This window comes from Sphingomonas sp. SL1004 (assembly GCF_057815015.1).
In genome coordinates, this window is sequence record NZ_JBYMUX010000001.1 from 2,020,491 (window position 1) to 2,078,161 (window position 57,671).

Consider the following 57,671-nt stretch of genomic DNA (forward strand, 5'->3'; position numbering starts at 1 on the left):
AGGACTTTGAAGTCGAGGCTGCAGTTGCAACCGGACTGTTACCGGAAGACTCTCGTATTGTCCGGCTAGCTCAAGCTATTGAACAAGGCATTATGAAAGCGTTTGATCACGTTAGCAGCATTAGCATCGAGATGTGCCGTAAGCTCGTTGAGTTGGGCGTATCACAAAGCCGGGTTCATGAAATACGCAACTGGGCGAACCTAGCAGAGATTCAACCCCAGCCTGATGGTACGTCATCGTTTCGTCAAACTTGGGGAATTAATACGCCGCATGTTGCTTTATATTCTGGCAATATTGCCAATAAACAAGGAATAGAGATTGTGGTAGCTGCAGCAAAGAGACTTGCGCACCGTGACGATCTTACGTTTGTGATATGCGGTGATGGCCCTAATAAACCTGTCTTAGAGCAGGAGGCAGCGGGAGCGCCTAATATTGTCATTGCGAACCTACAGCCTAAAGAACAATTATCCGATCTTTTAGCACTCGCTACGATTCACTTGCTCCCGCAGAAAGGCGATGCAGCCGATTTAGTTCTCCCTTCAAAGCTAACAAATATCCTGGCATCTGGGCGTCCTGTAATTGCAACAGCCGCGATCGATACCGGCCTTGCCCGTGAAGTCGAAGGGTGCGGGTTGGTGACCCCTCCTGAGGATGAAGCAGCGTTCGCCGATGCGATAGTGCAGCTAATCGACTGCGAGCCTCTAAGGCAGCGCCTTGGCAACGCCGCAAGAGCTCGCGCCGAATATGCTTGGGACAAAGATCACATCGTCGCTGGGTTCGCCAATGACCTTGCAACTGCCGTCAATTTTCGTCGTACTCATGTAAAGGAAGCTGTACGATGACTAAACGCATCGTGATTACTGGTGGCTCGGGGTTTATCGGTACTAACCTCGTACAGGCAGCCTTAGACCGGGGTGACGCTGTCCTAAACTTGGACATAGTGGAGCCGGGAGAGGCCAATCACGCCGCATGTTGGCAACGTGCGAACCTTCTTGATGCCGCTGGCATTAAAGAGGCAATAGGGAAGTTCCAGCCCGATGTAGTCTATAACCTTGCGGCTGTAGCAGATATTTCGTTATCCGCAGAGGCTATGCTACCTAACACGGAAGGTCTGCGTAACGTCGTTGCCGCTGTACGCAGTTGCGCCCCCTCCCCTTTGTTAATTCATGCATCTACTCAGCTAGTCGTTGGCCCTGAATACTCGCCAGCGCATTCTCGGGACTATCACCCCTACACAGCGTATGGACAAAGCAAGGCCGATTCTGAGGAGATTCTGTGGCAGGAAGCCAGTGAGCTCCGCTGGACTATCGTTCGCCCTGCAACGGTCTGGGGTCCATGGCACGCAACTTTTCACAAATCTATCTGGCGCTATCTTAATCGCCGCTGGTACATGCTTCCAACCGGTATAGACCCAATCAGAGCGTACGGCTTTGTCGGAAGCGTGGTTGCGCAGTTACTGGCCGTTCCCGATGCCGATTCCGCCGACACCAATCACAAAGTCTTTTATCTCGGGGATGCACCGGCGCGCTCGTCCGGATGGCTCGATGGCTTCAGTCGTGCACTGACCGGCAAACCGACTCGACGCGTGCCCGGTAGTGCCTTGCGGTTACTGGCTGGGGTTGGCGAAGTCGTCAAACGGATAGGCGGTCCTGCGCCAATTGATCGTGGCCGCCTTTACCGCATGATCACGGACTATCCTGTTCCAATGGATGAGACGTTTCGTGTATTGGGGCGCGGTACACTGACGCCGGAGCAGGGTATTGTTGCAACTGTGGCATGGTTGCGGGAGCACCATGCGGAAGAATATCGCCGATGACTGGTCCGCAAATCGTAATGGTTGGCAGCTTCCCCCCCCCTGTCGGTGGGGCAGCTCTCGTCAACCAAATGGTGTTTGATGCGCTCAAATCGCGTGGTGTCAAGGCTACCGCGCTCGATATCTCTGGACCTACACTCGCACATAGCCGAAGTCTAGGATATCACGCACAACGTGCGCGTGCTAACTGGCGCGCTGGTAGGGCTGCCTATAAGCTGGCAGCACCGGAACATGTGCTTTACGTCGTGCCCGACGCTGGAGCGGGGGCGTGGTATACGGCGGGGATCGTAAGCGCAGCGGCCAACAAATTCGGAAGAATTATCGTCCATCATCACTCATGCCGCTACATTGAAGACTATAGCCGTCCGATGGCACTTCTCACAGATACTACGCGTAGCAAGGCGGTACATGTGTTTCTAACCGATGGCATGGCGGATAGCTTTGCACGCCGGTATGGAGCTGTTGATCGGCTTGTTGCGACTAACGCGCGTTTTGTAGCTGAAGAGGCCAACGCACCGGTTAGCGTTCAGGGCACTGAGACGCTACGGTTAGGGCATCTGAGCAATCTTTGCGCTGATAAAGGCTTCTTCATCGTTGCCGATACTTTTGACGCCATGCGTTCTAGTGGACAGGACGCCACTCTTCTTCTTGCCGGCCCCGCACTCGATAATGATGTTGTTACGCGAATTAACGAGTTACGCACCCGACATGGCGAACGGGTGACACACGTCGGGAAGGTTTCCGGTGTTGCCAAGCGCGATATTTATCGAGCAATCGACCTGTTCTTGTTTCCCACGCAGTTTCGGCAGGAAGCGGCACCCTTAGTAATCTACGAAGCGTTGGCAGCAGGTGTGCCTGTTCTTACTACCGATCGTGGTGTTATTCGGGAGATCGTGACAGGCATACGCGGCGGAGTTTGTCCACGCGATGGTAATTTCGTTGAATTCGCGCAAAAGTGGATCATCGAGGAAGCTAGAACGCCGGTAGACCGTCAGCATCGCTCTACGATGATCCAGCAGGAAATTCAGCAGGACTGTGCGTACTCAATTCAGCAATATAATGGCCTGCTGGGCCTGATGACCTCTCCGCCGGAGCACGCGTAATGACCTCCGCCCACTGCACTATTGCGATCATCGTTGCCACGCGCGGGCGTGCGCAAGAAGTCCGGATCCTTCTTGAAAAGCTCGCGCACGGTTCGCGTAAACCTGATCGGATTGTAATCGTAGGCAGTTCGCCGGATGACTGGGGCGGGACTGTTACCTTGCCCTTAGAGCCGGAGACGATCGTAGCCCCCGAACCAGGGCTTCCCCGTCAGCGAAACGCCGGTGTACACCACATCTTGAGCGGCGCGTCAGAACTCCCTGACGTTATTGCGTTTTTTGATGACGATTTTCGGCCTGATGCTCACTGGCTGGAGGAGGCAGCGGCCGTATTTGCTGCGCAGTCCAACGTGGCAGGGCTAACCGGCGTGGTATTACGTGACGGTGCTCGCAGTGCGGCGATCAGCGAGGATGAGGCGGTAAACGTGATCGCCGGATGGGTGCGACCGGTGAGCGGCTCTACCGCACGCGTTCCAAGGTTATATGGGTGTAACATGGCCGTGCGCACGAGTGTATTTGCCCGTGCACATTTCGACGAACGGTTACCGCTCTACGGTTGGCTAGAAGATCTCGACTTTTCAGGACAAGTTGCAAAGCCAAGTTCGGGACAGCTGGTTACCGCACAAGGCTGTGCAGGCGTGCATTTGGGATCAAAGGGCGCTCGCGTTAGCGGTCGCCGTTACGGATACTCTCAAATCATCAATCCTCTATATCTGGCTGGTAAAGGCACCTGCCCAAAAGGACTTGCAGCGGTACTAGTAGCGCGCGCTCTTGTGTCGAATAGTCTTCGATCGGTAAAGGGTCATCCCTTATTCGATTATCGTGGTCGACTAGCGGGTAACGTTCGAGCCATAATCGAGCTCATCAGTGGTCGCGCCAAACCGGAACGGATTGTTGATCTTTAGCAACAGGTCGAGTGTCGGATGCCGGCCTTTTAGCCAAGTTTCTTTCCGTCGGTAGGTCCTTTAGGGGGGCCATCAGATTTGATATATAAGGCACCAGCCTCTTCCCACAAATGCGTACGTCCCAGGATGATATGGCTTCCGTCCCATTTGCCATCACCAAGTGTCGCGACATGGGCATCAGGTTGGGGCTCACGACCATGGTACACATACAGCCGGGCAACCTGGAATGATGTTGACGCTTGTGCGTCCGCGCCCTGTATCAAGAACTGCCACCCTTCCGGCTTGATCGATGCCGGCAAGGTGAAAGGTAGCCTCACGCGCCGCCAATCGGCCGGCAGATTATAGCGCAACTGGCGCGCGGTCGCCCCTGTCGAGGGGTTGAAGATGCGTACCGTGATCGCTTTGCCCGCACTGCCCGCGCCACGACGCAGATCCAACGTAATCCAGCTCATACGCTGCGCCACTGCGCCGTGTAGTTGGCCATATACGCCCGATTGTGGCCTCCCGCCGACGTCGACCGCACGCAAATGTCCATTGTGATCAGCAACGGGCCGCAACACTACGTCTTTTCCCGTCGCCGTAAAGGACTCCGGCCGGTCCGCTACCGCAAGTGCTACAAAGGAGGTATCATCGCCGCCCGCTCCAAAAAGCATGGTCTCCTCCGCGAGACCCTCGGTTGCTCCAGGATCCCATTGGGGACCGATCAACGCATTGGACACGCCCAATGAGAACGGCGAGCTGCCCAGTACGCTACCGGCGTTGTCCAATCGGACTGTCCAGTTGAGATTAGCATAATCTCCCGGGCGCGAGCCCATGAACTCACATAACCAACTATGCAGACCCCCGTCATGGCGGTTGTTCAAGTAAGACAGGTTCCGCACCTCGGCGATCCAACTGCGCATAAACGGCGAGCTGGTAACAGCGGTAGCTGCCACGCGATTGTTCTCGATCGTTACACCTGCCAAAAAGGCCCCGTTGCTACCACCCGCGTCAAACCGTTCCGAGTGCGCACGCGTTTGCCGGTTAGTGCCAGGCCCCTCGCGCGCTATCAAAACACGAACGTCCAGTGGCGCCATATTCTCGTTACCGAATTTGTTACCGGATATGATGGTGCCCCACCCCGCGTTCGTGTCGAAACGGCCAACGCGTGTTGCGGGAACCAACCATATCGCCGCATCTAGCGGGGTATCCGTGTCCCACCGTAGAAAGTCATTGCGCGCGATATGAACGCTTCCGCTGGGATCGGGTCCCAGCTTCACATGGTAGCGATTACGAAGAAAGGCGTTGCTTTCGATGACCGAGCCATCGGCGTACCCCCCCCACGCGATACCAATCGCTCGACTCTTTGGCGCAGCCATGAACGTGCAATTGCGAACTTCCAGATACGGTTGGTCGACTGCATTATTACCAATGGCGCATTCAGAATAATTATCGAACACACACCGTTCGAAAACGAACCGACCATTAACGTTCGTTCCGGTAAAACGATGTTGGAACGTACCCTTACCGCCGACAAAGGTAATACCAAATACGTAGAGCCAGTTAAGGCGCTCGCTTGTTTCAAAAAGATATTGCCCGTCAGGGATACGGATCACTACCGATCCTGGGATGGCACAGATCGACATAGCGGGAAATGGCGATGTATTTCCGGCAAGTTCCAGGTCGCCAGCATCGTACACGCCTGCCGGGATAAAAAGACCGTCTTGAGGGTGCCCCCAATAGCTTTCTCCGATTCCGGCAACATAGCGACCCGATCGGTTTACAGCGCGCACGGCGTTGGCCAGTCCAGCTTGATCAGCTGCGCCAGAACGACCGTTACCAACAGCACCGAACCGCGCAACGGACTCTAGCGCTATAGTCTTATCACTTGAAACTGGAGGACGAGCCTGTTTGACAGCCTGCGCCCACAAGGGACCAGACGCTATCCCACCAACTGCAGCCGCCAAGATAGTGCGGCGTGGTAGCGCGGCGTCCTGGGCAATATCCTCGGGACGGTCAGCTGGCATGGTAAGGCTGCGGCTCGTGATCGACGGCATCGAGAACTGATGCTGCCGGCCTTTCAGGCTGCCAACGTCTATTAAGTATCCAACATACGATCGCGATATAGAAAAAGGACCTGAAGTTCCCGCGGGTGTCATAGGCGAACTGAAGGTAGCTACCCAACATAACCAAGGCATTCAGGCCAAGCGACACAAGGCCCGGCCGACGCACAACCAATAGAGCAGACTGGTAACCCGCGAAAAGCAACACACCAAAATAGATTGCCGCGTACGCCGGTCCAAAGGACAGTACTTCGCTCACCGCCGGGTTTGGCACGAAGTAGCTCAGCCGGATTGCGTACAGTTCACGAACCGTGTCATACCCGTCAATGAAACTAAAAAGTGGTGATAGAGAAAGTCGCTTGTATATAGGATCAAACCGAAAGTTGTGCGAGAAGTACTCGGATGTCGTAAATACGCCCTCATAAATATTGCTGAGCGCATCGAACCCGGCAACTTGATAATACCTTCCAATATTCGAAAAGTAATCAGGCAGCGAGGAAAAGCCATGATTATTGGATCCCCTTCCCCACAGGACCGACAACGTTGTCAGAAAACCGAGAGCGCCAAGGACCACCGTTGCCCACCGCGTTCGCGGAAACATGGCCGCAATCAGTGCCGCTAGAATAAGATAAGCAGACGCTGACCGCGAATGGGCTGCGAGGAAGAATACAAACGCCCATATCGTAACTGGCAACAAGATGATGCCTAGTCGAGCGCGTCCAGAGCATAGGGTAAACGCAGTTGCAGCAGCAGCAACGATCCCCAACGGGCCAACTAACGTAAACGCCAATCTCGTAAAGGCATTGTTGATAAGTAAGGCCTGCATCGGGTCCGTCATGGTTAGGTAGACACTGTTACTCCAAACTACGGACCAGTTCAGCGATACGAGTACGACACCCCAACAGGCATATAGTAAGATGATAAGGGCAAAAAACACCGTCTCATTTACATTGATGTTTTGAACGGCTGCGCTGATCGATACCTGCGCCTTAGGCACTACCAAACAAAGCGAAAATAACATGATTGCTTGAAGGGCAAACATCTGTGGAAAAAAATGAATGTATGCGTAGGTCGAGAAAACGTGAAGAAAACTATAAAACAGAATTCCGTACGCATGTAACGCGAGCATGATCTGCCCTGTGAACAGATAAATCATTGTACCGTGCGGAAATGGCAGGAAACCACTCCGACGTATTGCCCAGACAATCGCGACGATTTCTAGCGGCCATAATATGACCATTAGCAGTATCCAGGTCACGAACGTCCCTCAGATACCGCTTGAGTTTGCAGAATTTTAACGCCGCTGACCCACGGCTGCGTCCCCTGGTTTGCAGACGCGTTAATATCCGTGGCCGCTTGAATAGCTATCCATTGACCTGAACATCCATCCGGCACAGTAATATTTGCGTTGACAGTTGTAGGCCGATCAGACGAGATAGGAAAGCGTATTGCGGCGATCGGTGCATCTGTTCCATTGCATACTAACGTTATGCTCGATCGATCCGAGGAATCGACATTTCCAACAGTGAACTGCAAAGTATGCCTTCCTGCGGGGAGTAAGAGCAACTGTCGCGCTACTACGCCCGATCTGCCTGTCTCGATACTGAGCGATAGAGCGTTACGGAAAGACGCTCGCTGCAAAACGGTAGGATCAACCAAATCTTTTACACCCGCCAGTCCGGGTTCATCGACGATCGACCAATCAAATGGCGCAATCCGATCCTCACGGGCAAAGTCGCCGTTTCGGACAGCCCCTGTCATGGCAATCAAAGGCGTTCCCGTGGCACGTGCATAAAATTGCGCACCTTCGGCCAACTTTCCACGTGCGACTAATCCGGCAACGGTCCTGTTCAGAAAGTCCCGCTCGAGGGAGTCGTTAATGTTCAGCCGGGCAGCGGTAACCAATGGTATGAGAGTCGATGGCCAAGGGTTTGTAGTCAGCAAACCGTACAGAAAACGCATACGCCATGGTGGACGTTTCGCGATAATCTGCGCTAGCGGGCCGGCAACATCGGAAGCGCTCGATGCAGCAACCAGAGTCGGCATTAGAAGCTGGTCGGCCACATCATCCGTACGCAACGCAGTATCATAATGATGGAGCGCCCTGACGATGTTACTGTCGGCGACAGCAACCTCAATCTGAGCGACCTGCGTCGGAATATCCCGTCGCGACAGCGACTCAGCATAATTGAGTAGTCGGCGGCCACGTTTCTCATTTCCTTCTAGACCGGCGGTTAAGCCGGCAACGCGCGCCGCAACGACATTGATTGGCTCACGCAACAATGCCCTGGTCGCTATGTTACGCGTGGCATGGATGGCTTGCGATCCAGTTTCACTTACGAGGCGCGCTTCCGCAAGACGCGACGCAGCGCCAGCCGCAAATGGCCACATACGAAGTGCGACTTCCGGGTTGCTTCGGCCCGAAACCTGGGCTGATGTCGCCGCGAGCGTAACTATCAAGGCTACCGCCCCGCTAGCGAGCACCATCGGAACACGCAAAGTACCGAAACCCGTTCGAGCCTGGCGCGTACGATCAGGCACGCTTACCGGATGCTTGGTCGCCATAGCCATAGCTGGTGGCTCCATAATTATAGCCATATCCGTAATGCGCACGCTTCGCGTCGAACTTCGTCAACACAACGCCTAGCAGGACTGCATTTGCGGCGCGCAGACGACCAATAGCGACCCGAGCCATGCTCTTCTTGGTACCGTGGGACTCGATAACGAACACGGTCGCTTCGATCTGACTCGCGATCAGAGGCGCGTCGGCAAGCCCCATGATCGGCGGTGCATCGAGCACGACATGGTCGAACTGCTTCGAAAGTTCGGCGATAAGCCTCGGGAAGCGCTCCCCAGACAAAAGTTCCGGCGAACTGGGCGGCGTCGGCCCTGCGGTCATGACGAACAGCCCGTCATGATCGCTGCGGTACGTCAATGCATCCGCATCAGAAACGCCACCTGACAGGTAATTACTCACGCCCTGATCGTTCGCAATTCCCAGCTCGTTATGCACCGACGGGGAGCGCATATCACAATCGATCAGAATCGTACGACGACCCTGCCGTGCGAGGGATCGCGCCAGTGCGTAACTGGTTGTCGATTTGCCTTCGCCAGCGCGCGTGCTCGTAACCGCAAATACCTTTGGTACGCCGTGGTCAGTCGCGAACCCAAGCGTCGTTCTAAGAGAAATGTACGCCTCGCTGAGATCTGATTTCTGATCAGCAAGGGCGATAACCGGCGCTTGATTGGTAACGGGTATGGTGCCCAGAAGCGGTGTCGCGAGTATCTCCTCGACCTCTGACGGATCGCCGATTGCCTCATCCACCTGCTCCATGGCGAACGCCAGGCCTAGGCCTACCGCAGTTCCTGCAATTAGCGCGACAATTAGGTTCAGTAGCAAACGAGGGCTGGAAGGCTTCTCAGCAACTTCTGCAGGATCCACTACCGAAATGTTATTGACGCCAACGCCGCCAGCAACGCCAATTTCCTTATACCGCTGCAACAAAGCATCGTAGAGTTGGCGATTTGTATCTGCATCTCTCTGATAGATATTATACTGGATACTACGGCGACGAGTGTCGAGAACGCCGGTTTTCAATGCGTTCACTTGAGTACGCAGATCCCGCTCTCGCTTCACGCTAGCATCATAATTTTCTTGAAGCGTTTCGCGACCACGCCCCTCTTCGGTAGCGATTGCACGATCGAGTTGTCTCAACTGGCTCTGCTGCGCCGCAGCTGGAGGATAGTCAGCCTTAAACTGGGTCATCAGACGAGCATATTCTGCTGCGACTTCCGCACGGCGCTCCCGCAACCGCGGCAGTGCGCTACTTACAGCATTTTGTGAGTCATTTACCGCGCCTAATCGGCTTTCCGCCTGCACACGATCGGCCGTTGCCCGCGCCAACTCACGATTTATGGTCGCCAGATCGTCCGCAGCTAGAGAGCGCTCACCCGATAAACCGTTGTCGCCCTGTGCAGGGGTCGACGCGGGGAGGTTTACGATACCCTGCTGCGCTGCATAGGTGACCAACTGCCGTTCAGATTGATCAATGCGCGCGCGCAATTGTGCCAGCCGCTGTTCCAAAAACCGACGCGCATACGCTGTCGTTTCAAACCGGCGCGCCAACGTGGTTGATACAAATTGCGCTGTCCACGCATCGACGACCTTCTTCGAGAATACCGCGTCTGGACTCGTGAAACTAATTAGTACCAAGCGTGACAGTCGCTCGGGTGAAACTGCGAAGTGATCAAGGAGGATTTTGCTAGCTGCCGCGATCCGGGCAGCACGAGTTCGGTTACCCCCGACTGGACGGCCGTTCGCAAATAAGGTGTCGTCCTCGCCGCCAAACATCGTGAAGAATTTTGCGTCGTCCTGTAGACGCAGTGCCTCAACCACGGCGCTAGCCTGTGCTTTTGTCCGCAGGAGGCCATACTGGGTCTCATAAAACTCTTGGTCGATTGAGCTAGCTTGCTCGTCCGCCTGTGCGCCTTGAACCTGCGTAAAATTACGCGTTTCGCGTTGAATCTCAAGCGTTGCGTAAGACGTAAATTTGGGAGTCATGAGCAACGTAACAATAAGACCAGCCAGCAACCCAGCGGCAATTGCGCCTATAATATACCACTTCCGTCGCCGGGCGATGGAGAGGTACCGCGATATAATGGGCATCGCGCCACCAGCATTACTGGCAGTAAGGTCGGTCAAGGCTGATCCTGAATTCCGGACGGTTGCTGGCTGACGTGCCGATAAAGCCTGCGCGTTGGCCGGCGTTGAATTGAAAGTGTTCATATCCGCTTCCGTCCCGCTATTGCAGGATTGCAAGGAGAGGGGCCGCCAATAGAGGCGATACCGACACAACGTCGCGGAATATGCGTCGAGCCCCGGACTCTCCTACCATCACAACGTCATTGGCATATATTTCCGGATCAGCGTACATTCCTTGGCGGATTGCTCGCAAATCATAGAGCGCGGCCATGTCCCGATTGTTGACCCGCCGCAAGACTACAACATAGTTTTCCTTAGCGAATTCCGTCGTTCCCTCAGCTCGAGCGATCGCTCGAATAAGCGTCATCCGTCCAGTCACAGAATAAAGCCCTGGCGTACGGACAGCGCCTTCTACGGTTACAACCTGACTGACGGTTTCGGTGAGGTTTACCGTTACTTGCGGATTACGGACGTAAAGCTGGCCAAGCCGTTGAGCGATCTCGGCTCCCAAGACAGTGGGTGTCTTACCAGAAGCTGCCACTGATCCAACGAGGGGCATCGCGATATTACCGCTCGCGTCGACCTGTACGCTACGGCTCAATTCAGGAACGCCATAAACATCGACCGACAAGCGATCCAGCGGGCCGATAACGTAAGCCCGTGGCTGCGAGATCAAGTCCACCGTTGCCGGAGGCGGGAGTTCGGTCTGGTCAGGGACGATCGTCAAGCCTGGACGTCCAACGAGCGCTGGCCCGTCTGCACAGGCCGATAACGACAGCACCGCCGCCATCACGCCTAATAACCGCTCGTTTTTCATACGTTCGAAACAAAGCCTTTTTCTCGGTCGCCGCAACGCAGCGAACGACACGCTTCCTTAGTGAGCCCGACACCGTAAGGCAACGCCGCAGCTCCGCGACGCGTCGCGCGTTGGCTCGATCTACGTCAGTTAAGCGACGTTCTGTCCTTTTTGCCTTCGATAGGCGATGCCAGCCAAACCATCGCGAGCGCAAATACCATACCCATTCCCGGCGTTCGTAGCGGATAGTCGGTCAGACTCGCCGCAAACGCCAACATTACGATTGCAGCGCCAACTTTGGTGGTGATGGTGGACCGGTGCCGCCACCCCGCACTAACAACGTCACGCATTCGGTACATTACAAAGCCAAGAAGCGTAATCAGTACGAGCAAAGCTGGTAAACCACCTGTCATGAGGAGCTCGAGAAAGTCATTGTGCGCGCGGTTAAAGAATGTCGGCTTCAGCGCCCAGAAAGGTTCATACAATCTAAACATAGGATCAAATGTACCAAACCCGGTACCAAATGGTAAAAAGTCCCTGGTGATTGACCATACTATTGGCAGAAACCGTATCCGAAGATCAGCTTCGGCTTGATCGAGCTGTCCAATACGGGTGATTGACAGTGCGCGACCAAAGAAAATCGCGCTTGCCGTTACTAGAATCACGATCGCAATTATAGCCGAGACTAATAACCTTCTACGCCGTATCACTCGGCGCCTATCAACATGCTTAGCCGTTTTGGCTACTGGAGAAAGAATCGAACTGATGTTCCAGGGCGCTATTACCAACGTCGCAAATACTGCGACGAGCGCCAGAACAAGCCCTGACCGCGATCCGCTTGCGAGTATGACTGGCAGTATCAGCAAGGCGCACGCGCCTGCCAGCCAGCCGCGCAATCGGGGATCGGCGAAAGTTTTGCTCGGCAAGGCGGTCCAAGCACGCAGCAACGGAAAGGCCATCGCCAAGAAAACGGCTTGATGATTGCGGTTTGCGAACAACCCTACGGGCAGGTCGCGGTTTGTGTACCGATAGAGGTAAAGCGGACTCGATGCCGAGCCAGCCATTTGCCCTATCCCGAGTAGCGCACTCGCGATCATCGCAACCAGCAATACGGGTATCAGTCGAGTTCGTTGCCTCGGTTCTATTCCTGCAGCGCCAACCAGAACGGCTAGCGGGATCAGCAGCGCAAGGAGTGCGTTGAATGTCATGTCGGGCGACACACTGATGGGCCGCCAAGGCTGAGGCATCCCTAAGGCCAACGCCGCCTCTGTGAAACGTGCGTGACCGGGCAGTATGGTCCAGATTGAAGGCGGCAATGGGATTAACTGGATCGCGATCACGGCGCCGAAGGCACCAAGAAGCGCCATAGGCCACCCGAGCCCTTGCCAATACCGAGCGCGCGGAAGCGCCAGGACGACAGTTATATACAGTACCGCTAGGGGTCGAACGATCAACATGGTTGCATTATCTGGCTTTGATGACCCACCAAATACCGCGCAGCTCAGTACGAAAGCAGCGAGTAGCATCAGCTGCCACTCACCTCGCATGGACCGAATAAAAACGTTCATTACCTGAGCCTAAAATTTCGTCGTGACACGCTGTGGCGAGTGATACGGCATCGCGCAACATCGTCTAGCGCCTTACCGATTATTCCAGCGTGACGTTCCGCGGTAGGGCAACGCCGACAACGCACCCGCTAATTATCGAGAAGGCAGGCCGAGCATATCCGGTATGACGTCGCCCAAGCCGGCGGTTTGAGCCAATGGGGTCCCATGCCAAACCGCGCGAGGCACTCGCGATACGATACATATCGCGCAAAATGCGTTAAGAGCGTACGGCATGTACAGGTTTGGTGGTAAAGTTATGCGGTTCGTAGGACACCGCCAGAGACGCAGATTGGCGGTAGTGCCCGCATAGCCGATAAGGAGCGCAAAGCGTTGACAGCCGCGCGAGATTAATCCTTTCGCGCGGCGTAAATCTTATGGCGGTGCGCGATTGAAAGTTGGAGGTTAGATTGCAGACAATTATCACTCATGGCCGCGAAGGCCGTCGTCCGGACCTCAAGGGTGTATGACAAACGTGCTACTTGAAACATCACTAGCAATCGCCCTGCTCCTCGGCCAGTCGTCGTCACCCGATGTTATTATTACCCCAAGTACGCTTACTGAACAACGCGCAAACATTGCCTTGGGAAGTGCTGACGACGGCAGGGAACTTGCTCGCCGGTTCATCTGCACTAACGAACAACGTTACAGGCGCCTGCTTGAGCGAGAGACAAAATTCTCACAGTTAAAAGCCCGTTTCGCGCGTAATTTTGGGCATGAATGGCGTGACAACGGCTATAGTGATACCTTGATCGATCGTTCTAACGATCTGGGTCGACGTGATGATTGTAAATTACGCGATAGTTTCGAAGCAGCTTTAAGCGATTATGACAACGGACTTCTTGCTGCAGAGACGCAATTACGTGATACACAGCTAGACCCATATACTAATTAGTTTTCTATATTAGAATCATCGTACGCCTCCGGTAGCGACCGCCTTGCCGGTCAGGCGAAGGACAGGTCTTAAGCGCGCTCTTAAGAGTATGCTTGGGAGTAGGTGTTGTGGGTCAAATCACGGTTTTTGGCGGGCCTGAACGCCGTCGCCGGTGGAGCGATGAGGAACGTGTGCAAATCCTGGCGGAGGCCTTTGCACCGGGCGCGCTTGTTGCTCAGGTCGCTCGGCGGCACGATGTTTCGACGGGGTTGATCTATACCTGGCGCCGCAAGCTTCGCCGACGGTCAGATGCGCCGACTGCGGTCGCCGGCTTTGCCGAAGCGGTGGTCGTTGATGATTGCCCCGTCGAATTACCGACCGTGCCGCCGACCATCGTCGTTGATCTGGCGCGGGGCGGACGCGTGAGCGTCTTTGCATCAGCGTCGCCCGATCAGGTGGCCGCGGTGCTCAAGTCCGTGATCCGATGATACATGTTCCGAACGGCGCGAAAGTCTGACTGGCACTGGGCCACACGGACATGCGGCGTGGCATGCGTTCGCTCGCGTTGCAGGCTCAACAAGCGCTGAACAAAGACGTCCATGCCGGCGACCTGTACGTGTTCCGCGGGAAGAGCGGGTCGCTGTGCAAAATCCTGTGGCATGACGGGCTGGGCATGTCGCTGTACGCCAAGCGGCTGGAGCGCGGCCGCTTCGTTTGGCCGGCTGCAAAGGACGGCACGGTCGCGATCTCGGGCTCGGCGATGGCATGCCTGCTCGAAGGTATCGACTGGCGCAACTCGCAGGAAACGTGGCGTCCGACCCGGGTTGGGTAACAACTTCCAGAGGCAGCCAGGATGAGAAAAGCGGCTGAAATCCGCCAAAACCGTAGGTTCATCAAGGGCGTTCTGGTATAATCGAGCATGCTTTCGAGCCATGCCTCCGACGAGCTTTTGCAGCTTCGCACCGAACTGGCGGTCGCTCGTGATCTTGCGACAAAGGCTCAGGCCGACGCACTCAATGCCGAAGCCGAAGCAGCGCGCGTCAGAGCGATCAACGCCGATCTGCTAGCCCGCAATGCTCATCTCGAGTTGATGAACGAGAAGATGCGCCGCGACAAATACGGCGCCAGCTCGGAGCGCAGCCGTCGGCTGATCGACCAGCTGGAACTGACGTTCGAGGAGCTCGAGGCGGACGCTGCCGAAGCCGAGAGCCTCGGCGCAAAAGCTGCCGGCAAAGCGACGACGGTGACCGCGTTCACCCGCGTCCGGTCCACCCGCCGCGACTTCGATCCAGGCTTACCGCGCGAACAGATCGTCATCCCGGCGCCCGAGCTGTGCCCCTGCTGCGGGTCGGCCGACCTCAGCCATCTTCCGGCCGATATTACCGAGACACTCGAAAAGGTGCCCGCCCGCCACAAGGTGATTCAGACCGTGCGGGAAAAGGTCTCTTGTCGTCGGTGCGAGAAGATCAGCCAGCCACCGGCGCCGTTCCACGTCACCCCGAGGGGTATGTTCGGGCCGCACTTTCTAGCCAGTTTGGTCTTTCAAAAATACGGTCTGCACCAGCCGCTCAACAGTCAGCGCGATCGCCTCGAGAGCGAGGGCATCTCCTTGAGCCTGTCGACGCTCGCAGATCAGATCGGCGCAGTGAGCGTAGCTGCCAGGCCTTTATTCCTGCTAATTGAAGCACACGTCTTGGCGGCCGAACGTCTCCACGGCGACGACACCACCGTCCCGCGGCTGGCTAAGTACAAGACCGACGTCGCACGGATCTGAGATTACGTGCGCGACGACCGCCCGTTCGCCGGTCCAGCACCGCCAGCAGTGCTGTGCTACTACTCGCGAACCCGGAAAGGCGAACACCCCCGCGGACATCTCGCTGGCTATACCGGCATTTTGCAGGTCGACCGCTTTGCCGGCTTCAACGACATGTTCCGCGATGGCTGGGCTGACAAACCAATGACGCGGGCGAACTGCTGGGCTCACGCCCGCCGGCAGTTCTTCAAGCTGGCCGAGGTGGCGCGTCAGCTCAAGCGGCAGAAGGGCGGCGTGCCGCTCGTCTCGCCGTTGGCGAAGGAGGCTCTGGAGTGGATCGACCAGATCTTCGCGATCGAGCGAGAGATCAACGGGCGGACTGCCGGTGAGTGCTTGAGCGTACGCCAAGAACGCGTCGCACCTTTGGCCCACGCACTGGAAACCTGGATGCGGGAAAAGCGCGGCATGCTGTCGCGTCACGATGCCGTCGCCAAAGCGATCGCCTATCTGCTCAACGACTGGACGGGGTTCACGACGTTCCTCGCTGACGGTCGGATCTGCCTGACGAATAACGCGGCCGAGCGAGAGCTGCGCAGCGTAGCGCGCGGCAGGAAAACCTGGTTGTTCGTCGGCTCGGATCGTCGCGGTGAGCGCGCCGCGATGATGTACAGCCTGATCGGCACCGCCAGGCTCAATGGCGTCGATCCGCTCGCGTGGCTTACCGACGTACTTTTCCGTATCGCCGATCTGCCGCAGTCCCCGCTTCACGAGCTGCTGCCTTGGGAATGGACCCGCCTTCGTAAAACGCCGCTCGTGCAAGAGGCTGTCTGATGACTGAGTCCCAACCCGAACCCGAACCCGAACTGATCGAATCTTCGCTGAACCGGTCGATCGGGCAAGGCGGCAGGCGACTGGAAGTCCACATCGTCCGTCTAGCTACCGAGCGGGGATGGTCTCTCGAAGTGGTCAACGACCACAACACCTCAATCGTCTGGGACGACCAGTTCGAAACCGATCGCGACGCTGATGAGGCCTTCCAAAGCGCGCTGGCCGAAGAAGGTTTCGAGGCCTTCCTCGGCAAGGACTGACGCACCAGCCCCGCTCCGATAGCTGTCACTCCGCGGCCGCTATCGGATGCGTACGAATCATCAGTCTTGTCGCAATTGTGATTTACCAATAACGCACAATTATTGTAATAAAAGCCTAATTATACAATATCTATTACCCATAAAAACCGTCGGAATACGGTCGTAATCAACCGCTCGTTTAAGTATAGCACATGCGTTAAGCCACTAATTACGGCTCCACTACGCCTATCCGGCTGCACCGGAAGATTTTTTAAGGTTTATTTTACGCTGAACGAAGCCTTGCCGAACCATCCAATCTTAGGCAATTGACAGCAATGATCAGGTACGGTTCTCGTTTCGCATTTGCTGTGCTGTTAGGCCTCGCCGGATGCGATAGCGATAGTCGCTCACCATCGAAGGCGCCCAGCACAGTTGCGCAGGACGTAGCGCTTGAGAAGGACGTTTCAGGGATTGAAACAACAGTGCGCTTGGCTGCAACAAATAAGCGAATTGATGCATTACAGTCCGAGGTTGACGCTCTAAGAGTTAATCCCCAGACTCTTGACATGACTATGCTAAAACAACGCCTCGAAGCGCTCGAACTCGTAGTTTATACATCAACGAATAATCACCAAGACGCAGACGCCACAACAGCTAGCGCGTCACCCGCCGCCAAAGCGGCTATGTCTGACGTCAAATCGACGCAAGTTCGTAAAGGTTCACGAGAATCTCGTGTTTCTAGGGCGGCAACGAAAGCTGAAGCAGAAGCATTTTCTAAGGGAAGCAATTAATTAGACTCCCCGCCCGCCATGCATCGTGCAACAGCATATACTTGTTCTGTATTGCTCGCTTGACCGCGCACGAAGACCTGAGTCGTGTAGCTACCTGCTGTAGATGTCGGTTCGATGCTGTAAGATGCTCCAGATAGCGCAATCCGATAGCCAGCACCCTCTCTTGTCGCTCCCTGATGCGTGGCATTGGTGATGCAGCTTGCTACGTCTGCAGCTGCAAGTGACGAATACCCTGCAGAATCAACATCTTTAGGCACTTTACCTGGTCCAGCTTGGGGCCGACCGCCGATGCACCCCGCCACAAAAAAGGGAAGTGCTAAGGCCATGAGGTATTTCGACATTGGGGTCTCCATTCACGACGGGGCTTAGCCCTTGGCGTCTTGCCTGCATACTGAAAGCGGCACCGGCTTGCCGATGTTTGCCCCGCCCTGATCACCAAAAATACACATGCCCTTCACGGAAAGCCCGCCTCGCCACCGCTTGCAAGCTGCGACATATAACGCTCGCCGACGCATTCGCGAGTAGGGCTATTTCATGGCCTGGTTAGAACGGTGATTCATAAGCGAGTTGTGAGGGATAAAAAGCAACGCCCCCCCCTTTCAACGAGCGCAAACATTTTTCTTGGAGAAGGTGCGTTCTGAGGAACCAGCCCTCCCGCATTTTTCGCTTTTGCTCGCATGGTCTCGACCGCCTCATGTATGGTAGCGCCTTACCGCTTTCCAACTGCGGAGTTCGGAGGGGACGCCAACCTGAGAGTAAGAGCGGTACCTCGCGTTGGGTAGCAATTTCAATACCTTGGAGATAGTGATTGCGGCTGGATCAGTGATCCCGGGCGCTGCTCGACGGGTGCTTGTCGTGCAGGCGAACGGGCTTGCGTATTTATAAGCCGTGCGAACGATGCCTTTATGTCAGCCCCCCCCCCCTCCCTGCTCTTCCCGGCAAGGAGGCAGGTCGCCAATATCTATGGCGACTTTCGTCATACTGGCGTAAAAGCGCCGTTCGTTGTTAAGGCGTGCATCTCCCGATATGCATGCAACATGCTGATTGAGGGAAGCCCCCACGTGAAAAGTTGTCAAGCCGACATCTGATTATTATTTCTGATTACCCCTGCGTAAACGTTGCCCTGATATAGTTAGGGTTAACAAGGTAAATATTTTTGATGCAGTTGGTTAGTAATAACTGATATTATTCCATGATTTTGAATACGAGGAAAAGATAGTGAGTGGTAAAAAAGTAGCGCTTATAACTGGCGTAACTGGACAAGATGGATCCTATCTTGCTGAGTTTTTGCTGGAGAAGGGTTATGAGGTTCACGGCATCAAGCGTCGGGCTTCACTTTTGAACACTCAGCGCATCGATCATATCTACCAGGACCCCCACGCGCCGCAGCCCAATTTGAAGCTGCATTACGGCGATCTTTCGGACACCTCCAACCTCACGCGCATCCTGAGCGAGGTGAAGCCCGACGAAGTCTACAACCTCGGCGCGCAGAGCCATGTTGCGGTCAGCTTCGAGGCGCCCGAATATACAGCCGATGTCGACGGGATCGGCACGTTGCGCCTGCTCGAGGCGATCCGCTTCCTCGGGATGGAGAAGAAGACGCGTTTCTACCAGGCTTCGACCTCCGAACTCTACGGCCTAGTCCAGGAGACGCCTCAGAAGGAGACGACGCCGTTCTATCCGCGCTCGCCTTACGCTGTCGCCAAGCTCTATGCGTACTGGATCACGGTCAACTACCGCGAGGCGTATGGCATGTACGCCTGCAACGGCGTCCTCTTTAACCATGAGAGCCCGCGTCGTGGCGAGACGTTCGTGACCCGCAAGATTACCCGCGGCCTCGCCAACATCGCGCAGGGCCTGGAGACGGGCCTGTTCATGGGCAATATCGACTCTTTGCGCGACTGGGGTCATGCCAAGGACTATGTCCGGATGCAGTGGATGATGCTGCAGCAGGAGCAGGCGGAAGATTTCGTCATCGCCACCGGCGTGCAGTACTCGGTGCGTGAGTTCATCACCTGGTCGGCTGCGCACCTCGGCATCACGCTGCGCTTCGAGGGCGAAGGCGTCGACGAGGTCGGTATCGTCGACAAGGTTGAGGGCGATGATGCCCCGGCGGTCAAGGCAGGTGACATCCTCGTTCGTATTGATCCACGCTATTTCCGCCCGGCTGAGGTCGAAACGCTGCTCGGCGATCCGACCAGGGCCAAGGACCGGCTCGGCTGGGTGCCTGAGATCAGCGTGCAGGAGATGTGCCAGGAAATGGTCGCAGCCGACCTTCACACGGCCAAGCGTCATGCCTTGCTTAAGGCACATGGCTTCGAGCTACCGATGTCGGTCGAAAGCTGATGGAGCAGCATCCCATGCGTATCTATGTGGCCGGCCATCGCGGCATGGTCGGTGGTGCGATCTCGCGCAAACTGCGCGACCGCGGCGTCGAGGTGATCACCCGCACCCATGCCGAACTCGACCTGACCGACCAGGCCGCGGTGCGCGCCTTCTTTGCAAGCGAGAAGCCTGACGGCGTGGTACTGGCGGCTGCCAAAGTCGGTGGCATTCACGCCAACAACACCTATCCGGCCGACTTCATCTACGAGAATCTGATGATCGAGGCCAACGTCGTTCATCAGGCGTATGCCGCGGGCGTGCAGCGCCTGCTGTTCCTTGGGTCATCATGCATCTACCCCCGCGCGGTCGAACAGCCGATGCGCGAGGACGCGCTGCTCACGGGGGTCCTTGAGCCGACCAACGAGCCGTATGCGGTCGCCAAGATCGCCGGGATCAAGCTGTGCGAAAGCTATAACCGTCAGTACGGCACAGACTATCGCAGCGTGATGCCGACCAACCTCTATGGCCCAGGTGACAATTTTCACCCGGAAAACAGCCATGTGATGCCGGCGCTGATCCGCCGCTTCCATGAGGCGGCAGCCAGTGGCGCTGAAGAGGTTGTGATCTGGGGTACGGGCACGCCGTACCGGGAATTCCTCCATGTTGACGACATGGCCGAGGCCTCACTGTTCGTCTTCGATCTCGACAAGGAAACGTACGAGGCGAACACCGAACCGATGCTCAGCCATATCAACGTCGGCTTCGGCGAGGACGTGACCATCAGCGAACTCGCGCATCTGGTCGCAGACACTACAGGCTTTACCGGACGGATCAGCTTCGACACATCGAAGCCAGACGGTACGATGCGTAAGTTGATGGACTCGGGGCGGCTGACGGCAATGGGATGGAAACCTTCCGTTGCCCTCGCCAAAGGCGTCGAGGAAACCTACGCCTGGTTCCGCGCTAATGTAGCGGCCTGAGTTTCTAATGATTACAGCCGCCCCTCCCTCCTTGGGAGGGGCGGCTGGCAATTCCTACCTCAATTGGATCCCACTTTAAATTTATTGTGATGTTTTCCTAAGGAAAATTACAATAGGTTTTGAGAATATGCTGTGCATCTTTACATGGTGGATCAGCATAGGTTCTTGGCATCTACTAGGCTTACTACTCATCGTACAGACTGAGCTCTGGCTAGAACCCAATTCCCCATGGTTCCATATTATATCTAAAATTTTAGGGTGTCGTAAAAACGCCTTGTCAGGCGTTCCCGTGCGTCTTCATCGCCTCGATCAGCTTCTTCACTTCCTGACTGCGGCCGCGTGGCATGATCAGCACCTCGTTGCCGCTCGCGACCACGATCAGGTCCTCGACCCCGACCAGCGAAACGCGGACGCCGTCGCTGCGGACGAAGCAGTTCTTCGTATCGATCGCCAGCACGGCACCGTCGCCGTGGCTGCGGTGCGCGTTGCCGTCGCCGTCGGTTTCACTGATCGCGTGAAGTGCGTCCCAGCTGCCGACGTCGTTCCAGCCCATCGCGACCGGCACGACCGCGACACGGTCGGCCTTTTCCATCACCGCATAATCGATCGAGTCATCGGGCGAGGCGGCGAACGCGACGGCGTCAGGGTAGATACGGATCCCTTCGGTACGCGCCTTGTCCATCGCCTCCTGCGTGGCGGTCAGGATGCCCGGATCGAACTGCGCGAGGGCCTTGAGATAGGCGTCCGCGAGAAACAGGAAGATCCCACCGTTCCAGGCGTGATCGCCGCTGGCGAGCATCGACTGCGCCTTGTCTAGCGGGGGCTTCTCGACGAACCGCGCGACGCGGTTCACGCCCGGCTGGAGCTCGTCGCCAATCTGAATCCAGCCATAGCCAGTCTCGGGCGCATCGGGGGCGATGCCGAACGTAACGAGCCACCCTTGCGTAACACGCGGCATCGCCGCCTCGATTGCGGCATGGAAGGCCAGGACGTCGCTAATGACGTGGTCCGACGGCATCACCAGCAACGCGTCGCCGCCACTACCGGCTGCGATCGCGGCAAGCGCAATGGCGGGTGCGGTGTTGCGGCCGATCGGCTCGAGGATCAGCGCCTGGGGCGTTGCACCGGCCTCGGCCAGCTGCTGCTCGACAAGGTCCGCGTGACGCGCATTGGCGACGACGATCGGCGCGGCGAAGCGCTCGCCGAACGCGCGGCCCGCGGTCAGCTGCAGCATCGTTTCGTCCGCGGTGAGCGCCAGCATCTGCTTGGGCATTTCGGGGCGCGACATGGGCCAGAGGCGCGTGCCCGATCCGCCTGAAAGAATAACGGGAACGATCGTACGTGCGGTCATGAAGCCTCCTGCTCGCGCCGAGCTATAACGTGGCAATTTTGCGTGCCAACAGGCCAATGCCGTGCTCGTGGTTGACGGTCGATAAGCGCATTGTCGGAGATCCTTACCTCACGCCTCCCATACGGACGACGGCACCGAGCCTCACGATCATTGCAACGTCAGCCGTACTCTTGGTCTTGGGCCGGCAATCTGGCGCGAGGGTTGGCAGGATAATTCCGGCACCCTCTCAAGCTCCTTACCCACCTCCGCGCGCAATAGCCGTTTCTCATAAACCCAAAGTCGGTCTAACAGAGTATCAGAAGCCTCGGTCGGGTGGTATCCCCCCTCCGATTTGATTTGAAGGTGTGGGTTGAGTATCAAAGATTCGGAAGGCGCTCCGATTACGGGCGCACGTGTAGGCCGTAAAAGCTGGCGCCCACGTGCATCCACGCTGCGTATACGCATGGTATTGGGGCTGTTAACGCTCGATGCCGCGTGCATAATCCTGAGTTTTAGTATTGCTGCGACAATACGCGATTACTTTATGGGCCCATCAAGTTGGGCCTTCTTCCTCCTTGTCATATTACCGATTTATGTAATCGCTGCGATCAACGCCCATGGCTACTCAGCTTCTAACGCGCAAGATCCTTTTCGCGCAATAGCGAAGGGACTGCAGGCGTTCATACTCGCATTATGCGCAGCTATAATCGCGGCGTTTGCTCTAAAAACGTCAGACACGTTTCCCCGGCTTGTCATCTTGATAGGATCTCTTTTTACCGTCGTAACTCTCTCTATAGGTCGATACTTATTTTCTCGGCATATGGAGAAACTGATTGGCGGCAACCCGTTCAGCGTGATTCTACTCCACGATGGTGATGCTCTGGTCCCACAAGGAACATACTCTGTTATTATGCCAACAGACGGTGCGTTCGATCCAGAAAGTCATGATCCAGTTATGTATGATCGATTGGCGACCTCACTTGCGCACGCCGATCGTGTCATTGTTGCGTGCAAGCCCGAACGTCGTATCGCTTGGGCGCACGCCTTGAAGGGGGCTAACATTCAGGGCGAAATTTTCGCGCCAGAATTGAATGCCCTGTCCCCGCTTGGCATTGCAAGCTACGGGGAAACACCCACCCTCATAATCGCAAACGGTCCACTTGGACTGGTTGATCGGATTCTCAAGCGCATTTTCGACCTTGCGATGGCCGGGGCTGCCTTAGTTATCTTGCTGCCTTTGTTCGTCCTCGTCGCCATTTTGATAAAGAGGGATACCCCTGGTCCGGTTTTTTTCATGCAGACTCGGATTGGCCGGAGCAATAAAATGTTCCGCATAAGGAAATTCCGCAGCATGCGCGTTGATGGATCCGATGGTGCAGGTCATCGTTCGACCGAACGCGAAGACGATCGTGTTACCAAAGTAGGCCGGTTCATACGGCGCACCAGCATTGATGAACTGCCACAGATACTGAATGTATTAACGGGCGAAATGAGCATCGTTGGCCCTCGCCCCCATGCATTAGGGTCGCGTGCAGCTGACAAGCTTTTCTGGGAGGTTGATCATCGGTACTGGCATCGTCACGCTGCCAAGCCAGGGCTTACTGGACTAGCACAGGTTCGCGGATACCGCGGCGCCACACTGGTTGAAGCAGATCTTGAGAACCGATTAAAAGCTGATTTAGAATATCTAGAGAATTGGTCGATTTGGCGAGATATTAAAATAATTATTCTCACCTTCCGTGTGCTGCTTCATCGGAATGCCTACTGAGAGGAAAGATTGCGTTGAGCTGGAGGCAGCCCGACGAAGCTTCCTGAAATAATGGAATCCGCGGTGTTTGCAGGCTCACGCAGCTACCGATAGACGGTCCCGCGAGATCAAAGGGAGCATCGAATGACCATAAAGCCGCTGCGCAAGGCCGTGTTTCCGGTCGCCGGACTGGGTACGCGCTTCCTTCCGGCCACCAAGGCCATGCCGAAGGAAATGCTCACCGTCGTCGACAAGCCGCTGATCCAGTACGCCGTCGAGGAAGCGCTCGAGGCTGGGATCGAGCAGATCATCTTCGTGACCGGGCGCGGCAAGGGCGCGCTCGAGGATCATTTCGACATCTCGTACGAGCTCGAGGATACGATGCGGTCGCGTGGCAAGTCGCTGGACGCGATCAGCAATATCCGGATGAAGCCCGGTTCGCCGGTTTATGTTCGACAACAGGAGCCGCTCGGGCTGGGCCATGCGGTCTGGTGCGCGCGAGAGATCGTCGGCAACGAGCCGTTCGCGGTCCTGCTCCCCGACGAACTGATGGTCGGCAAGCCCGGCTTCATGAAGCAGATGGTCGAGGCCTATAACCAGGTCGGCGGCAACGTGATCGGCGCGCTCGAAGTGCCCGATTCAGAAACCGACAAATACGGTATCATCTCACCGGGCGTGATCGACGGTCGTCTGACCGAAGTCACCGCGCTCGTCGAAAAGCCCAAGCGGGGCACCGCCCCGTCGAATTTGATGATCCCGGGGCGCTACATCCTCCAGCCCGAGGTGATGCGGATCCTGGAGACGCAGGAAAAGGGTGCGGGCGGCGAGATCCAGCTGACGGACGCAATGGCGCAGTTGATCGGCAACCAGCCGTTCCACTGCCTCACCTTCAACGGGCAGCGTTATGATTGCGGCGACAAGGCCGGCTACATCCAGGCCAATCTGGCGATCGCATTGGCGCGCGACGACATCGGACCGGTGGTTCGTGAGTTCGCCAAGGGTCTGCTGGCAGGCTGATCGATCAGCCCGCTCACCGGAACGTCTGAAGGCGTTCCGGTGCAGCAGGACGCGGAAGGTCCGGCCGATGATCTTGATATCGCGCCAGATCAACCGATGCTCGAGATGCTCCAGATCTGCCTGGAGCCGGTTACGCAGATCGTGCTCGTACAGTGTCGCACTGCCAAAACCACGAACATTCGCATGACCGCAATTCTTCTTAATGTTATCAAACAGAATACTTCTGTATCTGTTTATTTTGTGTTGCCAAATATGCACCACAGACTTTTACCGAAATGCTTTATCAGTTTAATATAGTTACCATAGCTAGTAATATTTAAATTTATCATTTAATAGCCCAATGCAATTTACGATTTCATCGCAAAGTTCTCTTAACTAATTTTCTTTTGCAGAAGAGATCATCTTGGCGATCTCCTTTTCATACAGATTCAGATTTTTTTTGTTGTTTCTTGGCCAGAACCATCTTGAGTACGTATATGGCCTTGTTTGATGCCTTCGACGGTGCTGAGCAAGCTATCTAATCGGTTTATCATAGGTGGGCGCATATCCGCCCAACGCCGGCTCAGGCAAGCCACAAGGCATATGAGTCAAGTAGCGTGGCCGCAATCATGCAGCAGAAGCTAATTAAGCTACGAGGGTATAGATCTTAACGTACAACAGGTTCGATGCTGGCCTGGAACATAGCGTTCGACCTGATGGCAGTTCCGCCGTACGCTAGCCTGCCGCCCTATCTGTACGAGATCTTCGACTAGCAATAGTTATCAGCCAAAACTCCTCGCAGCATCCGCTGCCATCTTACACGTGATCAGGGTATAATTCTTAGCACAACCCTAGCATGATACGACATAGAATCGCTATACTACTATTTACCCGCAAGTCTATTCGATATTTGAATAAATATCGGCTTTGATATAGGCCCCTCACCATACCCATGTAGAATCTCGTCTTGATTGTCACTTAACTGACACAAGCACAGTTAACGATGCTTTGCTACTTGCTTACCGAACTGACACCGCATGATTTGATGAGATTTCGCCAACGCACTTCTTTTTAAGTAGATGATTTGCCTCTCCGACCCTCGTCACTTCAGTATACGTATCCTTATGCCCTACCTTGTCCAACTCATCCGCCCAAAGCGTTTTGGCGATACCCGTGGTTGGTTCGCCGAGGTCTATTCGATGCCTGCCTTCGCCAAGCTCGGGATCACCTGCACATTCGTGCAGGACAACCATTCGCTGTCCCTGTCAGCCTTCACGCTCCGGGGTCTGCATTTCCAGACGCCGCCTCGTGGCCAAGACAAGCTGGTGCAGTGCTTACGCGGCGCGATCTTCGATGTCGCCGTCGACATCCGTAAGGGGTCGCCGACCTACGGCCAGTGGGTCGGGGCCGAGCTGTCGGCGGAGAACGGCCACCAGCTTTTCATCCCGATCGGTTTCGCGCACGGCTTCGTAACGCTCGAGGACAATTGCGAAGTATCGTACAAATGCTCGGACACCTACGCGCCCGAGAGCGATGGCGGCATCCGCTGGAATGATCCCGCAATTGGCATCGATTGGCCAATGCCTGCGGGTACCATGCCCGAACTGTCGGCCAAGGATGCGGGGCAGCCGCTGCTCGCCGATTTCGACAGCCCCTTTCTCTATGATAGCCCCCCCCCCCCCCCTCGGCGCCGCTCGCCTGAAGGACAGATTCATGCGCATCTTCGTCACTGGCGGGGCCGGCTTCATCGGCTCGGCTCTCGTTCGGCACCTGATCGAGAACACCAACCATGAGGTTTTGAACTTCGATAAGCTGACCTATGCCGGTACGCTGTCGACGGTCGAGCGCGTGGCAAGCTCGAACCGCTACCGCTTCGTTCAGGGCGACATCTGCGATGCAGAGGCGGTGAATGCCGCGATCTCCGAGTTCATGCCCGAGATCGTCACGCATCTCGCAGCCGAAAGCCATGTCGACCGCTCGATCGACGGCCCCGGCGCGTTCGTCCAGACTAACGTCGTTGGCACCTTCACGATGCTGAGCGAAACACGCGCCTATTGGCTGGGCCTCGATGACGACGCGAAAGCGGCGTTCCGCTTTCACCATATCTCGACCGACGAGGTCTACGGCTCGCTCGGGGATACCGGGCTGTTCACCGAAGAGACGCCCTACGATCCGCGCTCACCCTACTCAGCATCAAAAGCGGGTTCGGACCATCTCGTCTCGGCCTGGGGTCACACCTTTGGGCTGCCGGTGCTGATCACCAACTGCTCGAACAATTACGGGCCGTATCACTTCCCAGAAAAGCTCATCCCGCTGATGATCGTCAAGGCGCTCGCAGGCGCCGACCTGCCGGTCTACGGCAAGGGCGATCAGGTCCGCGACTGGTTGTTCGTCGAGGATCACGTCCGCGCACTGCACGCGGTGTTTGAAAAGGGCGAGCCCGGCCGGACCTACAATGTCGGCGGGAACAACGAGAAGCAGAACCTTGAGGTCGTGAAGACCGTCTGCACGATCCTTGATCGCCTCCGCCCGCGCGCCGACGGTCAGTCCTACGCGACGCAGATTACCTATGTCGCCGACCGTCCCGGGCATGACAAGCGCTATGCACCTACTCTCGCAGGGGCAGCTTTCCGGCGCACCCGTTTATGCAGCGGATGCTGGGCGACAGCATGACAATGTATTTCCCGACGATTGCCGATGAACTGCCGAAGCACGTTCGCCGCCTGATCGAGCCGCATTTGAAAGTCTCGTCTGCGAATGTTGCGGAGGTGATGCTGTGATCGATCCGATTGACCAGCTTACGGCCCGGCAAGAATCTGACATTGCCAAGGCGATCGATGCGGCGATCGATGACGTGATCGCGGCGTTTGACGTAGTCGCGATAACCGCCATTCTCAATAACGCCGACGATGACGGACCCAGCGACTACAACCGGGACCAGCTCGCACTCATGCTCGGCACCGATGGGGCTGAATACCAGCCGCTTACAGACGCGCTGGACGCGTCTACGATGACCAGCGGCCTCGCGTCCTTCTTTGGGGCGATCGTCGCTCTGGCGGCCGCACAGGTCCATCATATTGCCAACACGAATGCTGGCGACGTGGTGCTCGCACGCGACAACGCCGTCCGATCGCTTCACGCTGCCTTTGTCACCGAAAGCACGATTGCGATCCGCCAAACGACCGAGCGTATGCTGAACGCGATCGGTCCAGCCAACACCCGTGCCGCCCAGATAAGCCGTGTCATCGGCCTTTCCTCGCTACAGGCCCGATCCCTCGACGCGATGCGCCAGCAACTCCACACGGCCATAGCGACGGGCAACAAAGCCGACCCGGAAACGATGCTGTCATTCGCACGCGGCCACCTCTCGGGCGCGCAGCAGCGCATGCTTGCCAAGGCACTCCGCGACGGCGTGACGACTGCCAGCGCCGAAGCCATGTTGGATCGCCACGCGAAGGCATTGCGCAACGCCCGAGTAAAAGCCTTCGCGGGCAACGCCGCTCATCAGATCGCAGAGACCGCCAAACTCACGGGATGGCAGATCGCGCAGCGCTTCGGCGCGCTGCCAACTAACCAGCGGCGATACTGGAAGACCGCCGGCGACGAACGCGTCCGCCTAGCGCATTCTCAAGTGCCAGGAATGAACCGCCAAGGCGTTCCGCTGAACCAACCGTTCGCGACGCCACTGGGGCCGTGTTTCACACCGCCACTGGAACACGGATGCCGTTGTAAGGCGGTATTGAGGATCGAACCATGAGTCCGCTGGTTGACCTATCGTCCGCCAACAATGGTCCAATCTCGCCTGAACAGCGGCTGTTCGTCGGTGTCATCGCTAACGCCGTCATGGAGGCAAAGGGGGCGTGGCGAGCTGATACAGCTCGCGGGAAGGCGTCTCAAACGAGGGAAAGTGCCCGCGCGTGGTTCAGGAACGGAGGGGAGGATTTCGCGACCGTTTGCACCCTTGCGGGATACAGCCCCCGCCAAGTCCGTGACGGGGTGCTCGCGTATCTCGACCGGCTAGACGCGGATCCCGACCAAGCCATCGATATGCGCCGCACGCGCCGAAAGGCCTCCAGTGTCCATTGAACAACCAACATTCGAGCTGGTCGTGGCTGGTCGCAAGGTCGACGGCCGCACCATGGAAGCGAAGCGCTTCCGGTCGATCGGCAGCGACCTAACCGAACAGCTAGGCCGCAACCCGACCGCATCGGAACGCCTGTTGCTGATGAACGCGGCAACGCTCGCGATGCTATGCGAGCAGGCTACCGCGGACCTTTTGGAAGGGAAGGCGGTCGATCAAGAGAACTATCGGCGCAACGTCACGCTTCTAGGCGCGAACCTCATCAAGCTGGGCCTAGCGAAAAAGAGCCGTGACGTGTCCAAGCGAGATGGCGCCGGAATGGATGATTTTGGTGCAGCACTGATTGAGGCGAACGCCGGGATGCGTTAGCCTGCGGAATTAAACGGCGCATAAGCGAGGCAACGTGGCAGCAAAGCACATCTTTATAGACACAAACGTCTTTCTCGCTTTCTATGCATATACAAAAGACGACGTAGAGGCGCTGAAAATAGTGTCAGAACTCGCAAAGGCAAAGAAGCTAGTTCTGCATGTCCCCGATCAAGTGGTCTATGAGTTCGAGAGAAATAGAGAATCTAAAATTGCTGAATCGACGCGAGAGTTCGAGAAGGGCGGCAAAAATCCCGGTGTTCCCCGCTATATGTCTGCGTATGCGGAGGCAAAAAAATACAGCGATTCCGCGAAAGATTTGCAAAAGGCTAGAGACGCTTTACTGAAGCAGGCAAGAGCTGACGCGGAAAGTCGACAGCTTGCAGCAGACAAGACGTTTGATAATCTTATCGCAGAAGCTAGCATGATTGTTACGACGGCGGATATTATCGAAGCGGCAAAAGTGCGTAAGATTGTCGGCAACCCGCCAGGGAAGAAGGAGTCTCACGGAGACCAAATCAACTGGGAAGCTTTGCTCGCCGGTGTGCCGGAAAACAGCGACCTTCACGTAATATCCAAGGACGGCGACTTCGCTTCCCCATTAAACGCCACGCAACCGCACTACTTTCTTAAAACAGAATGGCGCAATAAAAAGAAGGGAACACTCTTCCTTCATGAAGAACTGCGTCCTTTTCTCAATAGTAATTTTCCTGATGTCAACCTAGCGACGGATGTTGAGAGGCACGCCGCAGTCGACAGCCTAGAGAACACTACCGCTTTCGCGACGACTCACACTGCCATCGCAAAGCTCGACGGCTTGTTCGATGCACTCACATGGTCGGATGCAGAACGCATTTTGACAGCCGGTGAGACGAACAGCCAGATCACGTGGATCGGTAGCGACAGCGATGTTTCGAGCTTCTATTTGAAGCTTATCGACAAGTTCGAGAACAAGATTGATGCGTCCCGAGTTGTTGAGCTACGGAACGTGTTCAAATTAGCCGCATAGCCGAAAAACAACCACGCCACGTATAGCCTGCCGCTCCAACCCATTTTGAAATGAACGGCGGTGGGTTTTCTACCCGAGCAACACCCCTTTCTCACTGCTCTCGCTGTGTCGCACTAGTAATACAGTAGGTGCGCGATCTCGCACCCGCCACGTTTCACCGCATGCACCTGTATCGAAAACGACCGATTACGTGCCAGTTGCACGGCATGTATCGGAATGTAGCTTGACGATAATTGCGATGCACTGCTATTTTCGAAACACGCTTTCGATACAGGAGTCGTTCTTGTGGCCCGCACCTTCGCTTACTGCCGTGTCAGTACCGTCGATCAGACCACCGACAATCAGGTCCGTGAGATTGAGGCGGCGGGCTTTGCGATCGAACCGCGTCGGGTGATCACTGAAACTGTGTCGGGGTCGGTCGCCGCTATGGAACGCGCGGGCTTCGCCAAGCTGGTTGATCGCCTTGAGGATGGAGACGTGCTTATCGTGACGAAACTGGATCGCCTGGGGCGCAATGCGATGGACGTTCGCGCAACTGTGGGGGCACTGGCGGCGATCGGAGTGCGTGTGCATTGCTTTGCCCTTGGCGGTGTGGACCTCACCAGTGCGGCGGGGAAGATGACGATGGGCGTGCTGTCGGCTGTCGCAGAGTTCGAGCGCGACTTGCTTATCGAGCGCACGCAAGCCGGCCTGTCGCGCGCCAAGGCCGAAGGAAAGGCGCTAGGGCGACCATCCGCCCTCACTGGTGCGCAACAGCAAGCGGTGCTCGCCAGCCGCGCACAGGGAACATCCCTAGGCGTATTGGCTAAGCAGTATGGGGTGAGCCGCGCTGCCATTCAGCGTGTTGCGAAACGGGCCTAAGCTACCCCACCACTCGCCCCGGCGAGGGGCAGGGGAGCGTCACAAAATCGTCAGCTATCGCGGTGATCGCCGCCGCATCAATGCGCGCGATGCACATGGCGCATCACTTGGCCTCGTGCCGAATTTCCAAGCAGCAATGAACGAACGACTCGGCAGGCGCAGACCCAGTCAAGGGGCGGACCTCAATTATCGTGTCAAATCAGCCCGAGCCCCTGCCGCTTAGCGTTTGCTGTGCGCTCCGGGTTAACCGCCAGATTGGATTGCTGCACGTCTGCTGCGGAGAAGTCTAGCCGTTGCGCTACCGTATGTTTTTGGATGGAGAGTGAACGGTCTGCTTTGCTATCGCCAATCACTGAAACAGGCTTATACCCACCAATCTTGGTTTGAACGAAAAAAAGAGGCCGACGAATTCAATGATTTTGGCACAGACGCTCGCCAAGGCCCGCACCGAGGAAGACGTTAAGGACGCCTATATAGCGGCGCTGGGACTCAAGGGTGTTTCCAAGAACCTCGTCGATATTCAAACGCAGGAGGTCTGGTTCGAGGCAAAGGCGGTTTCGACGCCACCGATCATCATGTTCGCGCAACTGATGTTTTATATCCGCGCGGCAAAGAAGCGAGGCGAACCGATCCCGGCTTTTCTGGCCGTTATCGATCGCGACAAGGCGGCGATCATGCCGACGGAAAAGGCGCTGCCCTTATTGGACGACAAGAGCATCGTCTGGCCCAAATCCGGGTCGGGCGCTGGCAAGGAATTGGGCGCGCAGATCGCCCCTTATGTCCAAACGCATATTGTTGAATACGAAATCGCGCATGACGAGGCGGCGTTCATCAAGGCCGTAAAAGATGCGATTAAGGAACGACGCATCATCCGAACACCGATTACACCCGATAACTTGCGGCAAGCGTTTGATCGCTGGGTGGCGATGATCGGCGAAGAACTGGGAGTAAAGGCACAAGCCGATTATGCTGTGCTATTTTTTGCTGACATCATGCATGACGGCAAGCAGGAGGCGATGAATAATTTGCCCGCACGACTGCTACTGACCGCCGCCGGTCCGACCTTTCTGCTTCACGGCGAAACCTATGAACTGGCTAATGACCGGGGCTATCGTAACTTCTGGGCGATTTATCACCGACCACCCGAACTTAAATACCGGCATTATTTGCTGGAACGGCACGACAGCCTGCTTCCACTCGATGAGCAAAAGTTCAAGGGGGCCTATTATACCCCGCTGCACATCGTCGACAAAGCCTATGATCAGCTCCGCGCGACCTTGGGAGAGGATTGGCAGGACAGTTATCTGGTGTGGGACATGTGTGCAGGCGTCGGCAATCTGGAGGCAAAGCACAGCAATCTGCGCAACGTCATCATGTCAACGCTCGATCAGTCTAATGTAACAATCATGAAATCCAATCCGGCGTTCGCTGGCGCGGAGATTTTCCAATACGATTATCTAAACGACGACATCACCGATTTCGGCGAGATTGACTACAGCCTCTCAAACAAGTTGCCCCGGCGCCTGCGAGAGGCGATTGCCGATGCGCGCGAAGGCAAGAAGGGTGCCAAGCCGATCTTGGTGCTGATTAATCCGCCTTATGCCGAAAGCGGCTCTGGCATTGCAAAGGGGGAAGAAAACAAGATTGGCGTAGAGAAAACGCGCATCAACAATGTAATGCGCGATACTAACCTAGGTTATGCCAGCAAAGAGTTATTCGTGCAGTTCTTGGTCCGTATCCGGCAAGAGCTGCCCCACTCGAAACTCGCGATATTCAGCACGCTGAAATATGTAAATGCTCCGAATTTTGAGCCGTTTCGAAATGTTTGGCGTGCAAAGTTTCTCGGCGGTTTTGTCGTGCACAGTCGTGTCTTCGATGGCCTGCGAGGGAATTTCCCCATCAGTTTTCTGGTTTGGGATCAAGGCGTCAATTCGCAGGTAGCAGATATCACGCTGAATGCCCTTAACCGTCGCGGCGAACTTTTCTGCGAGAAAACCTACGTTGTCCGACCTGTGACATCGCTGTTAAACGCTTGGATGCCCGCTCCAGCGGCGCGGGGCGACGTGACAATTCCTTTATCGAACGCGCTTACGCCCTCACGAAATCCCCGCCTAAAGCGATCTTGTGTCGGGGCCATTGGACATCTGTTTGCGAGCAACAACGACTTGCAAAACGCTGGACAAGGAACATTAATCACTTCGTCCATTTTCACAGGAAGAAATGGTGGCGGAATGTTCATTCTGCCCGATAATCTGTGGGCAGCAGCCGTCATATTCTCCGTTCGCCTTCTTCCTCAACACACGTGGCTGAATCACAGCGACCAATTTCTTCAACCTTCGCAGCCCCTGACCGACGACTTCAAGGCGGATTGCCTCGTTTGGATGCTCTTCGCTGGTAAGAACTTGACCGCCGGTGCTGACGGGCTTCACTGGAATGGACGTGATTGGAGCCTCGACAATCACTTCATACCTTTCACCGAGGGCGAAGTCGGCGCGAAGGGTCATTTTGAGAGCGACTTCATGGTTCGCTACATGGCTGATATGGACTTTTCGCATGAGGCGATGAGGGTGCTTGACGAAGGGCGCAAGCTATGGTCCCGCTTTCATGGCACCGGCTTTCCGCGCAAAATCCGCGAAGAATACAAATTGGGGCGCCCTGATGCCGGATGGTATCAGATCCGCCGCGCGCTCGAGGCCTATGGCGAAACCGAACTCACCGACTTTGATCCGTTCAAGGCCGCCTATTCTGCACTAACTGCAAAATTGCGTCCTAAGGTTTATGAGTTTGGCTTCCTGCCCGACTAACGACCTAAATTTGTTCTCAATTGGGCGGCGAAGGGGGCGTCAGCGGCTCGCCTGGGCGATGGAATGGATACCATGCGGCAAAAATGCTGCCCCAGCCTATTGAGCCCAAGCCGCCTCCGAGCGGGCTCACACAGCCTTCATTCGTCCACACGTGTCGTGTTGCCCCCGCCGGCCAACCGTGCCGTAGAGCCTTAGCGAAGGCCGCGATTCTGTCGTCCATTGCTACGGACACCGGATGCCCGATGGCACGGCCTCACCTAATTGCCTGCGTCGTCGAAAGCACGCCGTCGCATTGCGGCGCGGGCGTCATCGACCATGGAAACCTCTTCGTTAGTAAGCTGCGATGGGCTGGTCGACCACGCAGCGTGCGCGTTGGAGGAAGTGTCGTCCAGCCAGCGGAGGGCCTCAACCGCCAAACAGTTTTCCTCGCGGCAGTGACGTTCCCACCCATCGAAATCGGCATGGGGCAAGGCACCGCGCATAATGGCGATTCGGACGGCCGGCAGTATTTCGTGCCAAAGCGCTGACTCTGAGGCTAAGTCACCGTCATTCAAGGAACCAGGCATATCGAACTCGCTACAGCAAACGATACTACAGCTGCTACAGCGGCCATCGCTAACCAATTGAAAAATAATAACTTTGTGTAAATGGTCGGGGAGACAGGATTCGAACCTGCGACCCCCTGGTCCCAAACCAGGTGCGCTACCAGCCTGCGCCACTCCCCGACAGCGCTGCGGTTAAGGATACATGGCCGAATACGCAAGCGTTCATCGTCGGCGACCGCAACAATCGCCATTGTGCGCCGACCGCTGTGGTTGAGCCGAGCGAGGCAGATGTCCGTGAGGCGATCAGCGCACTGCGATGCAGTGACAGGTCTTCGACGCGACGCCGTCGCGGGATCGCGGCTGGGACATCCTGGTCGATCTCTACGCTGCTCAGTTGGAGGGGGGGCGGTATCGCGCCTGCGCATCGCTGCCGCGGTCGCACCGACGGCGTTGCGCTGGATCGCCGAATGCCCGACACCGGATTGTTCGTGGGCCACCCGAACATGCATGACCGATAGGGCGCGTTCATCGTCCTCTCCGATCGCGCAAGCGAGGCACGGCGGGTATGTTTTGGCCATTAGGGCGCCGACTTGCGCATTCCGGGACTGTGGATCGGCGTCGCACACGAGACCCCGCTGTGAGGGAAGTAAGTAGCTTTAAATTTTTCAAAATTGTGGTTTGCGAAGTGTCCTAATCGGCAACGACGCCCCCCCAATCTGAATCCGCGGCGCGAAGTCAAAAGCTTAGTGCGAGTTTAACGGGGCCCAACTTTCGACGCCGATCTACAGGTCAGGGCGTTCGCCGGCTACCTCGACAGCTCCAGCGTATCGCGCCACGGGGGGGGGGGGGGCTGCGACCAGCGCCGACGGCATCGTCGCAGGCGTCCATGGCCACTATGCCGCGGACCGCGTAGAAATCGGCGCGTCGGTGCTCTATGACGGTGGCGATGCCCGGACGCGGTCGCTGCCGGGGGCGACGACCATCGCGAGAGCATTGCCACAGGGGTGCGGCTGCGGTTCTGATGAAAACTATGGGTCTACATACCGACATGTAAACCCATAGCTTCTGGTATCACCGTCAAACGTCGTTAACGCGGTGTTGACTCCCGTGCGGTAACGAGAGCCATGCCGGTTACATTCCTGTTGGTCGATCTGGCGCAATATGCTGCCGCGACCCTCCTTGCTTTGATTTTGCTGCTGGGACCGGGGTTCGGTTTGGTTGCGCTCGCGGTCCGGTTTGGTGGGCTTTCGGATCGCGAATGCTCACTGCCATGGGCCATGGTACTTGGGGTAACGCTGTTGCCGGCGGTAGACGCGCTGGCGATCCGCAACATCGGCATGGGCATGGTGATAGTCCTGCATGCCGGCCTCGCGCTTGCCGGAACGGCCGGGGTCGTGCGCCATCTGCGCCGGGTGCGCGCCTCCTGGTACGGCGTCGCCCTAGCATGGTGGGGCGTCGTCGCCTTTGCCTATGTAGACGTCGACTGGGACGGGCAGCTCCATCAATCCTTCGCCATCCTCGATCTGGTAAAGCATGCTGCGGTCGTACGGACCATCGCGCATGACGGTCTGCCGCTGCACGACATGTTCTTCGCGCGGCCCGGGATCGCGGGCTATTATTACTATTTCTATATCGGACCAGCCTTGATCCATTGGGTCGGACGCGAGGTGATTGATGCGCGCACCGCGTTCATGGCCGCGAGCTTCGTCACTGGGCTGGTGTTTCCGCAACTCGTGCTACTGATTGGGACGAAGGCCAAGATGGTCCCTCCGGCAGCGCGGCGACGGTTTTTCGCCCTAAGCGTCTTGTTGTGCGCAGTATCGGGTTTCGATCTTGTCCCCGGCATACTCGACTATCTCGTGCACGGAACGACGTTGGTCCAGCTCGATTGGTGGGGTGAGGAGACACGCTGGGCACTGACGTCGATCGTTTGGGTTCCCCATCATATCAGCGCCCTCATCGCCGTCTTCGTCGGTTGCCTCGTTCTAGCCGAAGCCACCGAAACGGGCGTGGCCCGCCCCCCGTATTGCCTGTGCTGCACGATAGCGTCCGGGTTGGCCTTTGCTACCGCCTTTGGAAGCTCGATCTGGATTACTGTGGTGGCTGTACCGATCCTGGGCATCTGGTGGCTGGCAGGGTTGCGCCGTGCGGATATGCCCCCCGCCTGGATGCTGCCGGCAAGTAGCGGCGTCGCACTGATCCTCATCTTGCCGCAGGTCCACGATCTGATTCTCGGCCGCACATCCGCTGGTTTTCCCCTGGCGGTCTTTGTCCGTCCGTTCGGTCAGGGGGGCCCGTTCTCGCCATCACTGTCGGACGCATTGATGCGGATCGCCCTTCTTCCCGGGACCTTCGCCATTGAGTTTGGCCTGTTCGCGCTCGGCGCGATCGCCTTTATCGCCTCCGGTCGTGCGCGACGGAACTGGGATAATCCGATCGGTCGACTCTTGATCGTCGGGGCTATCGTGTCGCTCATCGCTGCATCCTTCGTCCGCTCGACCGTCATCAACAATGATTTCGGCTGGCGGGCAATCTGGTTCGCCCAGTTCGGTGCACTTGTTTGGACCGCGGCAATCTTGACCGAAAACCGCCAATGGCTTGGCGGATCCGTCATCCGGATTGCGGCCATCGCCTTGGGGCTGTCGGCAACAGCGTATGATCTCATCGGCCTGCGCTTTATCCGAACGCCGTACTTCACGACGGCAATGAGCTATATCAACCGGCATCCCGAAAACGATGACGCGCTACGACATGCCTATACCGCGCTTGACCGGACGATCCCGCACGACGCCATCGTCCAGCATAACCCAGGCTCAGCCGAGCGAGTGTTCGATTTCGGACTGTACGGGCATAATCGCGTTGCGGTCGCCGACGAGCAGGCTCAACTGTTCGGTGCCGACAAAGCTCTGATCGATGCCAGGATCGCGCGCCTCATGCCGCTGTTTACACACACCATACCGTTCGTGGATGTGCGCCGCATCGCCCGCGAAAACAGTGTTGATTACCTTCTGATTACCAGCCTGGATCCGGTATGGAAGAACCAAGGGCATGTCCCGATAGACTGGGCATGCGCATACAGGTCGCGAGATGTCTGCGTCGCGGCTGTCTCGGTCGCCAAGGGGGGGGGGCAATGATCATACATGTTCGTCAGGCAGCAGCGCTGATCGCGTTGGCGCTGTTTGGATTTTTGCTGTTCGTAACGCTGTTTGCGATTGGGCTTTTCAGTACGATACCCATCTTGTTCTATCGCGGAATCGTGCTGGCCATTTGCGCTGGGATTGCGACCGGACTCCTAGCGCTTTTCACCGCACACCACGACGGCGGGCCGCTTGTAGTCCCTGCGGTCGCGCTATCGTTAAGCTTGAACCTGTGTGTTCTCGTCATCCTGCCGGTAACCGTTGATCGCTCAATCAGCGTCTATCTATTGTCAACGATCGAGCGGCATGACCGTGATGGAATCAACGCCGCAGATCTCCAGGCGGCGTTCTTGCAAGGGTATGTGTCGGACATGGGTGCGATCAACCGCCGCGTCATAGAACAAGGCCAGTCGGGGAACATCGTCGTGGATCGGACGGGTCGCATCAGGCTGACGCCCCAAGGCGAACGCTTCATGCTCTTGAGTCGCTTCGTGGCCGCGACGTTCGGTACCGATCCTCGCTTCGTCGGAGGCCGTGTCCCGGATCGACGTCGATGAACAGTATAACCGAACGCCTGATCGTCGGCATTCCTGAGATGTCGACACCGCGTCGCCGCAATCGCTTTCGTGGATCGGTTGCCCAATGTGAAGGGACGGCCAACGCCAAGCTGGCCCATGATCGTATTTGGTTGCTCTGCGTGATCCTGACAATTGCATTCCAGCTCGCGTTGATCTTCACCCATCGTCCCTGGCTCGACGAATGGCAGGCGCTGCTGATCGCGCAGGAGAGCCCGACATTCACCGATCTGATGGCGAACCTGCGCTACGAGGGTCATCCGCCGTTATGGTATCTGATCCTTCGCTCGATGGCCGTGATCATACCGATCTACTGGGTTCTGCCGGTCACCTGCGCGCTGGCGGCGCTCGCCACGCAGGCTATCATACTCTTGCGCATGCCCTTCACGCGGCTCCAGCGGCTACTCGTTGCAACCGGCTATTTCATGCTTTTCGATTATCTCACGATATCAAGAAGCTTGACCCTCGGAGTCACGTGCCTCTTCCTTTTCATGGCGATGCGCGACCGCAAGATCGCATGGCTGTGGCTGGCCATGCTGCCCTTATGCGATTTCCTGTTCGGCGTGATGTCTGTCGTTATGGTCCTCCTCCAGTGGCGCGACCACAGACTATGGACTCCAGGTATCGCCCTATGGATAGTCGCCTCAGTGGTGGCAGCCTGGTCGATTATTCCTGCGCCGGACGTGTTGCCCGCGATCAAAAGCGAACACTGGTTCTGGTCGTACAACGAGTTCTTCGAACGCTTGTCGACGCTGCTGATCCCGATCCAGTTCGTCAAAGGTCGCTTCATGTGGAATGGGACTTGGCCATTGGGGCTAGGCCATGCCGGCGGTATAATGTTCCTGCTATTTGCTTGGAAACAGGTCGCCGACGATCACTTTCATCGACTGCTGCTCGCCGGGTTCATCCTTCTCACATTTTTCTTCAGCATTTTCGTGTACCCCCTCCATACACGCCATCTGTCGCTGATCGCATTACTGCTCATGCTGCTGAAGTGGCGCGAAGCTGAGCGTACGAATAGCCTGCGTGCTCCGTTTCGTCTCTGGTTGGCGGCAACTTCGGTTTGTGGAATAGGGATCGGCCTCTACAGCCTCATCGTACCGTTCAATACGGGCCATCTGGCTGCAAAGGCGATCATTGATCGAGGGCTGGCAGGCAAGCAATGGCTCCTCTTGGACGAAAGCCCCGGGCCCGGACTGCACGCACTTACGGGAATGGATTTTCGCGAGGTCCAGAGCGATTGCACGCAAAGCTTTATCCGCTGGAACCACGACGTCACGCTGAAGACCCTAGCGCAATTCGATACGTATCTTCGCAACGAGGTTCGACAACACGGGCGTCTCTACCTTCTTACCGATACCCAAATTCCACTTCCGGCATCGCTGATGCGTACCATTGCGTACATTCCATCCGGCTATGATGGGCAACGCTATTATCTGAACGTTGCGGGACCAACCGCCCTGGAACAAGGCACACGCCCTCCGCGGTGCGTAGCGAACCAAAGAGCTTTGGATCAGGGGACAATCTGGACGAAACTATCGAACCGCCACTAATTTTACGGCAAAATACACGTATCGTCGCACTTGTGCATGTCGAACCACCGTATTCGGCAGATCATTTATCACGAAACTGTTCCGCGCCGCGTGGCAACCCGCTCATGCAGGTCGAACATCTTGCGCCTGAAATGGGCCCAGCACGCGACTTCTGTGACGCCGCTTCGATAGAGCCCGTCGTAACCAGCATAGGCGTCGGCCTGGAGCAAGCTTCGAAAAAGCCGGCAATGACGTGGTGAATCGCCTGCGCGTTGCGATGGCAACTACCAGTGATAGCGTCATGATGGGTCATCGCGACAATCACGAGCGTGGCGTCAATCGGCGCAAAAAAACGCCGCCAGCGGGCAGTTGCGCCAACGCCCGAACGTCGGCGACGCCTCGGCACGCCGGACGGCTCGAAGAGATCGAGACAAGATGCGACGATCCTCCCAGACGTCGCGGCGAACAACGCGCCGGCGACCAGCCCCGGCGATGCGATGCGATGCGATCGGCAACGCACGGCCAACCAGCCAGGAGAAACCGCATCGGAACCCGGGGCAAACATTCCTGGTCCGGGCGTCGCGACGTGCAGCAGCAGCAGTGCCATAAGAACGTGACGGCCACCCCGATTAGGAATGAGCGCCGCGACGGCTCCCAGGCCTAGGCCGGCGCAGCAACCGTAGTGATCGCCACCGCCACCGGCAGCCCTTCCAGCAAAACCGTCACCAGCGTCGCCAGCACCAGCCCGGCGAATGCGCCGTTGCGCAGCGTCGATCGCCCGACGATGAGCGTGTTCCCACCATCGCCAGCACGATCTGCCACCCGCGATAATCGATACGCAACGCCCGCATCTGGTAGATGATGGGTATCGATATTGGGCCGAGTAGCACGGCAAGTTTCTCGCGCTCGACGTCGCTCAAGCGTCGGGTCGATTCTGTGGCTGACGCCATTGACGCCAGCAACGTCATAAGCGGCACGACGGTCATCGCAATCCGGTTCGCGGTATCGGGAGCAAAGACCGGATCGAGCACTAGCATGGCGGCTGCAATCGGCAGGTCGACAAATCGCGACTAGTGCATCGCATAGCTGCTTCCCACCAGCTCTGCTCCGAGCTAGCCGCGAACCTTGAGCAATCGCATCGCATCATCCGGGTCGGGAAAGCGTAGCGTCGCAATGGCACCGACGAACGCAAGACACAGGACGAGCGCCTCCAAGGCCCAGCCGCCAAGGACCGTCTGCCAGGACCGCCCTGATGCGGGCATTATGCGGCCTTCAAGCGTTCTGGGACGTCGCGGACGCTGGAGAGCGCAGCGGCGATGCCCGCCTGATCGCCCTCATTACCCGCTTCGTGATATTCGGCGTCCTCGTTGACGCTCCAGATGTCGTGTACCCGCTTGCCCGCCTGGATATTGCGCACCGTCAGCATCGCGGTCATCATCGCGTGGTCCTGGTTGTTGTAGCGATGCATCCCGTTGCGCCCGACACAATGCAAGGTCGGATGTCGCGTCTCGATCTCCTCGCGCAGGGCGTCCACGTTGTCGCGGTACTCCTCGTCGTACACCGGGTACGCCTTCTCCTGTCGCACCACCGCACCGCCAGTGACGTGCGCCGGATCGCACAGCCCGAGGATCGCCATTTCCTTCGTCGCCAGCGTGATCAGATCGGCATCGCTCGCCGCCCACAATCCATCGCCCTCGAAGCAGAAATACTCGAGTCCCACGCACGCGATATCCGGATCGGGCACCATCTCCGGCGACCAGCTGCGGAAGTTCTGGACGCGACCGACCTTCACCTTCGAATCGTGGATGTAGATCCAGTTGTCGGGGAACAGATCAGGCGATTTGATCATCAGCGCGACGGTCAGGAAATCACGATACCGAAGCGCACTCGCCTGCGGCAACGTCGTCGGCAACGGATGCAACCGTCCCGCGAGCTCGCGCATCGGCGCGCTGCTGATCACATGGCCCGCATCGATCGTGACCGTCCCGCCGTCGCGATCGGTAGCGGTGACGCGCCAGCGACCGGTCGAATCCTCGGCAAGCTGCTTGAGTGCATGCCCCATCATGATCGTGTTGCCGTGCGCCAGCACCTTGTCGCGCGCGGCATCCCACATCATCCCCGGCCCGAGCCGCGGATAGCGGAAACTCTCCAGCAACGTCTTGGTCTGCATGCCGTCATTGGGCTTCTTGTTGAGCCCAAGCGAGCGCTTCAGCCCATCGATCACCGCCCCGCCAAGGCTCAGTCCCTTGATCCGCTGGGCGGCCCAATCCGCCGACATCGTGTCGCACGGCATGCCCCAGACCTTCTCGGTATAGGTCTTGAAGAAGATCGAATACAGCTTGTGGCCGAACTGGTTGACCACCCAATCCTCGAAGCTACGGACGTTGGGGTTAGGTCGCAGCTTGGCCTTGGCATAGCTCGCCATGCACAGCGTGGAGCGCCAGATGCCGAGATTCCCCAGCGCTTCGAACGCACGCAGCGGATAGCTGTAGAATTTGCCCTCGTAATAGATCCGGCTCATCCGCGGGCGTTCGATGAAGTCGTCCGGCAAGATCTCGTTCCAGAGATCGACCACCGGCTGCGACTTCGAGAAGAACCGGTGCCCGCCGATGTCGAATCGGAAGCCATCATGCTCGACGGTCCGGCTGATGCCGCCGACGTACACCGGATCCTTCTCGATCACGGTGACGGAATAGCCCGCCTTGCCGAGCAGATAGGCGGCTGTCAGCCCGGCAGGGCCCGCCCCGATGATCGCAACGTCGACAGGCGTGTTCGGCATCCAGACATTCCCCACAAGTTGCAGCGTGTATCGTCGAAGACGCCTAAGGTGTGGTTAACGAGGATGAAAAACCTGTGGGGTGCTGTCAGAACTTTGACGATGACGCTCATCATGGCGCTTACCGACATCCAACGGATCCACGGAACGAACAAAGAGAGCTAGCTGGTGTTTGCGCGCTATCACACCAATAGCGAACGCATGGTAAAGAAACGGGAAACCGGCGCCAAGAGCCCGACGGGATAGCGCTCAATATGCTGTCGATTATCTGGAAGCGCTGGCTCCGAATACGTGCTTCGAATACTCTTATGAATGACCAGGATTATGGTTGGACCCGTTGATGTAAGCCTCACGAGCTGTTTCTACTCCTGAGGAGACCACAAACGAGCGACCCGTACTAGCTACGAGCACAAGGAGCGTCTGCAACCGTATTTTCCCAAAAGCTATAGCAAGCCACGGATCGATACCCGCCGGGCAGGTCAGCCACGATACTGGCGCAGCAACCATGATCGATGACCTGCCGATAGCACAGTAGCTACTTGGTGATCGCCGGTGCCCCTATAAAGCTAGGCCCGCCAACGCCTCCACTGCTGCATGCCGACAGAGGTGACCATAATGCCTTTCGATCATCTCCGCGCTCGTGTCGCTGATCTGCGCTACCGCAAGTAGCGGCAAACCGCCATTCACGAGATCGGTGATCGTACTATGCCTAAGCGTGTAAGCGGTTGTTCCGGTTGGCAACTTCGCAGCAATAGCTGCCTCGGCAATCGGCTTCTTCCACGTGTCCTTGTCCCATACCGTGCCGTTGAAACGCGCCAATAACGGGGCGTGCGGCAGCTTTCCCTTCGCCTGCGCCGCAAAAAAATCGGCGACAGCGGTTGGTATAAGAATCCGACGAGGCTTGCCGCTCTTGTCCTTGCCGATGGTGAGCTCCGATGTCCGCTTGTCGAAATTCCCGGCGGTGAGACTGGCTACGGCCCCCGGCCGAAGTGGAAGCAGGCAAAGCGCCCGCACGAAGGGTTCAGCCTCCGTGGCAACATTCTCCAAAAGTGCGCGCCGTTGGTCGCGATCCAAAAACAGCGTCCGTTGCCGGTCAGCATTTCGGATGGCCCTTAATGCTTCTTGCCATGCAGCTTCGGTACCAGGTGCACCCGGCGCAAGTACCTTGTTCAACGCAGCGCGAAGCATCGCCATGTCTCGGTTAACTGAGGAGGGCGCCCGATCCCGGGTAACCTGCGGCCCGCTTTTGCGCCGAGAGACCTGCGCTGGCTTTTCTTCCAGGCGCTTGCGCCATGCCTGCAAATGATACCGCCGAAGCCTAGTGAGCTTTACCTTGGCGACGGGATCGGAATAGACGTGGCGCGTGAAGCGGCCTACCGATTCGGGGTGCGACTCTGTATAGCGGCGACACGCTTGCTCGACTGTCTCAAGCAGTTCCTCGATATGGCCGCCCGCTTCTACCAAAGTGGCGAAGGCTTCCGCCTCCCTTTTGGCGTCGGCGAACCGCTCACGGCCTGAAAGTTTGCCGAAGTCGCCGAGCGCCTTCAAGCGATAGCAGCGCCGGTCCTCGTCATAAGCACGAGCGATCCACGTTCCTATCCCTTCTCGTGCCGACGGTCGATAGCCAAGGAAGCAGCCAGGTCGTATCCGCTGCCAGTGCGGCTCGCGCTTTTTGCGGAGCGCTTCCCGCTCTTTCACTTTGCTCAAGTCCAGCGCCATGCCGGCCTCCCGCTTATTCCGTACGGAAAAAATACGGAAAACATAGTGGGAAACAGCTGGACCATGCGGGAGCAAGAATCAAGACTTTACTGATACTTAGAAGCTCAGAAGATCCCAAAAACACCCTATTCCAACCTCTCCGAAGGCAGAGGCCACTGGTTCGAATCCAGTCGGGTGCACCATCTTTTCAGTTATGAACGCGCCGACCCGCTCGCAAAGTGGTGACGCTGGCGTTTCCACCAGCGCCACTTGAGTTCACCCCTTCAGCTTTGCCGCCGTCTCGGCGATGCGCTTGCCCTGGTAGCGGGCGGCGTCGAGTTCTTCGGTGTGCGGCATGCGGCTGCCGTCGCCGTCCGAGATCGTCGTCGCGCCGTAGGGCGAGCCGCCCTTGACCTTGTCGACGCCCATCTGCGCCTGGAAGCCGTAATCCAGGCCGACGATCGTCATGCCGTGATGCAGCAAGTTGGTGATGATCGAGAACAACGTCGTTTCCTGGCCGCCATGCTGGCTCGCGGTCGAGGTGAATGCACCGCCCACCTTGCCGATCAGCGCGCCGGAGAACCACTGGCCGCCCGTCGTGTCCCAGAACTGCGCCATCTGCGCAGGCATCCGGCCAAAGCGGGTCGGCGCGCCGACGATGATCGCGTCATACTGCGCGAGCGCGTCGGGGCCTTCGATCACGGCATGCGCGCTGTCGGTCTTGAAGTGCGCAGCTTCGATTACCGCTTGCGGCGCGGTTTCGGCGACACGGCGGATGTCGACCTCGGCACCACCGGCGCGGGCGCCCTCGGCGACGGCGTCCGCCATCTGCTCGATATGGCCGTAGGACGAGTAATAAAGCACGAGGACCTTGGTCATATGTGTTTCCTTCTTGGCTCCCCCTCCCGCAAGCGGGAGGAGGCTGGGGGGTGTGCACCCGGCTTCGGCAAGCGAGCCGGATCGAAGTGCGTATCTTCAACGATGGTCACGGCGGAGGTGAGCGCGAGCCCACCCCCTGCCCCCTCCCGCTTGCGGGAGGGGGACGAAGCTTACTCCGAGTCTACCAGAACGATCTCGGCATCGTCTTGAGCCGTGATCGTCACCGTCTGGCCGCCCAGCAGCGCCGCTCCGTCGCGCGCGCCGAAGGTAGCGTCGCCGATCGTGATCGCGCCGGTCGCCGGCACCAGATACACGTGCCGTCCTTCATCGATCGCATAGTCGACACTGTCACCGGCCTTCAGCGTCGCCGCCAGCACCCGCGCGTTCGCGCGGATCGGCAGGGCATCGCCGTCACCCTCGAACCCACTGGCGAGCGTCACGAACTGCCCGGAGCGCTCGCCCTTCGGAAACGGCTTGGCACCCCAGCTCGGCGACCCGCCTTTGCGCGACGGCTCGATCCAGATCTGGAAGATCGTCGTCGTCTCGGGCTCCAGATTATATTCGGCGTGACGCACGCCGGAGCCCGCGCTCATCACCTGGACGTCGCCAGCCTCGGTACGGCCCTTGTTGCCGAGCGAATCCTGGTGCGTGATCGCACCGCTACGCACGTAGGTGATGATCTCCATGTCCTGGTGCGGATGCGGCGGAAAGCCCGAGTTCGCAGCGATCTGGTCGTCGTTCCAAACCCGGATCGCTCCCCATCCCATCCGCGCCGGATCATAATAGCTCGCAAACGAGAAATGATGACGGGCGTTCAGCCAGCCGTGGTCGGCATGACCAAGGCTGTCGAAGGGGCGGCGTTCAACTTTGTTCAAGGTCGTGGTCGTCATGATTGGTCTCCACTGGTTGAACCCTAGATAGGCGCTTCGATCATACCGTAAATAGAAACGCTGGAAACCGATCGTTTCGTTTGCTAGCAATCACGGAGAAACCCGGAGACCGATCCATGCGCCTGCCCGATCTCGAAGCCTGGGCGATCTTTGCCAGCGTCGTCGAGCATCGCTCGTTCAGCGCCGCCGCCGATGCGGTCGGGCTCAGCAAGGCAACCGTCTCCAAGGCGATCACCCGGCTGGAGGCGCATCTCGGCCAGTCGCTGTTCCACCGCACCTCGCGCCGGCTGGCGTTGACCGAAGCCGGCAAACCGCTTGCCGAACATGCCGCACGGATCCTTGCCGAAGCACGCGCCGCCGAGGAGTCCGCGCATGATTCGGCCAGCGCGCATACCGGCCGCGTCCGCCTCGCCGCGCCGATGAGTTTCGGCATCACCAACGTCGCGCCGATCCTGGCCGAATTCCTCGTTGCGCACCCGGGGATCGAGGTCGACCTGCATCTGTCCGATGCGCGCGTGGACATCGTCGCGGAAGGCTTCGACATTGCGCTCCGCATTGCCGAACTGCCCGATAGTTCGCTTCGTGCCCGCCGTCTGTGCAGTATCCAGGCGCACACCGTCGCGGCCCCCGGCTATCTCGCCAAGCACGGCACGCCGACCCATCCCGCGCAACTCGGCGAGCACAAGCTCTTCGGCTATTCCAACGTCGTCGGCCCGTGGCGCTTCCACGGTCCCGGCGGCGCCGACGTCTCGGTCCGCCTGCAAGGCCAACTCACCGCCAACAGTGGCGAAGCGCTCGTTCCCGCCTTGATTGCCGGCCTCGGCATCGCCCGCCTGCCCGATTTCATCATCGACGCGCACCTCGACAGCGGCGCGCTGGTGACCATCCTCGACGACTGGGCGCCCGCCAAGATCGGCCTCCACCTTCTCACCCCGCCCAGTCCGCTACGCCCCGCCCGCGTCGAGGCGCTGATCGACTTTCTCGGCAAACGGCTGCGCGATCCGGGGTAGAACGACACCCGGGTTCAGGCTGCCATCATCGCCCTCCCACAAGCGGCGCTGGTCCTACAATTTGACGTATATTCAGCCTGGTCCGCATCTTTTCATGAGTCTCGAGCGTCCCTGTGGTTACTTGTGTCGCCGTCGAAACCGGTTCGTCGATCTGATGCGAAACCGACAACGACCGAGGCCAACTTGCACGACACACTTACCGCGACGGAGTATGAACGGCTGGCCGATGCCGAACTGAACGCCGCCGCGATCGCGGCAAGTTTGCCCCTGCGCCGCGCCCATCTCGACCAAGCTGCCGTGTACGCTACGCTCAGCGAAACCATTCGTAGAGACGAACACGGCGATAGGGCCGGGTCGCCCCGCGACTAGTAGTCCCTAGGTCAATTACCTGTATCAATGCGTTCTAATATATTGATATAGCGTAATTTAACGGCTGGCGGGAGAATGGTGATGACGGAAGCGGGTCACCGGATCGAAATCGACCCCGCACGTGCGTTCATGCGCCTGACGCTATGGGGCGAGTGGGCAAATGCCCACAGCGACGACCTTGCCGTCGATCATGCCAAGGCGATCCACGACATGAAGTCCGCCGGCGTCCGCCACGGCGATTTCCTGACGCTCGTCGATATCCGCGAGAAGCTGCTGCACGAGCGCGTCCTGGTCGTCGAGTTCCAGAAGTCGTTCGCGGCGAACTCGCCGTCGCGCCGGACGGCGATCATCGTCGCGCCGCATCGTCCCACCTCGATGGCGGCGGAGATCGCGCCGCCCGGTCGCGTACGCATCGTTTATTCCGAGGCTGAAGCGATGGCGTGGCTGTTCGAAGCCGATCGCGACATGCTGTCCGGCGACTTTGAGACGCAGCGCGATCGAGTAGGCGTCGGCAAGGACTTGTAAGGAAATCAATGCCTCAAGACCGTCCGGACCGCCGCGCGCAACCAGACTTAAGTCGAAATTAACCTTTTGCCTTCAGATGTTGTGTGGTTAATGAATCGAAGTCGAGCCGCTGACATGGGGTGTCAGGCGGTGTCGCGAACAGGGGACGACGCATGCGGGTGCTGCTGATCGAGGACGAGCCGACCACGGCGACGGCTATCGAGTTGATGCTGACGACCGAAGGGTTCAACGTCTACATCACCGATCTCGGGGAAGAAGGCCTCGATCTGGGCAAGCTGTATGATTACGATATCATCCTGCTCGATCTGAACCTGCCCGACATGCACGGCTATGACGTGCTGAAGCGTCTGCGGGTCGCGCGCGTGTCGACGCCGGTGCTGATCCTGTCGGGCGTGAACGAGATGGACTCGAAGGTGCGGAGCTTCGGTTTCGGCGCCGACGACTATGTCACCAAGCCGTTCCACCGCGAGGAACTGGTCGCGCGCATCCACGCGGTCGTTCGCCGGTCGAAGGGCCATTCTCAGTCGGTCATCCGCACCGGCAAGCTCGCGGTCAACCTCGACGCGAAGACGGTCGAGGTCGATGGCAGCCGCGTCCATCTGACCGGCAAGGAATATGCAATGCTGGAGCTGCTGTCGCTCCGCAAGGGCACCACCTTGACCAAGGAAATGTTCCTCAACCACCTCTATGGCGGGATGGACGAGCCCGAGTTGAAGATCATCGACGTGTTCATCTGCAAGCTGCGCAAGAAGCTCAGCCTGGCGTGCGATGGCGAGAATTACATCGAGACTGTCTGGGGTCGCGGCTACGTCCTGCGCGAACCCGACGAAGCGCTCGAAGCCCAGGTCGCGTAACTCCCCTGTATTTCGGGAGCGCTTGAGGCCGCGGTACCGGGGGGTGCCGCGGCCTTTCCTGTTTGTGCGGAGGGGGCGGACTCCAAACTTATCCTCCCCCGCCAGGGGGAGGTGGCACCGAAGGTGACGGAGGGGGCGGTAAGCGCCCACATCTGCTGCGTGCCCTCCCCCTTCGTCTGGCAAGAGCCAGCCACCTCCCCCTTGCGGGGGAGGATCGAAGATCTGACCTACTTCTTCCGCCGCAGCCGACGGAACAGCCCGCGCTTGCTGAGCGTCTCGAACATCTCCTGCGGGCCTTCCGGATCGAGCACCTCGTTATCCGCCAGCCATTCCTCGACCGAGGTCAGGTCCGGCACCTCGTAAGGCTGCAATGTCTTGCCCTCGCCGCGCAGCCGCTCGATCGTCTCGATCAACGAGCCCGTCTCCGCGATCAGGTCGCTGACGACCTTTGGTTCGACGCCCAGATGCTCCGCGATCAGCCCGTCGCGGATCGCGACGATCCCCTTCGACGTCGCCGCGTCGGTTGCGCGGATCGCCAGGTCGCATTCGGTATCGAGCCGCAGCGAGCGGTTGTTCACGTTCGACGATCCGAGCCGGAACACTTCCTCGTCGGCGATCAGGATCTTGGCATGGCAATAGATCGCCTCGCCGTCCTTGGTGAACGGATGATACATCCGCAGCCGGTTGTGCGTGTCGCGCCGGTGCAGCGCCTCCATCAGCCGGGCCCGCGCGGTATCCATCGCGATCGGCTCGAGCCAGCCCTGCGCGGTGGTCGGGTTGATGATGACGATCTCGGGACCGTCCGCCTCGTCGAGCCGCTTCGCCACCGCCTCGGCGATCTTGCGCGAGGCGAAATACTGGCTTTCGATATACAGGTGTTTCTTCGCGCGCGCGATCTGGCCGAGGAACAGCGCTTCGCTTTCGTACACCGGCTCCTGGTCGGACATCTCGGGCTCGCTCCGGGCGATCGCCACGTCGACGTCGCGGAAATCGACCTGCAGCCCCTCCGGCCAGAACTTGCTGCCGGGTTTGCCCGCCGCCATCTTCATGCCCCCGGCGAGATGCCAGCGGCGGCGGAACAGTTCGCCCAGCGCATGCGCGACGGGGCCCTGCACCGCGCTGATCGCGTCGTGCCACGGCTTGTACGGCTTGCCCGATGGCTGGATCCGGTGCGGATCGTCGTCACGGTGGTCACGCGTGTCCCAGCGATCGCCGGTCATGTCGATGCCGCCGCAAAACGCCAGCGCATCGTCGATGATGACGATCTTCTGGTGGTGCGACGCCGCCGTCGGATGATGGCCGTCGAGCTTGGTATGGATGCGCTTGTGCTTCATCCATTTCATCATCGTGAAGATCGTCGAGCCGCGGAACAGCGACTTGATCGCACCGGTATCCCAGCGCAGCAGGAACACCTCGAGTTCAGGCTCGCGCTCGACTAGCCACAGCATGAAGTCGCCGAGCTTCTTGGGTTCACCCGGCCGATCGACGCCGGGTTCGAGCTCGATGCGCGCGTCGAAATCCCATCCGATCAACAGGATACGGCGCTTGGCCCCCATCATCGCGACGCGCGCGGTACGGAAATAGTCCGCGGCATCGACGATCACCGCCATCTGCTCGGCACGCTCGACCCGCCAGCATTCCGTCCCGATCTGCATTCGCATCCCTTTGTTTGCCCGTCGGCAGTACCCGCGGCCACGCGATTGGTTGCGGATGCACCCTGTATCGCCGCCCCCCGCGCGCCTATCTAACGCGCGCATGCTTCCTCCTACCCAGCCTCCCGCCCAGCGCAAGGTGATCCATGTCGACATGGATGCCTTCTACGCCTCGGTCGAGCAGCGCGACGATCCTTCGCTGCGGGGCAGGCCGGTCGCGGTCGGTGGATCGCGCGCACGCGGCGTGGTGGCGGCGGCAAGCTACGAGGCGCGCGCGTTCGGCGTGCGCAGCGCGATGCCGTCGGTCACCGCGATCCGGCGCTGCCCCGACCTGGTGTTCGTGCCGCCGCGGTTCGACGTGTACCGCGGCGTCTCCGATCAGATCCGCGCGATCTTCGCCGATTACACCGCACTGATCGAACCGCTGTCGCTCGACGAGGCGTATCTCGACGTGACGGAGGACATTCGGGGCCTGGGCACCGCGGCGGCGATCGCCGAGGAAATCCGCGCCAGGATCAAGGCGGATACGGGCCTCACCGCGTCGGCGGGCGTGAGCTACAACAAGTTCATCGCCAAGCTCGCGTCGGACCAGAACAAGCCCGACGGGATCTGCATCATCACGCCGAAGCGCGGCGCCGCCTTCGTGCAGTCGCTGCCGGTCAAGCGCTTCCACGGCGTCGGCCCGGTGACCGCGCAGAAGATGGAACGGCTGGGGATCCTGACCGGCGCCGACCTGTTCGCACAGACCCTCACGTTCCTCCAGGCGCATTTCGGCAGCTATGCGGAGTATCTCCACGGCGCCGCGCGGGGGATCGACCACCGCCCGGTTCGGGTCGACCGCGCGGCGAAGTCGGTCGGCGCGGAACGCACCTTCGAGACGAACCTGAGCGAACCGGAGGATTTGCGCGCAGCGCTCGAGCGGGTGGCGGATGCGGCGTGGGTACGGATCGAAAAACACGGTACGCGCGGCCGGACGATCACGTTGAAGCTCCGCCACGCCGATTTTCGCACCATCACGCGCGCACGTTCCTCGATGGCAGCGGTGACCGACAAGGCGGCGTTCCTGGCGGCGGGGCTGGAATTGCTCATGGCGCAATTGCCGGTGCCGGATGGGGTCAGGCTGCTCGGCCTGACGCTGTCGGGTATCGTGGATGACGAGGACGAAGTGCAGCCGAGCCTGCTATGATCGGCTCCCTCTCCCCGTCAGGGTGAGGGCGCCGAGAAGTGCTTTCGCCGTAGACGATCGTTGACGCCGCGTTTACCATTCCTCGCAGGGATAGGGAGGCACGGCGATCGAACCTTGGTTCATCATGGCGATCGTTTTGAGTGCGGCGGGCTACGCGATCTACCTCGCGGGACTGCAACGCCACCTCGTCGAGCCCAACCGCGCCTCGTGGCTCATCTGGAGCGCCGCCACCGGGATCGAGGCTGCGACCTACGCCGCGGTCAATCCCTACGCCCCGCAAAGCTGGATCTTCGGACTGTCCGCCCTCGCCTGCATCATGGTGACCCTGGTGATGTGGCGACGGTCTCGGTGGCGCGCACCGACGCCGAGCGAGACCGTCTGCATGATCGTCGCATTCGCCGCGATCACCTTGTGGACGGCATTCCATGAGGCGTTCTGGGCGCATATGCTCGTCGTGGCGGCGGTGCCGATCAGCTTTTTGCCGACCTGGCAAAGCGTGTGGGAGGATCGTGCCCGCGAACGCTCGCCTGCCTGGGGTCTCTGGACGCTGGGCGATCTCGCCACGCTGCTGTTGGCGACGCGCACCGCCGGTTCCGGGATCGGCGAATATGGCTATATCCTGGTCGAGTTGCTCTGCCATGCGAGCGTGTGGTTCATGGTGGGGCTCGCGACGATCAATCCGGTGCGCTCGTTCGGCCTGCGCCGCGGCCGTTTCTTCGTGCTCGATGCCTACCGCCCGGCGGCAAACCTGTTCGCGGTCGGCGAGACGCATCTGGGCAAGGCGGTATACGCCGCCGCTGGCTTCGCCGCGGGCGAGACGGTGATCCGCTTCTCGGGTCGTCGGGTCAGCGCGGACCGGGTCCCGGCACTGATGCAGGGCACCGACGATCGCTTCGTGCAGATCACCGCCGACAGCTTCATGGGGCCGTCCGGGCGCGTCGATGACCTGATCAACCACAGTTGCGCGCCGAACACGGGGCTGAGGTTCGCCAACGACGGCGTGTTCCTGGTCGCGATCCGCGACATCGCGCCGGGCGAGGAGATCGCCTGGGATTATTCGACGACGCTGTCGCAACCGCGCTGGCGGATGCCTTGCGCGTGCGGGAGCGGGGCATGCCGTGGGACGATTGGCGGGTTCGAAAGCCTGCCCATCGAGCGGCAGCAATGGTTCCTCGAGCACGACATGGTCGCGCCGTATCTGCGCGCAGTGGCGCGAGTGGACCGGGCGGCGTGAACTCGATCCTTCCCTGCAACGTGCAGAATTAAAGGCCTAAGCCGCCGCGGCAATCTCCACACTACCCGCGTTCAGCGTCAGGATCGCGACTGCGCCGAGCCCCGGCCCATCGCTCTCCAGCCGCAGCGAACCTTCCATCGCGTTCATCGAATTTGCGCACCAGTGGAGGCCCAGCCCGCCCGACTTGTGCGCCCGCGTCGAGAATCCGCGCTGGAACAATGTCGCCGCAACTTCCTGCGAAAACCCCTCGCCGTCGTCCCTGATCGCGATCGTCACGCGCCCATTCACCTCGGTGATCGACGCCGCGATCGACCCACTCCCCAGCCCCCGCGCAACGATCGATTCGGCCGCATTGCCAAACAGATTGCCGATCACCTGGCTCAGGATCACGCGGCTTGCCATCACCATGTTCGGCCCGGCGGGGAAGCTGAAGGCAATCGACGCGCTCTGCGAATAGCGCGCGATCGTCGCGTTGCGAGCGATGATGTCGGTGACGTCGCACACCTCCAGCGTCGGCCGCTCATGCGCCGCCCTCTGCTGTTGGCCGATGATCTCCAGCACATGCGCCATCGCTTCGCGGCCGATCGTGAGTTCGCGCCTGGTCGCCTCGCGATTGCTCGCCTCCGCCTCGATCGCCGCGGCGACGAACGCCACGAGCTTGTGGCGGCGTACCTCGGGTATCTCGCCACGCGCGAGTTCGGCGATCGCGCGATCGAGCGTGGCGCGGTCGATCGGCGCGGGCTGCGCGATCCCCTGGCTCAGGATCGTGCTGATCGGGTTCAGCGCGTTGCGGACGTTGTGCATCACCGCGACCGCGCTTTCGCTGCGCCCGAGATCGAACGACTGCACCTCGATCTGTTCGCGCAGATCCTTCAGCTGGCGCAGCATCGCATTGAAGCTGCGGCCGAGCGAGCCGATCTCGTCACGTCGTCCATCCTCCTCTAGAAGCGCGAGCGAGCCCGACGCGCGAACCCGCTGCATGTGCCCCTCGACACGGTGGAGCGGGCGCAGCACCAGCCGCTCGATCATCCGCCGCAACACGATCAGCACGAGCAGCAACAGGATCGTCGAGCCCGCGACCGCCAGCAACAGCATGCGCCGCCCGAGCAGCGATACGTCGCGCGGCACGCTGAACCGCGTGCTGGCGACAGCATGGCCATCGGCCCCCGTCATCGGTACCGCGATCGTCAGCTTCGACGTGCTCGGCGTCACCGCCTCGCGGTCGCCGCTCGTCGCGAGATTGATCGTCGCATTCAGTTGCAGCAGGTCCGAAATCTGTTTCGCGGTGATGACTCGCGCCATCAGCACATAGCCGCGCGTCGCCCCGCTGCCATCCGAACGACGGACCTGCGCCACCCCGATCGCCGCGACGCTGTCGCCGACCCGCGCGTAGAACCTCCCCGAGCTTCGCCCGCCGAGCACGCGCGCCAGGTTCGTATGGCCGATCGTCGCGATCAGCTGGTCGCGCATGCCCGAACGCTCCGCACCGCTGGTCGGATCGCGCCAGCGGGCGATGACGATACGTCCGTCGCTCGCCACATACGCCATGCCGTGCACGCCGATATTGCTCATCGCGAGCGGCGAAAAGCTCTCGCGTTCGAACCGCGCATCGGGATGCGCCATGTACGCATAGCTGTCGTTCCAGTCGCCATAATCGCGCACCGCGCTCTCGACCTTGGCGGCATATTCGGACAGCGCCGCGCGCGTACGCTCGACATGCGCGGCGATCGCCTTGTCCTCGAGCTTGGTGAAGCTCGGCGTGATGATCGTCGCCAGCAGGAGCGTGACCGCAACCGCCGCGATCAGGCCGACCGCGGTCATGATCAGCACCAGCTTGGCACCGAGCGACGTACGGCTCCGCATCCGCCCGAACTGCAGCCCGAGCGTCGCCGGAAGACGGCCTCTGCCGCTGTTCGGCATCAGCCGAGCGTCCCGGTGCCCAGCTTGCGCGGCGCCATCGGCAGGTCGCCCGCGGTGTCGTCCGCGCCGCCCATGAACCGCGCATTCGCCATGTCGAGCGCGATCGCGGCGCTGACCGGCCGCGAGAAATAATAGCCCTGGAGATGACTGGCACCGGCTAGCCGCAGCGCCTGGACCTGCGCCTCGGTTTCGACGCCCTCCGCGATGACGCCTAACCCGAGCGCACGGCCGAGATGGATGATCGAGTGGACGATCGCCGCGCTCTCGCGCTCACGGCCCATGCCATCGATGAACGAGCGGTCGATCTTGAGGCAGTCGAGCGCGAACTTGCGGATATTGTAGAGGCTCGAATAGCCCGTCCCGAAATCGTCCAGCGCGATCCTGAAGCCCATCTGGCGCAGCTTGTAGAGTGTCTCGGCGGCACGCTCGGCATCGTCGAAGATCGCGGTCTCGGTGATCTCGATCTGCAGCCGCGCGGGTGCGATACCGGCGCGCTGGACGCTCTCCATGATATGGCCGACGAAGTTGTGACGCCGGAACTGGCGGGGAGAGAAATTGACGGAGACATATTGCCCCGGCCATTGCTTCAGCACCTCCAGCGCCTCGCGCAGCACCCAGTCGCCGAGTTCGTGGATGAGGTTCGATTCCTCGGCGATCGGGATGAAGGTCGCCGGGCTCATCGGCCCGTATTCCTGCGTATTCCAGCGGACCAGCGCCTCGAACCCGACCACTTCGATCACGTCGCGCGACACGATCGGCTGGTAGACCAGGCTCAGCTCGCCCTTGACGATCGCCTGGCTCAGCCCGCCCTCGACGCGGCGCCGGAAGCGGATGCCCTCGTCCATGCTTTCGTCGAACAGCCGGACGATGCCCCGCCCGCCGCGCTTGGCATCGTTGAGTGCTAGGTCGGAGCGACGCATGACGTCGACCGGATCACGCCCCTGCCCGCCTTCGGTGACGACCAGCCCCGCGGACGCGCCGCCCTGCACCGAATTGCCGAACACCTGGACGCTGACCGAGCACGCCGCGACGATCCGATCGCAGGCCATAACCGCATCCGCCTCACCCGACGTCTCGAACAGGATACCGAATTCGTCGCCCCCAAGTCGCGCGACCAGCGCGTTCTCGGGTGCCGATCGGTTGAGGATGCCGCAGACCTCGCGGATCAACGCGTCGCCCGCCAGATGCCCGAGCGTATCGTTGACCAGCTTGAACCGATCGAGATCGACCATCACCGTCGCAAATAGCCCCGACGCCTTGGTCCGTTCGGCAAGTGCGCGCAGGAACGCGAGCCGGTTGGGCGCATCGGTCAGGGAATCATGCGTCGCGATATGGATCGCGCGGCTCTCGTTCGCGGCCAGTTCGGCGCTCTGCTCCTCGAGCAGCAGCACCTGCGCGGCGAGCAGGTCGCGCGTCGACCTGAGCTCGCGATCGATCTCCCAGCGGCGCGCGAGCGCGGTCGCGGTCTGCGTGATCTCAGCGACCTCGAACGGCTTGGCGATATAGAAGATCTTGTCGGCCGGCCCGGCGACCTTGCTGATCTCGACCGGCGAGAAGTCCGAAAAGCCGGTGACGATGACGAGGTTGATCTCGGGGTCGAGCGCGCGGATGCGCTTGGCGGTCTCGCGTCCGTCGATGCCGGGCGGCATCCGGACATCGATGAATGCGACCGCGAACGGATCGCCGTGCGCCAGCGACGCCTCGACCGCGGCAACGCCGTCGAGCCCCTGGCTGCAGTGCGTCAGCGCGAAATCGGGACCGTCGTCGACCTCGGGAGTGTCGTCACCGAACAATTCGGCGGCCATCGCACCCAGCGCATCGCCGCCGCTCGACCGCTGACCGGCGAAGCTGCGCCGGTAGCTGTCGTGCATCGCCGGCTCGTCGTCCACGATCAGAATGCGCATCGAATAACCGCTCCTCGTTGGCATCCCATCCGCGGTCTGGCGGTGTACGGGATACCCTTCGCTATCGCAGCGAGCGGTAACGGAATGCGGTTAAGACGCCGTAAACGACGTTTCCAACTGGTGCCCCAGAGCCTGTGCTCCAAGCACTATAGCGCCCAGTGGCCCCGCATTGTTCCCCAGCGCCGGTGGCACGATGAAGGTATCGGTCAGCGCGACCTCGGGAAGCGTGATGTAGCCGCCCAGGCTGCGCGTCATCGCTGCTCGCACCCGCGGAAAAAGATGCGATGCGCCCATCACGCCGCCGCCCATGACGATCCGCCGCGGAATGCCGGTCAGGACGAGCGTGTGGCACAATTGACCCAGCGCGTCGGCGACGCCGTCCCACACCGGATGATCCGCGGGAGCCTCGTCGGCCGGGAACCCGATCCGCGCGGCGATCGCGGGGCCCGCGACGAGGCCCTCGACGCATGCACCGTGAAACGGGCAATTGCCGATCCAGTCGTCGCCGTGGAAGCGCGCGGGGCGGATATGGCCGAGCTCGGAATGCGTCAGGCCGTCGACCGGACGGTTGCCCGCGATCATCCCCGCGCCGACGCCGGTGCCGACCGTGACATAGGCGATGTCCGGCAAGCCCTTCGCCGCACCCCAGAACGCCTCGGCCAGTGCGGCGCCGACGACGTCGCTATGGAACCCGGTCGGTACGCCATAGCGCGCCTTCAGCCGTCCCGCGACGTCGGTGCCGGCCCAGCCAGGCTTGGGCGTCGATGTGATGTGGCCGTAATCGTGCGAATGGCGATCGATCGAGACCGGACCGAAACTGGCGATGCCGATCGCGACGAATCCGCTCCACCGATCGAGCACCGCTTCGATCGCCGCGAGCGTCTCTTCCGGCCGCGTGGTCGGGATACGGACGGTTTCCTCGATCTGGTCGGGTCCGCGCGCAAGAATGCAGATGCATTTCGTGCCGCCAAGCTCGATACCTGCGACCAGAGGTGCTTCCGTCATCCCGAACTCCCAACACGTTGTTGCAGCCCGCTTC

46 protein-coding genes, 1 tRNA gene and 2 pseudogenes (1 of these 49 only partly in view) are annotated in these 57,671 nt (G+C 59.0%); 29 read left to right on the forward strand and 20 right to left on the reverse strand.

The window, feature by feature from the left end; translation table 11 throughout:
* The 4 genes in view from AC3D24_RS09075 to AC3D24_RS09090 are tightly spaced (each overlapping or abutting the next) and all read left to right on the forward strand, a layout consistent with a single transcriptional unit that may run on beyond the window.
* On the forward strand, positions 1-842 hold the 3' portion of the coding sequence (locus AC3D24_RS09075) for a WcaI family glycosyltransferase (protein ID WP_489029976.1). 418 nt of this gene lie to the left of the window's left edge; the window shows 842 of its 1,260 coding nt (coding positions 419-1,260); its start codon lies off the left edge, out of view; its stop codon occupies positions 840-842.
* A complete protein-coding gene (locus tag AC3D24_RS09080) occupies positions 839-1,816 on the forward strand; it encodes an NAD-dependent epimerase/dehydratase family protein (protein ID WP_489029978.1) in 978 nt (325 codons plus the stop codon). The genes AC3D24_RS09075 and AC3D24_RS09080 overlap by 4 nt, the downstream gene beginning before the upstream one ends.
* Positions 1,813-2,916 (forward strand): glycosyltransferase family 4 protein, encoded by a 1,104-nt coding sequence (locus tag AC3D24_RS09085; protein ID WP_489029979.1) that lies wholly within the window; start codon positions 1,813-1,815, stop codon positions 2,914-2,916. The genes AC3D24_RS09080 and AC3D24_RS09085 overlap by 4 nt, the downstream gene beginning before the upstream one ends.
* Positions 2,916-3,818, forward strand: a complete 903-nt coding sequence (locus AC3D24_RS09090) for a glycosyltransferase family 2 protein (RefSeq protein WP_489029981.1) — start codon at positions 2,916-2,918, stop codon at positions 3,816-3,818. Before AC3D24_RS09085 ends, AC3D24_RS09090 begins: the two co-directional genes overlap by 1 nt.
* A 29-nt stretch (positions 3,819-3,847) precedes the next feature.
* Here AC3D24_RS09090 and AC3D24_RS09095 read toward each other — a convergent pair whose 3' ends face one another.
* The 6 genes from AC3D24_RS09095 to AC3D24_RS09120 all read right to left on the reverse strand — a co-directional run bounded on the left by AC3D24_RS09095 (position 3,848) and on the right by AC3D24_RS09120 (position 12,566).
* Entirely contained in the window at positions 3,848-5,854 is a 2,007-nt protein-coding gene (locus tag AC3D24_RS09095; RefSeq protein ID WP_489029983.1) for a hypothetical protein, read from the reverse strand.
* Positions 5,814-7,118 carry a hypothetical protein gene (locus tag AC3D24_RS09100; protein ID WP_489029985.1) on the reverse strand — a complete coding sequence of 435 codons (1,305 nt, stop codon included), beginning with the start codon at positions 7,116-7,118 and terminating at the stop codon, positions 5,814-5,816. Before AC3D24_RS09100 ends, AC3D24_RS09095 begins: the two co-directional genes overlap by 41 nt.
* The gene (locus AC3D24_RS09105; RefSeq protein ID WP_489029986.1) at positions 7,115-8,140 is read right to left on the reverse strand and encodes a hypothetical protein; all 1,026 of its coding nucleotides are present in this window, start codon (positions 8,138-8,140) and stop codon (positions 7,115-7,117) included. The genes AC3D24_RS09100 and AC3D24_RS09105 overlap by 4 nt, the downstream gene beginning before the upstream one ends.
* A 253-nt stretch (positions 8,141-8,393) precedes the next feature.
* Entirely contained in the window at positions 8,394-10,562 is a 2,169-nt protein-coding gene (locus tag AC3D24_RS09110; RefSeq protein WP_489029987.1) for a GumC family protein, read from the reverse strand.
* Positions 10,563-10,662: 100 nt separating this feature from the next.
* A complete protein-coding gene (locus AC3D24_RS09115) occupies positions 10,663-11,379 on the reverse strand; it encodes a polysaccharide biosynthesis/export family protein (protein ID WP_489029988.1) in 717 nt (238 codons plus the stop codon).
* Between the two features lie 125 nt (positions 11,380-11,504).
* Positions 11,505-12,566, reverse strand: coding sequence for an O-antigen ligase family protein (locus AC3D24_RS09120; protein ID WP_489029990.1), 1,062 nt, complete (start codon positions 12,564-12,566; stop codon positions 11,505-11,507).
* A gap of 862 nt (positions 12,567-13,428) precedes the next feature.
* Here AC3D24_RS09120 and AC3D24_RS09125 point away from each other — a divergent pair.
* The 5 genes and pseudogenes from AC3D24_RS09125 (at position 13,429) to AC3D24_RS09145 (ending at position 16,677) form a co-directional block, all read left to right on the forward strand.
* Positions 13,429-13,857 carry a hypothetical protein gene (locus AC3D24_RS09125; protein ID WP_489029991.1) on the forward strand — a complete coding sequence of 143 codons (429 nt, stop codon included), beginning with the start codon at positions 13,429-13,431 and terminating at the stop codon, positions 13,855-13,857.
* 107 nt (positions 13,858-13,964) lie between these two features.
* Positions 13,965-14,324: an IS66-like element accessory protein TnpA gene (gene tnpA / locus AC3D24_RS09130; RefSeq protein WP_489029993.1), complete on the forward strand. Its 360-nt coding sequence runs from the start codon at positions 13,965-13,967 to the stop codon at positions 14,322-14,324.
* A 35-nt stretch (positions 14,325-14,359) separates the two neighbouring features.
* Positions 14,360-14,668: an IS66 family insertion sequence element accessory protein TnpB gene (gene tnpB, locus AC3D24_RS09135; protein ID WP_489033116.1), complete on the forward strand. Its 309-nt coding sequence runs from the start codon at positions 14,360-14,362 to the stop codon at positions 14,666-14,668.
* A gap of 87 nt (positions 14,669-14,755) precedes the next feature.
* Positions 14,756-16,420: pseudogene (gene tnpC / locus AC3D24_RS09140) on the forward strand (IS66 family transposase).
* The gene (locus tag AC3D24_RS09145) at positions 16,420-16,677 is read left to right on the forward strand and encodes a hypothetical protein (protein WP_489029994.1); all 258 of its coding nucleotides are present in this window, start codon (positions 16,420-16,422) and stop codon (positions 16,675-16,677) included. The pseudogene tnpC and the gene AC3D24_RS09145 overlap by 1 nt, the downstream one beginning before the upstream one ends.
* A 766-nt stretch (positions 16,678-17,443) precedes the next feature.
* Here AC3D24_RS09145 and AC3D24_RS09150 read toward each other — a convergent pair.
* On the reverse strand, positions 17,444-17,788 hold the full coding sequence (locus AC3D24_RS09150) for a hypothetical protein (protein WP_489029996.1): 345 nt from the start codon (positions 17,786-17,788) through the stop codon (positions 17,444-17,446).
* Between the two features lie 877 nt (positions 17,789-18,665).
* Here AC3D24_RS09150 and gmd point away from each other — a divergent pair.
* A complete protein-coding gene (gene gmd, locus AC3D24_RS09155) occupies positions 18,666-19,793 on the forward strand; it encodes a GDP-mannose 4,6-dehydratase (RefSeq protein ID WP_489029997.1) in 1,128 nt (375 codons plus the stop codon).
* A gap of 14 nt (positions 19,794-19,807) precedes the next feature.
* Positions 19,808-20,752, forward strand: coding sequence for a GDP-L-fucose synthase (gene fcl, locus AC3D24_RS09160; RefSeq protein WP_489029998.1), 945 nt, complete (start codon positions 19,808-19,810; stop codon positions 20,750-20,752).
* A 277-nt stretch (positions 20,753-21,029) separates the two neighbouring features.
* Here fcl and AC3D24_RS09165 read toward each other — a convergent pair whose 3' ends face one another.
* Positions 21,030-22,103, reverse strand: a complete 1,074-nt coding sequence (locus AC3D24_RS09165; RefSeq protein ID WP_489029999.1) for a mannose-1-phosphate guanylyltransferase/mannose-6-phosphate isomerase — start codon at positions 22,101-22,103, stop codon at positions 21,030-21,032.
* 349 nt (positions 22,104-22,452) lie between these two features.
* On the opposite strand from AC3D24_RS09165, the gene AC3D24_RS09170 reads away from it, so the two are divergent.
* The 9 genes from AC3D24_RS09170 (at position 22,453) to AC3D24_RS09210 (ending at position 33,946) form a co-directional block, all read left to right on the forward strand.
* Positions 22,453-23,850 (forward strand): sugar transferase, encoded by a 1,398-nt coding sequence (locus AC3D24_RS09170; protein ID WP_489030001.1) that lies wholly within the window; start codon positions 22,453-22,455, stop codon positions 23,848-23,850.
* 123 nt (positions 23,851-23,973) lie between these two features.
* The gene (gene galU, locus AC3D24_RS09175) at positions 23,974-24,846 is read left to right on the forward strand and encodes a UTP--glucose-1-phosphate uridylyltransferase GalU (protein WP_489030003.1); all 873 of its coding nucleotides are present in this window, start codon (positions 23,974-23,976) and stop codon (positions 24,844-24,846) included.
* A 1,103-nt stretch (positions 24,847-25,949) separates the two neighbouring features.
* The gene (rfbC, locus tag AC3D24_RS09180) at positions 25,950-26,618 is read left to right on the forward strand and encodes a dTDP-4-dehydrorhamnose 3,5-epimerase (protein ID WP_489030005.1); all 669 of its coding nucleotides are present in this window, start codon (positions 25,950-25,952) and stop codon (positions 26,616-26,618) included.
* Entirely contained in the window at positions 26,539-27,498 is a 960-nt protein-coding gene (gene rfbB, locus AC3D24_RS09185) for a dTDP-glucose 4,6-dehydratase (protein WP_489030007.1), read from the forward strand. Before rfbC ends, rfbB begins: the two co-directional genes overlap by 80 nt.
* A 103-nt stretch (positions 27,499-27,601) precedes the next feature.
* Positions 27,602-28,582, forward strand: coding sequence for a putative phage head morphogenesis protein (locus AC3D24_RS09190; protein WP_489030008.1), 981 nt, complete (start codon positions 27,602-27,604; stop codon positions 28,580-28,582).
* A 351-nt stretch (positions 28,583-28,933) separates the two neighbouring features.
* A complete protein-coding gene (locus AC3D24_RS09195; RefSeq protein WP_489030010.1) occupies positions 28,934-29,275 on the forward strand; it encodes a hypothetical protein in 342 nt (113 codons plus the stop codon).
* Between the two features lie 34 nt (positions 29,276-29,309).
* Positions 29,310-30,281: a PIN domain-containing protein gene (locus AC3D24_RS09200; protein ID WP_489030012.1), complete on the forward strand. Its 972-nt coding sequence runs from the start codon at positions 29,310-29,312 to the stop codon at positions 30,279-30,281.
* 285 nt (positions 30,282-30,566) lie between these two features.
* Positions 30,567-31,142, forward strand: coding sequence for a recombinase family protein (locus AC3D24_RS09205; RefSeq protein WP_489030013.1), 576 nt, complete (start codon positions 30,567-30,569; stop codon positions 31,140-31,142).
* 413 nt (positions 31,143-31,555) lie between these two features.
* The gene (locus AC3D24_RS09210; protein WP_489030015.1) at positions 31,556-33,946 is read left to right on the forward strand and encodes a hypothetical protein; all 2,391 of its coding nucleotides are present in this window, start codon (positions 31,556-31,558) and stop codon (positions 33,944-33,946) included.
* Between the two features lie 648 nt (positions 33,947-34,594).
* Here AC3D24_RS09210 and AC3D24_RS09215 read toward each other — a convergent pair.
* Positions 34,595-34,671: transfer RNA gene (locus AC3D24_RS09215), tRNA-Pro, on the reverse strand.
* A 944-nt stretch (positions 34,672-35,615) separates the two neighbouring features.
* Between AC3D24_RS09215 and AC3D24_RS09220 the strand changes: the two genes are divergently transcribed.
* Genes AC3D24_RS09220 through AC3D24_RS09230 form a run of 3 tightly spaced genes read left to right on the forward strand, consistent with a single transcriptional unit; the run spans position 35,616 to position 39,756 of the window.
* Positions 35,616-37,625, forward strand: a complete 2,010-nt coding sequence (locus tag AC3D24_RS09220; RefSeq protein WP_489030016.1) for a hypothetical protein — start codon at positions 35,616-35,618, stop codon at positions 37,623-37,625.
* Positions 37,622-38,185 carry a hypothetical protein gene (locus AC3D24_RS09225; RefSeq protein WP_489030017.1) on the forward strand — a complete coding sequence of 188 codons (564 nt, stop codon included), beginning with the start codon at positions 37,622-37,624 and terminating at the stop codon, positions 38,183-38,185. The genes AC3D24_RS09220 and AC3D24_RS09225 overlap by 4 nt, the downstream gene beginning before the upstream one ends.
* Positions 38,182-39,756, forward strand: a complete 1,575-nt coding sequence (locus AC3D24_RS09230; RefSeq protein WP_489030019.1) for a hypothetical protein — start codon at positions 38,182-38,184, stop codon at positions 39,754-39,756. Before AC3D24_RS09225 ends, AC3D24_RS09230 begins: the two co-directional genes overlap by 4 nt.
* A gap of 104 nt (positions 39,757-39,860) precedes the next feature.
* Here the strand turns inward: AC3D24_RS09230 and AC3D24_RS09235 are convergent.
* The 7 genes and pseudogenes from AC3D24_RS09235 to AC3D24_RS09265 all read right to left on the reverse strand — a co-directional run.
* Positions 39,861-39,968, reverse strand: a pseudogene (locus tag AC3D24_RS09235) (IS66 family transposase); the annotation flags it as partial.
* Between the two features lie 427 nt (positions 39,969-40,395).
* Positions 40,396-40,557 carry a hypothetical protein gene (locus AC3D24_RS09240; RefSeq protein ID WP_489030021.1) on the reverse strand — a complete coding sequence of 54 codons (162 nt, stop codon included), beginning with the start codon at positions 40,555-40,557 and terminating at the stop codon, positions 40,396-40,398.
* A gap of 290 nt (positions 40,558-40,847) precedes the next feature.
* A complete protein-coding gene (locus tag AC3D24_RS09245; protein WP_489030022.1) occupies positions 40,848-40,997 on the reverse strand; it encodes a hypothetical protein in 150 nt (49 codons plus the stop codon).
* Positions 40,997-42,514, reverse strand: a complete 1,518-nt coding sequence (locus tag AC3D24_RS09250) for an NAD(P)/FAD-dependent oxidoreductase (RefSeq protein WP_489030024.1) — start codon at positions 42,512-42,514, stop codon at positions 40,997-40,999. Before AC3D24_RS09250 ends, AC3D24_RS09245 begins: the two co-directional genes overlap by 1 nt.
* Before the next feature lie 555 nt (positions 42,515-43,069).
* The gene (locus AC3D24_RS09255; protein WP_489030026.1) at positions 43,070-44,230 is read right to left on the reverse strand and encodes a tyrosine-type recombinase/integrase; all 1,161 of its coding nucleotides are present in this window, start codon (positions 44,228-44,230) and stop codon (positions 43,070-43,072) included.
* A 255-nt stretch (positions 44,231-44,485) separates the two neighbouring features.
* On the reverse strand, positions 44,486-45,088 hold the full coding sequence (wrbA, locus tag AC3D24_RS09260; protein WP_489030028.1) for an NAD(P)H:quinone oxidoreductase: 603 nt from the start codon (positions 45,086-45,088) through the stop codon (positions 44,486-44,488).
* Between the two features lie 170 nt (positions 45,089-45,258).
* Positions 45,259-45,978: a pirin family protein gene (locus AC3D24_RS09265; protein WP_489030029.1), complete on the reverse strand. Its 720-nt coding sequence runs from the start codon at positions 45,976-45,978 to the stop codon at positions 45,259-45,261.
* Between the two features lie 116 nt (positions 45,979-46,094).
* Between AC3D24_RS09265 and AC3D24_RS09270 the strand changes: the two genes are divergently transcribed.
* The 4 genes from AC3D24_RS09270 to ctrA all read left to right on the forward strand — a co-directional run bounded on the left by AC3D24_RS09270 (position 46,095) and on the right by ctrA (position 48,736).
* A complete protein-coding gene (locus AC3D24_RS09270; RefSeq protein WP_489030030.1) occupies positions 46,095-46,988 on the forward strand; it encodes a LysR family transcriptional regulator in 894 nt (297 codons plus the stop codon).
* Between the two features lie 183 nt (positions 46,989-47,171).
* Positions 47,172-47,357 (forward strand): hypothetical protein, encoded by a 186-nt coding sequence (locus tag AC3D24_RS09275; RefSeq protein ID WP_489030031.1) that lies wholly within the window; start codon positions 47,172-47,174, stop codon positions 47,355-47,357.
* An 81-nt stretch (positions 47,358-47,438) separates the two neighbouring features.
* On the forward strand, positions 47,439-47,882 hold the full coding sequence (locus tag AC3D24_RS09280; protein WP_489030032.1) for a hypothetical protein: 444 nt from the start codon (positions 47,439-47,441) through the stop codon (positions 47,880-47,882).
* A 152-nt stretch (positions 47,883-48,034) separates the two neighbouring features.
* A complete protein-coding gene (gene ctrA, locus AC3D24_RS09285; protein ID WP_489030034.1) occupies positions 48,035-48,736 on the forward strand; it encodes a response regulator transcription factor CtrA in 702 nt (233 codons plus the stop codon).
* A 227-nt stretch (positions 48,737-48,963) separates the two neighbouring features.
* On the opposite strand, the gene AC3D24_RS09290 is transcribed toward ctrA, so the two are convergent.
* On the reverse strand, positions 48,964-50,391 hold the full coding sequence (locus AC3D24_RS09290) for a phospholipase D-like domain-containing protein (protein ID WP_489030036.1): 1,428 nt from the start codon (positions 50,389-50,391) through the stop codon (positions 48,964-48,966).
* 100 nt (positions 50,392-50,491) lie between these two features.
* On the opposite strand from AC3D24_RS09290, the gene dinB reads away from it, so the two are divergent.
* Both dinB and AC3D24_RS09300 read left to right on the forward strand, forming a co-directional pair.
* The gene (gene dinB, locus AC3D24_RS09295; protein ID WP_489030038.1) at positions 50,492-51,574 is read left to right on the forward strand and encodes a DNA polymerase IV; all 1,083 of its coding nucleotides are present in this window, start codon (positions 50,492-50,494) and stop codon (positions 51,572-51,574) included.
* A 124-nt stretch (positions 51,575-51,698) separates the two neighbouring features.
* Complete coding sequence (locus tag AC3D24_RS09300; protein ID WP_489030040.1) at positions 51,699-52,808, forward strand: SET domain-containing protein; 1,110 nt, start codon at positions 51,699-51,701, stop codon at positions 52,806-52,808.
* A 36-nt stretch (positions 52,809-52,844) separates the two neighbouring features.
* Here AC3D24_RS09300 and AC3D24_RS09305 read toward each other — a convergent pair whose 3' ends face one another.
* The 3 genes from AC3D24_RS09305 to AC3D24_RS09315 all read right to left on the reverse strand — a co-directional run bounded on the left by AC3D24_RS09305 (position 52,845) and on the right by AC3D24_RS09315 (position 57,637).
* Positions 52,845-54,728, reverse strand: coding sequence for a CHASE4 domain-containing protein (locus AC3D24_RS09305; RefSeq protein WP_489030042.1), 1,884 nt, complete (start codon positions 54,726-54,728; stop codon positions 52,845-52,847).
* The gene (locus AC3D24_RS09310) at positions 54,728-56,632 is read right to left on the reverse strand and encodes a putative bifunctional diguanylate cyclase/phosphodiesterase (RefSeq protein WP_489030044.1); all 1,905 of its coding nucleotides are present in this window, start codon (positions 56,630-56,632) and stop codon (positions 54,728-54,730) included. Before AC3D24_RS09310 ends, AC3D24_RS09305 begins: the two co-directional genes overlap by 1 nt.
* A 90-nt stretch (positions 56,633-56,722) precedes the next feature.
* The gene (locus AC3D24_RS09315; protein WP_489030045.1) at positions 56,723-57,637 is read right to left on the reverse strand and encodes an ROK family protein; all 915 of its coding nucleotides are present in this window, start codon (positions 57,635-57,637) and stop codon (positions 56,723-56,725) included.
* Positions 57,638-57,671: the final 34 nt, after the last annotated feature.

Coding starts and splice junctions, on each gene's coding strand:
- AC3D24_RS09310 (WP_489030044.1), bottom strand. CDS start 56,632: ATGCGCATTCTGATCGTGGACGACGAGCCGGCGATGCACGACAGCTAC.
- AC3D24_RS09080 (WP_489029978.1), top strand. CDS start 839: ATGACTAAACGCATCGTGATTACTGGTGGCTCGGGGTTTATCGGTACT.
- AC3D24_RS09225 (WP_489030017.1), top strand. CDS start 37,622: ATGATCATACATGTTCGTCAGGCAGCAGCGCTGATCGCGTTGGCGCTG.
- rfbB (WP_489030007.1), top strand. CDS start 26,539: ATGCGCATCTTCGTCACTGGCGGGGCCGGCTTCATCGGCTCGGCTCTC.
- galU (WP_489030003.1), top strand. CDS start 23,974: ATGACCATAAAGCCGCTGCGCAAGGCCGTGTTTCCGGTCGCCGGACTG.
- rfbC (WP_489030005.1), top strand. CDS start 25,950: ATGCCCTACCTTGTCCAACTCATCCGCCCAAAGCGTTTTGGCGATACC.
- AC3D24_RS09220 (WP_489030016.1), top strand. CDS start 35,616: ATGCCGGTTACATTCCTGTTGGTCGATCTGGCGCAATATGCTGCCGCG.
- AC3D24_RS09125 (WP_489029991.1), top strand. CDS start 13,429: ATGACAAACGTGCTACTTGAAACATCACTAGCAATCGCCCTGCTCCTC.
- AC3D24_RS09085 (WP_489029979.1), top strand. CDS start 1,813: ATGACTGGTCCGCAAATCGTAATGGTTGGCAGCTTCCCCCCCCCTGTC.
- AC3D24_RS09265 (WP_489030029.1), bottom strand. CDS start 45,978: ATGACGACCACGACCTTGAACAAAGTTGAACGCCGCCCCTTCGACAGC.
- AC3D24_RS09145 (WP_489029994.1), top strand. CDS start 16,420: ATGACTGAGTCCCAACCCGAACCCGAACCCGAACTGATCGAATCTTCG.
- AC3D24_RS09315 (WP_489030045.1), bottom strand. CDS start 57,637: ATGACGGAAGCACCTCTGGTCGCAGGTATCGAGCTTGGCGGCACGAAA.
- wrbA (WP_489030028.1), bottom strand. CDS start 45,088: ATGACCAAGGTCCTCGTGCTTTATTACTCGTCCTACGGCCATATCGAG.
- AC3D24_RS09115 (WP_489029988.1), bottom strand. CDS start 11,379: ATGAAAAACGAGCGGTTATTAGGCGTGATGGCGGCGGTGCTGTCGTTA.
- AC3D24_RS09280 (WP_489030032.1), top strand. CDS start 47,439: ATGACGGAAGCGGGTCACCGGATCGAAATCGACCCCGCACGTGCGTTC.
- AC3D24_RS09210 (WP_489030015.1), top strand. CDS start 31,556: ATGATTTTGGCACAGACGCTCGCCAAGGCCCGCACCGAGGAAGACGTT.
- AC3D24_RS09305 (WP_489030042.1), bottom strand. CDS start 54,728: ATGCCGAACAGCGGCAGAGGCCGTCTTCCGGCGACGCTCGGGCTGCAG.
- AC3D24_RS09120 (WP_489029990.1), bottom strand. CDS start 12,566: ATGACATTCAACGCACTCCTTGCGCTGCTGATCCCGCTAGCCGTTCTG.
- AC3D24_RS09290 (WP_489030036.1), bottom strand. CDS start 50,391: ATGCAGATCGGGACGGAATGCTGGCGGGTCGAGCGTGCCGAGCAGATG.
- AC3D24_RS09165 (WP_489029999.1), bottom strand. CDS start 22,103: ATGACCGCACGTACGATCGTTCCCGTTATTCTTTCAGGCGGATCGGGC.
- dinB (WP_489030038.1), top strand. CDS start 50,492: ATGCTTCCTCCTACCCAGCCTCCCGCCCAGCGCAAGGTGATCCATGTC.
- AC3D24_RS09245 (WP_489030022.1), bottom strand. CDS start 40,997: ATGCCCGCATCAGGGCGGTCCTGGCAGACGGTCCTTGGCGGCTGGGCC.
- AC3D24_RS09150 (WP_489029996.1), bottom strand. CDS start 17,788: ATGTCGAAATACCTCATGGCCTTAGCACTTCCCTTTTTTGTGGCGGGG.
- fcl (WP_489029998.1), top strand. CDS start 19,808: ATGCGTATCTATGTGGCCGGCCATCGCGGCATGGTCGGTGGTGCGATC.
- AC3D24_RS09095 (WP_489029983.1), bottom strand. CDS start 5,854: ATGCCGTCGATCACGAGCCGCAGCCTTACCATGCCAGCTGACCGTCCC.
- AC3D24_RS09255 (WP_489030026.1), bottom strand. CDS start 44,230: ATGGCGCTGGACTTGAGCAAAGTGAAAGAGCGGGAAGCGCTCCGCAAA.
- AC3D24_RS09300 (WP_489030040.1), top strand. CDS start 51,699: ATGGCGATCGTTTTGAGTGCGGCGGGCTACGCGATCTACCTCGCGGGA.
- ctrA (WP_489030034.1), top strand. CDS start 48,035: ATGCGGGTGCTGCTGATCGAGGACGAGCCGACCACGGCGACGGCTATC.
- AC3D24_RS09250 (WP_489030024.1), bottom strand. CDS start 42,514: ATGCCGAACACGCCTGTCGACGTTGCGATCATCGGGGCGGGCCCTGCC.
- AC3D24_RS09230 (WP_489030019.1), top strand. CDS start 38,182: ATGAACAGTATAACCGAACGCCTGATCGTCGGCATTCCTGAGATGTCG.
- AC3D24_RS09270 (WP_489030030.1), top strand. CDS start 46,095: ATGCGCCTGCCCGATCTCGAAGCCTGGGCGATCTTTGCCAGCGTCGTC.
- AC3D24_RS09090 (WP_489029981.1), top strand. CDS start 2,916: ATGACCTCCGCCCACTGCACTATTGCGATCATCGTTGCCACGCGCGGG.